The sequence below is a fragment of the Paraburkholderia fungorum genome (assembly GCF_003610895.1).
GTDB lineage: Bacteria > Pseudomonadota > Gammaproteobacteria > Burkholderiales > Burkholderiaceae > Paraburkholderia > Paraburkholderia fungorum_B.
Map to the genome: position 1 here is coordinate 115343 of NZ_MCAS01000013.1, position 40954 is coordinate 156296.

39 protein-coding genes (1 of these 39 only partly in view) are annotated in these 40954 nt (G+C 62.8%); 22 read left to right on the forward strand and 17 right to left on the reverse strand.

The annotated features are described in order from the left end of the window. The 5 genes from BCY88_RS15445 to BCY88_RS15465 all read right to left on the reverse strand — a co-directional run. Positions 1-62: the 5' portion of an enoyl-CoA hydratase gene (locus BCY88_RS15445; protein WP_120345122.1), read on the reverse strand. Its footprint begins 766 nt before the window's first position; the window shows 62 of its 828 coding nt (coding positions 1-62); the start codon lies at positions 60-62; its stop codon lies off the left edge, out of view. Beyond that, the gene (gene mmsB, locus BCY88_RS15450; protein ID WP_120345123.1) at positions 62-982 is read right to left on the reverse strand and encodes a 3-hydroxyisobutyrate dehydrogenase; all 921 of its coding nucleotides are present in this window, start codon (positions 980-982) and stop codon (positions 62-64) included. Before mmsB ends, BCY88_RS15445 begins: the two co-directional genes overlap by 1 nt. A gap of 34 nt (positions 983-1016) precedes the next feature. Further along, the gene (locus BCY88_RS15455; protein WP_120345124.1) at positions 1017-2534 is read right to left on the reverse strand and encodes a CoA-acylating methylmalonate-semialdehyde dehydrogenase; all 1518 of its coding nucleotides are present in this window, start codon (positions 2532-2534) and stop codon (positions 1017-1019) included. Between the two features lie 67 nt (positions 2535-2601). Continuing rightward, entirely contained in the window at positions 2602-4293 is a 1692-nt protein-coding gene (locus BCY88_RS15460; RefSeq protein WP_120345125.1) for an AMP-binding protein, read from the reverse strand. 193 nt (positions 4294-4486) lie between these two features. Beyond that, positions 4487-5620 (reverse strand): acyl-CoA dehydrogenase family protein, encoded by a 1134-nt coding sequence (locus BCY88_RS15465; protein WP_120345126.1) that lies wholly within the window; start codon positions 5618-5620, stop codon positions 4487-4489. Positions 5621-5879: 259 nt separating this feature from the next. On the opposite strand from BCY88_RS15465, the gene BCY88_RS15470 reads away from it, so the two are divergent. The 6 genes from BCY88_RS15470 to BCY88_RS15495 all read left to right on the forward strand — a co-directional run bounded on the left by BCY88_RS15470 (position 5880) and on the right by BCY88_RS15495 (position 12410). Further along, positions 5880-6926, forward strand: a complete 1047-nt coding sequence (locus BCY88_RS15470; RefSeq protein ID WP_120345127.1) for an AraC family transcriptional regulator — start codon at positions 5880-5882, stop codon at positions 6924-6926. 82 nt (positions 6927-7008) lie between these two features. After that, positions 7009-8733, forward strand: a complete 1725-nt coding sequence (locus BCY88_RS15475; RefSeq protein ID WP_120345160.1) for an NfeD family protein — start codon at positions 7009-7011, stop codon at positions 8731-8733. Beyond that, entirely contained in the window at positions 8730-9503 is a 774-nt protein-coding gene (locus BCY88_RS15480; protein ID WP_120345128.1) for a slipin family protein, read from the forward strand. Before BCY88_RS15475 ends, BCY88_RS15480 begins: the two co-directional genes overlap by 4 nt. Before the next feature lie 138 nt (positions 9504-9641). Beyond that, positions 9642-9899 carry a DUF4148 domain-containing protein gene (locus BCY88_RS15485; protein WP_120345129.1) on the forward strand — a complete coding sequence of 86 codons (258 nt, stop codon included), beginning with the start codon at positions 9642-9644 and terminating at the stop codon, positions 9897-9899. Between the two features lie 413 nt (positions 9900-10312). Next, positions 10313-11614 carry an NCS2 family permease gene (locus tag BCY88_RS15490; protein WP_120345130.1) on the forward strand — a complete coding sequence of 434 codons (1302 nt, stop codon included), beginning with the start codon at positions 10313-10315 and terminating at the stop codon, positions 11612-11614. A 265-nt stretch (positions 11615-11879) separates the two neighbouring features. Beyond that, positions 11880-12410, forward strand: a complete 531-nt coding sequence (locus BCY88_RS15495; RefSeq protein WP_120345131.1) for a cytochrome b — start codon at positions 11880-11882, stop codon at positions 12408-12410. Between the two features lie 27 nt (positions 12411-12437). Here the strand turns inward: BCY88_RS15495 and BCY88_RS15500 are convergent, their stop codons facing one another. Next, a complete protein-coding gene (locus BCY88_RS15500; RefSeq protein WP_120345132.1) occupies positions 12438-12728 on the reverse strand; it encodes a DUF1488 family protein in 291 nt (96 codons plus the stop codon). 425 nt (positions 12729-13153) lie between these two features. Here BCY88_RS15500 and BCY88_RS15505 point away from each other — a divergent pair, with 425 nt between their 5' ends. Both BCY88_RS15505 and BCY88_RS15510 read left to right on the forward strand, forming a co-directional pair. Then, on the forward strand, positions 13154-15154 hold the full coding sequence (locus BCY88_RS15505; protein WP_120345133.1) for a sigma-54-dependent Fis family transcriptional regulator: 2001 nt from the start codon (positions 13154-13156) through the stop codon (positions 15152-15154). 99 nt (positions 15155-15253) lie between these two features. Then, positions 15254-15568, forward strand: coding sequence for a 2Fe-2S iron-sulfur cluster-binding protein (locus BCY88_RS15510; RefSeq protein ID WP_120345134.1), 315 nt, complete (start codon positions 15254-15256; stop codon positions 15566-15568). 14 nt (positions 15569-15582) lie between these two features. On the opposite strand, the gene BCY88_RS15515 is transcribed toward BCY88_RS15510, so the two are convergent. The 5 genes from BCY88_RS15515 to BCY88_RS15535 form a co-directional block, all read right to left on the reverse strand. Further along, positions 15583-15777, reverse strand: a complete 195-nt coding sequence (locus BCY88_RS15515; RefSeq protein ID WP_120345135.1) for a YqaE/Pmp3 family membrane protein — start codon at positions 15775-15777, stop codon at positions 15583-15585. Between the two features lie 62 nt (positions 15778-15839). Then, positions 15840-16052, reverse strand: a complete 213-nt coding sequence (locus BCY88_RS15520; protein ID WP_120345136.1) for a DUF1653 domain-containing protein — start codon at positions 16050-16052, stop codon at positions 15840-15842. Between the two features lie 191 nt (positions 16053-16243). Beyond that, entirely contained in the window at positions 16244-17590 is a 1347-nt protein-coding gene (locus tag BCY88_RS15525) for a glutamine synthetase family protein (RefSeq protein ID WP_120345161.1), read from the reverse strand. A 200-nt stretch (positions 17591-17790) separates the two neighbouring features. Continuing rightward, positions 17791-18348, reverse strand: a complete 558-nt coding sequence (locus BCY88_RS15530; protein ID WP_120345137.1) for a helix-turn-helix domain-containing protein — start codon at positions 18346-18348, stop codon at positions 17791-17793. Between the two features lie 26 nt (positions 18349-18374). Then, positions 18375-19673, reverse strand: coding sequence for an NAD(P)/FAD-dependent oxidoreductase (locus tag BCY88_RS15535; protein ID WP_120345138.1), 1299 nt, complete (start codon positions 19671-19673; stop codon positions 18375-18377). Positions 19674-20009: 336 nt separating this feature from the next. Here BCY88_RS15535 and BCY88_RS15540 point away from each other — a divergent pair, with 336 nt between their 5' ends. Continuing rightward, on the forward strand, positions 20010-20411 hold the full coding sequence (locus tag BCY88_RS15540) for an OsmC family protein (RefSeq protein ID WP_120345139.1): 402 nt from the start codon (positions 20010-20012) through the stop codon (positions 20409-20411). A 98-nt stretch (positions 20412-20509) separates the two neighbouring features. Here the strand turns inward: BCY88_RS15540 and BCY88_RS15545 are convergent, their stop codons facing one another. Beyond that, the gene (locus tag BCY88_RS15545) at positions 20510-21154 is read right to left on the reverse strand and encodes a helix-turn-helix transcriptional regulator (RefSeq protein WP_120345140.1); all 645 of its coding nucleotides are present in this window, start codon (positions 21152-21154) and stop codon (positions 20510-20512) included. Positions 21155-21503: 349 nt separating this feature from the next. On the opposite strand from BCY88_RS15545, the gene BCY88_RS15550 reads away from it, so the two are divergent. From BCY88_RS15550 to infA, 3 genes are all read left to right on the forward strand, one after another. Then, complete coding sequence (locus BCY88_RS15550; protein ID WP_120345162.1) at positions 21504-21722, forward strand: hypothetical protein; 219 nt, start codon at positions 21504-21506, stop codon at positions 21720-21722. Between the two features lie 567 nt (positions 21723-22289). Then, positions 22290-22571, forward strand: coding sequence for a hypothetical protein (locus BCY88_RS15555; protein WP_063499359.1), 282 nt, complete (start codon positions 22290-22292; stop codon positions 22569-22571). 135 nt (positions 22572-22706) lie between these two features. After that, positions 22707-22979 (forward strand): translation initiation factor IF-1, encoded by a 273-nt coding sequence (infA, locus tag BCY88_RS15560; protein WP_012427521.1) that lies wholly within the window; start codon positions 22707-22709, stop codon positions 22977-22979. A gap of 233 nt (positions 22980-23212) precedes the next feature. Here infA and BCY88_RS15565 read toward each other — a convergent pair whose 3' ends face one another. After that, a complete protein-coding gene (locus BCY88_RS15565) occupies positions 23213-23956 on the reverse strand; it encodes a GntR family transcriptional regulator (RefSeq protein ID WP_120345141.1) in 744 nt (247 codons plus the stop codon). Between the two features lie 218 nt (positions 23957-24174). Between BCY88_RS15565 and BCY88_RS15570 the strand changes: the two genes are divergently transcribed. The 5 genes from BCY88_RS15570 to BCY88_RS15590 all read left to right on the forward strand — a co-directional run bounded on the left by BCY88_RS15570 (position 24175) and on the right by BCY88_RS15590 (position 31300). Then, positions 24175-25413 carry a cyanate transporter gene (locus BCY88_RS15570; RefSeq protein WP_259461414.1) on the forward strand — a complete coding sequence of 413 codons (1239 nt, stop codon included), beginning with the start codon at positions 24175-24177 and terminating at the stop codon, positions 25411-25413. A gap of 455 nt (positions 25414-25868) precedes the next feature. After that, the gene (locus BCY88_RS15575; RefSeq protein WP_120345143.1) at positions 25869-28019 is read left to right on the forward strand and encodes a S8 family serine peptidase; all 2151 of its coding nucleotides are present in this window, start codon (positions 25869-25871) and stop codon (positions 28017-28019) included. A gap of 76 nt (positions 28020-28095) precedes the next feature. Further along, complete coding sequence (locus BCY88_RS15580; RefSeq protein ID WP_120345144.1) at positions 28096-29481, forward strand: tetratricopeptide repeat-containing glycosyltransferase family protein; 1386 nt, start codon at positions 28096-28098, stop codon at positions 29479-29481. Between the two features lie 81 nt (positions 29482-29562). Beyond that, on the forward strand, positions 29563-30138 hold the full coding sequence (locus tag BCY88_RS15585) for an ANTAR domain-containing response regulator (protein ID WP_120345145.1): 576 nt from the start codon (positions 29563-29565) through the stop codon (positions 30136-30138). 10 nt (positions 30139-30148) lie between these two features. Then, positions 30149-31300, forward strand: coding sequence for a CmpA/NrtA family ABC transporter substrate-binding protein (locus BCY88_RS15590; protein ID WP_120345146.1), 1152 nt, complete (start codon positions 30149-30151; stop codon positions 31298-31300). A 22-nt stretch (positions 31301-31322) separates the two neighbouring features. Here BCY88_RS15590 and BCY88_RS15595 read toward each other — a convergent pair whose 3' ends face one another. Together BCY88_RS15595 and BCY88_RS15600 are read right to left on the reverse strand one after the other, a co-directional pair. Next, a complete protein-coding gene (locus tag BCY88_RS15595; RefSeq protein WP_120345147.1) occupies positions 31323-32747 on the reverse strand; it encodes a sensor histidine kinase in 1425 nt (474 codons plus the stop codon). Between the two features lie 3 nt (positions 32748-32750). Further along, on the reverse strand, positions 32751-33422 hold the full coding sequence (locus BCY88_RS15600) for a response regulator (protein ID WP_120345163.1): 672 nt from the start codon (positions 33420-33422) through the stop codon (positions 32751-32753). A gap of 139 nt (positions 33423-33561) precedes the next feature. On the opposite strand from BCY88_RS15600, the gene BCY88_RS15605 reads away from it, so the two are divergent. From BCY88_RS15605 to BCY88_RS39855, 5 genes are all read left to right on the forward strand, one after another. Further along, positions 33562-34650, forward strand: a complete 1089-nt coding sequence (locus tag BCY88_RS15605; protein ID WP_120345148.1) for an ABC transporter substrate-binding protein — start codon at positions 33562-33564, stop codon at positions 34648-34650. 100 nt (positions 34651-34750) lie between these two features. Beyond that, positions 34751-36520, forward strand: a complete 1770-nt coding sequence (locus tag BCY88_RS15610; protein ID WP_120345149.1) for an ABC transporter permease — start codon at positions 34751-34753, stop codon at positions 36518-36520. After that, entirely contained in the window at positions 36513-37580 is a 1068-nt protein-coding gene (locus tag BCY88_RS15615; RefSeq protein WP_120345150.1) for an ABC transporter ATP-binding protein, read from the forward strand. The genes BCY88_RS15610 and BCY88_RS15615 overlap by 8 nt, the downstream gene beginning before the upstream one ends. 70 nt (positions 37581-37650) lie before the next feature. Continuing rightward, positions 37651-38727, forward strand: a complete 1077-nt coding sequence (locus tag BCY88_RS15620) for a porin (RefSeq protein ID WP_120345151.1) — start codon at positions 37651-37653, stop codon at positions 38725-38727. A 188-nt stretch (positions 38728-38915) separates the two neighbouring features. Further along, positions 38916-39059 carry a hypothetical protein gene (locus BCY88_RS39855; RefSeq protein ID WP_183081379.1) on the forward strand — a complete coding sequence of 48 codons (144 nt, stop codon included), beginning with the start codon at positions 38916-38918 and terminating at the stop codon, positions 39057-39059. Positions 39060-39097: 38 nt separating this feature from the next. Here the strand turns inward: BCY88_RS39855 and BCY88_RS15625 are convergent, their stop codons facing one another. Next, complete coding sequence (locus BCY88_RS15625) at positions 39098-39538, reverse strand: ester cyclase (RefSeq protein WP_120345152.1); 441 nt, start codon at positions 39536-39538, stop codon at positions 39098-39100. A 36-nt stretch (positions 39539-39574) separates the two neighbouring features. Beyond that, positions 39575-40819 (reverse strand): LysR substrate-binding domain-containing protein, encoded by a 1245-nt coding sequence (locus BCY88_RS40355; protein ID WP_259461415.1) that lies wholly within the window; start codon positions 40817-40819, stop codon positions 39575-39577. Between the last annotated feature and the right edge of the window lie 135 nt (positions 40820-40954).

Here is a 40954-nt window from a genome sequence, read left to right on the forward strand (position 1 = left end):
GGCGGCCGCTTGAGCGTCAGCCGCGCGACGGCGCCGTCATGAGCGTAGTCGAGTTCGATCATCACGCGTTCCCGTCTTTGCTGTCTTTGCTGTCTTTGCTGTCGTCGCGATAGAGCTTGATCACCGCGGAGAAGTCCAGGCGTCCCGCGCCCTTCGTGCTCATGGTCTGATAAAGCTGTTGAGCCAACGCGCCGAGATACACCGGTTGACGCGCGAATTTGGCGGCGTCGGTGGCGAGGCCCAAATCCTTGAGCATCAGATCGGTGCCGAAGCCGCCGGTATAACCGCGCGTGGACGGCGCGGTTTCGATCACGCCGGGCATCGGGTTATACGTGTCCGAACTCCAGCAGCGGCCTGTCGAGGTATTGATGATGCCGCCCAGCACTTTCGTGTCGATGCCGAGCGCCTCGCCCAGCGACATCGCCTCGGCTACGCCTGCCATCGTGATGCCGAGCACGAGGTTGTTGCAGATCTTCGCGACCTGGCCCGTGCCGGTGTCGCCGCAATGCACGATGTTCTTGCCCATCGCCAGCAACACCGGTTTGACCTGCTCATACGCGCTCGCGCTGCCGCCGACCATGAAGGTCAGCGTGCCTGCCGCCGCGCCGCCAGTGCCGCCCGAGACGGGCGCGTCGACGAAGGTGTTGCCGCGTTGCGCCGCCAGTTCGGCAAACGCCTTCACGCTGGCCGGGTCGATCGTGCTCGAATCGATGATCGTCACGCCTTTCGCGATTCCCGAGAGCACGCCGTCATCCGCGGTCAGCACGCTGCGCACGTGCGCGGCCGCGGGCAGCATCGTGATCACACATTCGACGCCGGTCACCGCCGCTTTCGGGGAAGCCGCCGCGGCGGCGCCGGCATCGACCAGCGCCTGCACCGCCTGTGCGTTGAGGTCGAATACGTTGACCGCGTGCCCCGCCTTGAGCAGGTTGAGCGCCATCGGCGCGCCCATGTTGCCGAGTCCGATAAAGCCTATTTTCATGGTGTCGTCTCTCGTACCAATTAGACCCGAGGGTTCAGCGCAGGCTGATGGTGGTGTTGACGCCGTCGTTGACGGTGTCGTCATCGAACCAGCGGGCGGTGACGGTTTTGGTCTGCGTGTAGAACTGCACGACCTGCTTGCCGTACGGCCCGAGGTCGCCGAGTTTCGAGCCACGCGAGCCGGTAAAGCTGAAGAACGGCACCGGCACGGGAATCGGAATGTTGATGCCGACCTGGCCGATATCGATTTCGCTCTGGAACTTGCGCGCCGCCGCACCGCTTTGCGTGAAGAGACCCACGCCATTGCCGAACGGATTGCGGTTGACGAGCGCGATGGCGTCGTCGAGCGTCGCGGCATTCAGCACCACCAGCACCGGGCCGAAGATTTCCTGACGATAGACTTCCATGTCGGTGCTGACATTGGTGAAGACCGTCGGGCCGATAAAGTTGCCTTGCTCATAACCCGGCACCGTCACGTCGCGGCCATCGAGCGCCAGCGTTGCGCCCTCTTTCACGCCCTGTTCGATCAGACCGAGAATGCGCTGCTTCGCGGCACGTGAGACCACCGGGCCAATGTCCGTAGCCGGCTCGCTACCCGCGTTGACCTTCAGCGTCTTCGCCTTCGCGACCAGATCGGGCAGCCATTGCTGGGCCGCGCCGACCAGCACGACCACCGAAGTCGCCATGCAACGTTGTCCCGCCGCGCCAAACCCGGCGCCGGCCAGCGCGTTCAGGGTCTGCTCGCGGTTCGCATCGGGCAGCACCACGGCGTGGTTCTTTGCGCCCATCATCGATTGCACGCGCTTGCCGTGTTCGCTGCCGAGGCGATAAACATGCGTGCCCACCGCCGTCGAGCCGACGAAGGAAATCGCTTTGACGAGATCGTGCGTGCAAAGCCCGTCGACGACTTCCTTGCCGCCGTGCACGACATTCAGCACGCCCTTCGGCACACCGGCTTCAAGCGCCAGTTCGACCAGTTGCATCGTCGACAGCGGGTCCTGCTCGGAAGGCTTCAGCACGAACGTATTGCCGCAGACAATCGCCATCGGGAACATCCACAACGGGATCATCGCGGGGAAATTGAACGGCGTGATGCCGGCGCATACACCGATCGGCTGACGCAGCGTGTAGGTATCCACGCCACCGGCGACGTTCTCGGCGAATTCGCCCTGCTGCAAGCTGCCGATCGAGCAGGCGTGCTCCACCACCTCGAGCCCGCGGAAGATGTCGCCTTCCGCATCGGGAATCGTCTTGCCCTGCTCGGCGCTCAAGGTCCTGGCGATGCGCGGCGAATGCTCGCGAATCAAGGCCTGGAACTTCAGCATGATGCGCATGCGCGCACCGACCGGCGTGTCCTTCCACGTCTTGAACGCAGCGTGTGCCGCCTGGATCGCTTCGTTGACTTCATCGGCGGTGGCGAACGGCACGCGGGCAAGCACCTCCTGCGTAGCCGGGTTGACGATGTCGCGCCATTCGGCGGTTTTGGACTCGACGAACTCACCGTTGATCAGCAGCTTGACGGTGGGGACCTGATTCGAAGCGATTGCGTTCATGCTGAAACTCCTGGGCAGTGGCCGTATCCGTGGTTGTCTGCGGCCAAACAGTGACTGGGATTAAAAATCAACGCAGATCCGGGAAGTCTTCTTCCCAATACTCGCCGGGCAGGCGCGCGGGCTCAGCTTCTCGCTCCATTTCGCGGCGCCGCAATTCGACGCGGCGAATCTTGCCGGAGATAGTTTTCGGCAATTCGCTGAACTGCAGGCGGCGAATCCGCTTGTACGGTGCAAGCTTTTCGCGCGAGAACGCAAAGACCGCACGCGCGAGTTCGGGACCGGCTTCATAGCCCTGACGCACGGTGACGAACGCTTTGGGCACCGACAGGCGCAATGCGTCCGCACTCGGCACCACGGCGGCTTCGCCGATCGCTTCGTGCTCGATCAGCACGCTTTCGAGTTCGAACGGACTGAGCCGGTAATCGGACGATTTGAAGACGTCATCCGCGCGGCCGACGTAGACGTAATAGCCGTCATCGCGGCGCAGCGCGACGTCGGACGTATGGTAGAAGCCGTTGCGCATGGCTTGCGCGGTGGCGTTGGCATTGTTCGCATAGCCGGTCATCAAACCGAGCGGACGTTCGGCCAGCGGCAACGAGATTTCGCCTTCGGTAGCGGGTTGATCGTCGGCATCGAGGAGCTCGATCCGGTAACCCGGCAGCGGCCGGCCCATCGACCCCGGCACCACCGGCTGCCCGGGCGGATTGCCGATCTGGCAGGTGGTTTCGGTCTGGCCGAAACCGTCGCGAATCGTGATGCCCCACGCGTGCTTGACGCGCTCGATGATCTCCGGATTCAAGGGCTCGCCCGCGCCGACGATCTCGCGCAATTTCACCGGATAGTCGGTGAGATGCTCCTGCACCAGCATGCGCCAGACCGTGGGCGGCGCGCACAGCGTGGTGACGTTGAAACGCACCAGCACATCGAGCGTGTCCTTCGGCACGAAGCGCGGGAAGTTATAAACGAACACACAGGCCTGCGCGTTCCATGGTGCGTAGAAGCAACTCCACGCGTGCTTGGCCCAGCCCGGCGAGCTGATATTCCAATGAATATCGTTCGGCTGCAGGCCGATCCAGTACATGGTCGATAGATGGCCGACCGGATAGCTCTGGTGCGTATGCTCGACCAGTTTCGGCTTGGACGTGGTGCCCGACGTGAAGTACAGCAACAGTGGATCGGTGGAGTGCGTAACGCCGTCGGGCGTGAATTGCGGCGGCGCATCATAGGCTGCGGCAAGATCGATCCAGCCGTCGCGTGGCGTACCCACGGAGATGCGTGTGAGCGGCACGTCGAGCGCATCGAACTTGGCCAACTCCGCGCTATCGACCACCGCGAATTGCGCGCCGCCGATCTGCACGCGGTCGCGTACGTCGTCGGCGGAAAGCTGGGTGGTGGCCGGCAGCACGATTGCGCCGAGCTTCATTGCCGCGAGCATCACGTCCCACAATTCGACGCGGTTCGGCAGCATCAGCAGCAGGCGGTCGCCGCGCCCCACGCCGAGACCGCGCAGGAAGTTCGCCATGCGCGACGAGCGCTCCGACATCTGCGCGTACGAGAGCCGCAAGCCGTCACTGGCCAGATCGTCGACGATCCACAGCGCCGGGTTGTCGTTGCCTCGCGCGATCACGTCGAAGTAGTCGAGCGCCCAGTTGAACTCGCCTGGCGCCGGCCACGCGAATTCGCGGTAAGCGCGGTCGTAGTCGGTTCGATGGCGCAATAACAGGTCACGCGCTTCGAGAAAGCCCTTCGCTACAGTCATCGTCGTCTCCAATGTCGACCGGAGTTGGCGCTTTAGCTGTCGATCAGAGTTGGCGCTTCAACGCTGACTCTAGTGCCATGCAAAGCACCGACCCTGGTCCCATGTTTGTGGCGCGCTATGCGCTCTGCTTTTAGCTTCTACGTGTTGCCCGGCTCACAACCTATTTTGCGCTCAAACGCCGTTTGCTTCGCGTTCAGATCTGGCGCGCAATCACCATGCGCTGCACTTCACTGGTTCCTTCGTAAATCTGCGTGATGCGGGCGTCGCGATAGTGGCGTTCCACCGCGTAGTCCTCGAGATAGCCATAGCCGCCGTGAATCTGGATGGCCTTCGAGCAGACGTCCTCAGCGATTTCCGACGCGAACAGCTTGGCTTGCGATGCCTCGGACAAACACGGCAGGCCCGCCGTGCGCAGCCGCGCCGCATGATGTACGAGCAGACGCGCGGCGTTCAGGCGGGTTGTCATATCGGCGAGCATGTTGGCGATGGTCTGGTGGTCTTTCAGCGCCTTGCCGAACTGGACGCGTTCGTTCGCGTAGCGGCGCGCGGCTTCGAACGCGGCGCGCGCGATGCCGACCGCTTGCGCGGCGATGCCGATGCGGCCGCCCTCGAGATTGGACAACGCGATGCGCAGACCTTCGCCCGGTTCACCGAGCAGATTGGCCTCGGGCACCGCGCAATCGTCGAACGAGATGGGACAGGTGTCGGAGGCGCGAATCCCGAGCTTGTGTTCAGGCTTGCCGACGTTGAAGCCCGGCGTATCGGTCGGCACGATGAAGGCCGACAGGCCGCGCTTGCCGCGATCAGGATCGGTAACGGCAAATACGATCGCGATATCGGCGCGCGAGCCGTTGGTCACGAACTGCTTGCTGCCGTTGAGCACCCATTTGCCTTCGCTGAGCACAGCGCGGGTGCGCAGATTGTTCGCCTCGGAACCGGCCTGCGGCTCGGTCAGGCAGAACGCGCCGATGGTGCGCCCGGTGGCGAGATCCTTCAGATAGCGGTCCTTTTGCGTGTCCGTGCCGAAGTTCAGGATCGGCCCGCAGCCGACCGAGTTGTGCACGCTCATCAGCGTGGCGCAGGAGGCGCAGCCCGCGGCGATCTCTTCGATCGCGAGCGCATAAGCTACATAGTCGGTGTAGGAGCCGCCCCACTCGGACGGCACGATCATGCCGAGAAAACCCAGTTCGCCCATTTGCGTCACGACTTCCGCCGGCAAACTGGCCTCGCGATCCCATTGGCCGGCGTGCGGCGCGAGGCGCTCGGTGGCGAAGTCGCGAGCGGCGTCGCGGATCATCCGCTGCTCTTCGGTGTAGAAGCTATCCATGGCTCGATCCTGTTATGTGCATCGGATCGCGGTGGCGAGGCTGGCTCGCCATGATGTCTCCGGACGCTGCGTCCCGCGATCGATTCAGTTCAAGTGTAGGCAAGCCGCCGGGCAGGTTCGATGCTCAGCCCGATCATTCTGTTTGAGCGCATTTGCCATACCGGTATCATGAAAGGCTGGATCAGGCCAAATTTTCAGGGGTTTGGCGGATCGTCCCAAGGAAAATGTTGAGCGCGTTTGCCAGACAGCCATGAGAAACATGAAGAACTTCGAAAATGACAGAGGCACGGTTTCGGTCAGCCTGGTCGAAGAGGCCCTGGCGTTGGCGCGGGCACGCGGTTTCGACGCATTGCCGCTCGCCGAAGCCGCCGGCATCGCGGCAACCCTGCTGGCGTCGCCGAAAAGCCGGGTCTCGGCGGCGCAGTACGGCGCGCTGTGGGCCGGCATCGCCCGCGCGCTGGACGACGAGTTCTTCGGCCAGGACTCGCACCGCATGAAAAGCGGCAGCTTCATCGCGATGACGCAGATGGCGCTCGGCGCGCGTAACGGCGCGCAAGCGCTCGCGCTGGCGGTTCGCTTCATGCGCTTCGTGCTGGACGATCTTGGCGCGCAGATCGACACGAATGCGCAGCGCGTGCGGCTGCGGTATGTCGAACGCGAAGGCGCGCGGCCGCCCGCCATGTTCGCCTACGCGACCTACTTCATCCTCGTCTACGGCCTGCTGTGCTGGCTGGTGGGGCGGCGCATTCCGCTCATCGAGGCGCGTTTTCGCTGCCCCGAGCCGCCTGCCGCGCATGAGTACCGCCTGATGTTCTGCGACGACATGGCGTTCGATCAGGCCGAGTCGTATGTCGACCTCTCGCCGGCGTTTCTCGACCTGCCGGTGATCCAGACCAGCAAGTCGGCAAAACCGTTCCTGCGCGACGCGCCCGGCAGCTTCCTCGTCAAATACCGCAATCCCGGCTCGCTCACCGCACGGGTGCGCAAGATGCTGCGCGCGCTGCCGATGGCCGGCTGGCCCGCCGCCGACCAGATGGCGCTGCGCCTGAACGTCGCCGAGGCAACGATGCGGCGGCATCTGAAGCAGGAAGGCTATACGTATCAGTCGATCAAGGACGACTTGCGGCGCGACATCGCGATCGGCGAGTTGCAGGACAGCGGACGCACCATCGCCGACATCGCCGCTGCCGTAGGTTTTGCCGAGCCGAGCGCGTTTCATCGCGCGTTTCGCAAGTGGACCGGCATGCGGCCGGGCGACTACCGGCCGGCGCATGCGGATTTCACGCGCCGCACGGAATCGGACTAAGCTGTAAGGAGCAGGCCAGCCTTTTTGGGGTAGCGGCCCGCGCCGGTCGATACCCGTCGGCATGGCGCGGCAGCCGTCAGCGATGAGCACGTATCCACGTCTCCCGTTCCGGCAGTCTGGTCCGCGCGCCGCGCTTATCCGTGGCGGCGCCGTGGGCCGGTTGATGCGCGGCATGACCGCGTTCGGCATCCTGTTGGCGCTCGGGTTCGCGTTGTGCGAAAACGCGCCGCCGGCGAGCGCCGCCGAGGGCGCCATCGCGCCGAACAGTGTGATCGTGATCCCGGTGAATGGCGCGATCAGTCCGGCCAGCGCCGACTTCATCGTGCGCAGCCTGCAACGCGCCGTCGAAGACCGCGCGCAACTCGCCGTGTTGCAGCTCGATACACCCGGCGGGCTGGATACGTCGATGCGGCAGATCATCAAGGCGATTCTCGGCTCGCCGGTGCCGGTCGCCACCTTTATCGCGCCGAGCGGCGCCCGCGCCGCGAGCGCCGGCACCTATATCGTCTACGCGAGCCATATTGCGGCAATGGCGCCGGGTACCAACCTGGGCGCGGCGACGCCGATCCAGATGGGTATCGGCGGTGCGGAGCCGCCCGCAGGCGGCGGCATGCCGGCCCTGCCCGGCGGCGGAGCCGGCACGGGCACGGGCGGACAACAGAACGGGCCCGGCGCGTCCACCTCACCAACCTCACCCGCAGCACCCGCATCACCCGGCCCGGCGAACTCGCCGAACGCAGCAAGCGCTGCCAGCCCGGCTAGCGCCGCCCTGCCGCTCGACACCCAATCCACCGAAATGCGCAAACAGGTCCACGACGCGGCCGCCTACATCCGCGGCCTCGCCCAGATGCGCGGACGCAATGCCGATTGGGCCGAGCGCGCCGTGCGCGAAGCCGTCAGTCTGTCGGCCGGCGAAGCGCTCGCGCAGCACGTGGTCGATCTGAATGCGCGCGACATTCCCGATCTGCTGCACCAGCTGGACGGCCGCACCATCACCACGAGCCGGGGCGACGTCACGCTCAGCACCGCCAACGCGCCGATCGTCACGCTCGAAGCCGACTGGCGCAGCCAGTTCCTCGCGGTCATCACCGATCCGAACGTCGCACTGGTGCTGCTGATGATCGGCATGTACGGCCTCTTCTTCGAGTTCGCCAATCCGGGGTTCGTGCTGCCGGGCGTGGTCGGCGCGATCAGTCTGTTGATGGGGCTGTTCGCGATGCAGATGCTGCCGGTCAATTACGTCGGGCTCGGCCTGATCTTTCTTGGCATCGCGTTCCTGATCGGCGAGGCGTTTCTGCCGACCTTCGGCTCGCTCGGCTTCGGCGGCGTGGTCGCCTTCGTGATCGGTGCGCTGATGCTGATCGATACCGACGTGCCCGGCTATGGCATTCCACTGCCCCTGATCGCGGCGGTGGTCGTGTTCAGCGTCGTCTTTGTGTTCGGCGTGTCGAGGCTCGCGTTGCGGGCGCGGCGCCGGCCCGTGGTGACCGGCTCGGAAGGGCTGATCGGCAGTCTCGGTGTGGTGCTCGACGGGGGCCTGACGCCGGACGGCGGCGTGCTGCCGGGGGATACAACGGCCGGCGCAATGGCAGAAACCAACGCAATGACAAGCGCAATGGCAGACGCAACGACAAACGCAACAGCCGGCCGCACGCTGGCCGGCTGGGCGCAGGTGCAAGGTGAACGCTGGCGGGTGTCCAGCACGGCTCCGGTCGCGGCCGGTCACGCGGTGCGCGTCACGGCGCGGCGCGGACTGACGCTGACCGTGGTGCCCGCGGAAACACAACAACAAGGAGAACGCACATGATTGGTTTCACATTTGGCTTCAGCAGCATTCTGATTCTGCTGGTGGCCGTACTGATTGCTTCGTCGATACGGATTTTTCGCGAGTACGAGCGCGGCGTGGTGTTCATGCTCGGCCGCTTCTGGAAGGTCAAGGGACCGGGACTCGTGCTGATCATCCCGGTCGTGCAGCAGGCGGTGCGCATGGATTTGCGCACCGTCGTGTTCGACGTGCCGCCGCAGGACGTGATTACGCGCGATAACGTTTCGGTGAAGGTCAATGCGGTGGTGTATTTCCGCGTCGTCGATCCGGAGAAGGCGGTAATCCAGGTGGCGCGCTATTTCGAAGCGACCAGCCAGCTATCGCAAACCACACTGCGCGCGGTGCTCGGCAAGCACGAACTCGATGACCTGCTGGCAGCTCGCGAGCAACTGAACGCCGACATCCAGAAGGTGCTCGATGCACAGACCGACGCCTGGGGCATCAAGGTGTCGATTGTCGAGATCAAACATGTGGACATCAACGAAACGATGATCCGCGCCATCGCCCGTCAGGCCGAAGCTGAGCGCGAACGGCGCGCCAAGGTGATTCACGCGGAAGGCGAATTGCAGGCCTCGCAGCATCTGCTGGAGGCGGCGCAGACGCTCTCGCGGCAACCGCAGGCCATGCAGCTGCGTTACCTGCAAACCCTCACGACGATCGCCGCCGACAAGAATTCAACGATTGTCTTTCCGCTGCCGATCGACCTGCTGAGCGCGGTGCTGGATCGTTTCAACAAACCTTCGGCCTCCTGAAGCGAAGGTGACGCGGCCTCAGCCGGGGCCACTTTGGATCGCCGGGTGAAACGGTGCATTACGTTCAACCGGCTTAATCGAAATGCTGACGAAAATTAAAATACGAGGGTCGTTTTAACCGCTCCATAGGAGCCAATCATGAAAATCGCTTCTTTAGTTGGACTCGGCGCGCTGCTGGCCGCCGTTGGCATGAGCACCGCGTTTGCGCAAACCTCACGGCCTTACGACCCGTCGGCGCCGCTCACGCGTGCCCAGGTGAAGGCCGATCTGGCCGACTGGCGCGCCGCCGGGTACGATCCGCTCGACTGGATCGACTATCCGGACAACGCGCAGCGCGCGGGCCGCATTGTCGCCGCGCGGCGCGCGCAGCAAATGGGCAGGAGCATGCAGCAGTAATCAGTCATGCCTTGATCCCGATGAGGCACACCGGGCCGTCCGCGATCGCAAGGGTCGCAGGCGATGCAGGCCCTGCGTGCCTCAAATCCGCGCATACAGTCGGCATAGCTCTGCCGCCATGCAGCCTCGCAAAGCCTTCCAGAACCTCACGTCACCTCCGCAACGTCGCACACTCGCTTGCCACGCCACGCCGCGCGTTGACAAGGTATCATCTCGCCCCTTCGGCAAAGCCTGCCGTCACGCAATCTGGGCGGCGCCGCCAATCATGATTACAATCCGCCGGTAGGCCTGGCTGCGTGGCGCGTGAGAGCCGTGCCGGACGGTGCAGCCGCCGCGCAATTGCCTGCTGATTTGCTGCGCATAGCCCGTATCAACCACAAGAAACGCTTTCTGAACGACGAGAGACCCGCCACATGGACTCCATAAAACGATACTTTGGCTTCGACGCCGCCGGCACCGACCTGCGCACCGAAGTGCTCGCAGGGCTGACAACCTTTCTGACGATGGCCTACATCATCTTCGTCAACCCGGCGATTCTCGGCGACGCCGGCATGCCGAAAGACGCGGTGTTCGTCGCGACCTGCATCGTGGCCGCGCTGGCCTCGCTGATCATGGGCCTCTACGCGAACTACCCCATCGCGCTCGCGCCCGGCATGGGCCTGAACGCGTACTTCGCGTACACCGTCGTAAAGGGCATGGGTTTCACGTGGCAGGCCGCGCTCGGCGCGGTGTTCATCTCCGGTTGCCTGTTCCTGATCGTCACGCTGTTTCGCGTGCGCGAAGTGATCGTCAACGGCATTCCGCATTCGATACGCATTGCCATCACCGGCGGCATTGGCCTCTTTCTCGCGATCATTTCGCTGAAGACAGCGGGCGTGGTGGTCGGTAATCCGGCCACGCTCGTCACGCTCGGCGATCTGCACAACCCGCATGTGATCCTCGCAGTCATCGGCTTCTTCGCGATCGTCACGCTCGACTTTCTGCGCGTGCGCGGTGCGATCCTGATCGGCATTGTCGGCGTGACCGTGCTGAGCTTTTTCTTCGGCGGCAATCAGTTCCACGGCATCGTCTCCGCGCCGCCGTCGATTTCGCCGACGCTGTTCCAGCTCGACATTCGCGGTGCGCTCTCCACCGGCGTGCTGAACGTGATCCTGGTGTTCTTCCTCGTCGAACTGTTCGATGCAACCGGCACGCTGATGGGCGTGGCCAATCGCGCAGGGCTGCTGGTCGAAGGCAAGATGTTCCGCTTGAATCGCGCCCTGCTCGCGGATAGCACCGCGATTCTGGCCGGCTCGATGCTGGGCACCTCGTCGACCACGGCGTATATCGAAAGCGCGTCGGGCGTGCAGGCCGGCGGCCGCACGGGTGTGACGGCGATCACCGTTGCCGTGCTGTTCCTGCTGGCGCTGTTTTTCGCGCCGCTGGCGGCCGTGGTGCCCGGCTATGCGACGGCGCCGGCGCTGCTGTACGTCTCGTGCCTGATGCTGCGCGAAATGCTCGATCTGCCGTGGGACGACGCCACCGAAGTCGTGCCGGCCGCGCTTACCGCCCTGCTGATGCCGTTCACCTACTCGATCGCCAACGGCGTCGCGTTCGGTTTCATCTCGTACGCGGGCCTGAAGCTGCTGACCGGGCAGGCGCGCAAAGTGAAACTGGTGGTGTGGATCATCGCGGCGATTTTCCTGTTCCGCTATTTCTATCTCGGCAGCGAATAAACCTGCCGGCGCCCGGCGCGAGAGCCGGGCACACGCTCGGAACAGGATGTGACGCGACGTGAAGTGGCGCCGCGCGATGGTGCGCAATGCAATGCCGCGCCGCGCGCTGCTATCTGACTGTCAGGGTCGCGACAGCGCCGCCGTGTCTGGCCACGGTTCGGTCTGGATCAACAATCGTTTTGCTGAAGGCGCCCGTTCGGGTCGGGCACCCTTTATCATCCGATGATTGATAAAAACCAACCATCTGGTCACTGGAGTTCCCCGCATGTCCTACAACCGCGCCTCGGACCGCTATACGGCGCCCGCTATCTTTTTCCATTGGGCAATCTTTCTGCTGGTCGCGCTCGCCTATCTGGCAATCGAAATACGCGGGCCGAAAGGGTCTGACAGCCGGGCGTTCTGGAGCAGCGTGCATTTCTGGGCCGGCACGCTCGTACTGGGACTGGCGGTTCTGCGCCTGCTGTGGCGGCTCTGGGCCGGCGCGCCCGCGGAAATCGCAAGCAACCGGCTACTCGCCTTTCTGGCGCGCGGCGCGCACCTCGCCCTATATGTTTTTATCTTCGCGCAGCCGCTGCTCGGCATCCTTCTGATCAACACCGGCGGCCATCCGGTCACGCTCGCCTGGATCAACTTCAGCTACACGCTGGTCGGCGCGGATCCGCTTGCCCGACCGTTGCTCAAGACCGCGCACGAATGGCTCGGCAATGCGTTTTATTGGGTGATCGGATTGCACGCACTCGCGGCGATCGCGCACCATGTGATTTTCAAGGACCGGACCCTGCGGCGAATCATCTAATGAGCTTCGCGCCTTTGGCGCGAGCGCTCAGTTGCGCCAATTCGCCTCGTAGAAGCGCACATACCCGCTTCTCAGCACCAGACATTGCGCCCGCGTTTCCGATAGCAGACGTCTCGTCGCTGCTTCGATCCGGGCCCGGTGCGCGTCGAATGCACCGACCATGTCTTCCAGGCGCGGCGAGGCGGCGCCGAAGTGATCTTCCAGCGCCTCGGCCGTGATCATGCACTCCACCCTCTGCCCATCGACCATTGCCGGGAACGCCAAGGTAAGCTCGCGACCTGAATACTCAGGAGTTTCGTTCGGGAATTGGATCTGCATGGGATTCACCTGAAAGGTTGAGTGCTGCGCATGGGTCGATTGGTACTGCGCACGCGGGTTGAATCTGGTCGCACCTGCAGCGCGTTTTCCTCCCGGTCGGATGCTGATAGCGCGGATCCGTCACCCCACGCTAACGTGCGCGTACTTCGCGCCCCGCGGAGGTGATTGGATTCACTGTAGACGAGTTCGGGCGCTGCGCAAGTTTTCCTTTCCGTTTGCTTTATTTTGGTGCCTGACGTGCTGTTTTGAGGCAAATCTCTCTCATCCAGCAACCCGGTTTTTGGCTGCCGGACGGCTTTCGCCTCGCTCCCGTTTCGTCCTGTAATATCGATGCTCAGCCGCAAGCGCGTACACCTTCGTATGCTGCACTGCGCAATGCAACCGCGGGCAACGCACCCGCCGGGTCCGATAACCGGAGACATGCTTTGACTCATCGCTCTGCCACGCCGCCCACCGTCGGTCGGCCAGACGTCATCGCGCAAGCTCACGCCCGCTCGCTCGAAGTCGGCCTGCGTGCGTCGGAAACGCCGGACTTTCAGCCGCTGCGCCGCCTTGCCCTGCGTGAGCTTGTCGATCGCAATCAATCGCTCTATACGCATGCGCTCCCCGTCATGGAGACCTTGCACGCGCAGATCGTCGACACGCAAAGCATGGTGTTGCTCACCGACAATCACGGCGTGATTCTCCACAGTCTCGGCGACAGCGACTTCGTTGAAAAAGCCAATCGCGTTGCATTGTGCCCGGGCGTGTCATGGGCCGAAGCCGATCGCGGCACGAACGCGATCGGCACCGCGCTCGTCGACGGACAGCCGACTGTCGTGCATGCAGGCGAGCATTTCCTGCACGCGAACCGGATCCTGACCTGTTCGTGCGCACCGATCGCGGATCCGTTCGGGCGCACGATAGGCGCGCTCGATGTCAGCGGCGACACGCGCGGCTTCCACAAACACACGCTCGCACTCGTGCGGATGTCGGCGCAGATGATCGAAAATCATCTGTTCTCCAATCAATTCGCCGACGCCATTCGTGTCCACTTTCACGCGCGCGCGGAATTCATCGGCACGCTGTACGAAGGACTGGCCGCGTTCGCGCCGGACGGCACGTTTCTGTCCGCGAATCGCAGCGCGCTGTTTCAATTCGGGCAGCCGCTCGCCGACCTGCAAAGACAAAGCTTCGATGCGCTGTTCGGGATCGCCTTTGCACGGTTGCTGCAGCAGATCGCCCGCGCGCCCGGCGAAAGCGTCGAGCTGACGTTGCCAAGCGGCGTGCGCGTGGTGGCGCGCGGTGAATTTGCGACGCCGCGCTATGTGGCTTCGGCAGAAGCCGTGCCTGACGCGGTGCGTGCCGCTGCTTCCAATGGGTCGCGTGCCGCGGCCCGGTCCTGCGAAGCGGCGCCGCCCGCGCCACCCGCCACACTCGAAACGCTCGATACAGGCGACGCACGAGTCAGCGCCATTCTGCGTAAAGTCGCCAGGCTGCGCGGCCGCGATATTCCCATTCTCGTCCTCGGCAAAACCGGCACGGGCAAGGAATGGCTCGCCCGCGCGATCCATCACGATTCGCCGCGGCGGGCCGCGCCCTTCGTCGCGCTGAATTGCGCATCGTTGCCCGATACGCTGATCGAGGCCGAACTCTTCGGCTACGAGGACGGCGCGTTCACCGGTGCAAAAAAACGCGGCAGCGTCGGCAAGATCGTGCAGGCCGACGGCGGTACGCTTTTTCTCGACGAAATCGGCGATATGCCGCTCGCCCAGCAAGTGCGCCTGATGCGCGTGCTACAGGAGCGCAGCGTCGTGCCGCTCGGTGGCACGCGGGCGATTCCAGTCGACCTGCGCGTCGTCTGCGCGACCCACCGCAATCTGCGCGAGATGATCGAAGCCGGCACCTTCCGCGAAGACCTGTATTACCGGATCAACGGCCTTGTCGTCACCTTGCCGGCGTTGCGCGAGCGCAGCGATCTGGCGGCGCTCGTCGAGCGCATGCTGGCGTTGCAGCCGGACGGCGAGCGTTTGCCGCGCCGCGTGTCCGACGAAGTGCTGGAACGGTTTGCGCAATGCCGCTGGCCCGGCAATCTGCGGCAATTGGCCAACGTGCTGCGTACCGCCGGCATCATGGCCGAAGGCGCGCAGCAGATCGAACTCGAGGATTTGCCGGAAGATTTTCTGCAGGATTGCGAGGACGCGCCGGCCGACGCCCGCGCCCAACCGCTCGCGGCGCGATCAGCCCAAGGTACTGCGAGTAATGGGCGCGAGAAAACGGCTGCGCCGGTGAATGCATCGTCCGCGCGGATGGAAGACTGGCAGGCGAGCCTGATCGCGCAAACGCTCGCGCGGCTCGACGGCAATGTGTCGGCGGCGGCACGCGAGTTGGGGGTGGCACGAAATACGGTGTATCGATATCTGCGGCGTGGGAACACGACGCATTGAGCCGGCGACGCTGAAGCTGGAATGTTCGGCTGCGTGCTGTAAGCCGCGTGGCCTGGCGTAGCGTGTAAAGTGTGGCGCAATCCGTCACCAGCTCACACGATGTCCGACTCCACCCGCCCGCCTCTCGTTCGCGTCGAGCCGCTCGGCTTAAGTTTTGAAGCACCCGATTCGCTCACGATCCTCGAGGCGGCCGGCTTTGCGAATCTGCGCCTGCCACGCTCGTGCCGCAATGGTACGTGCCGTACGTGCATTTGCAAAATGACTGCGGGACGCGTGCGCTATACGATCGAATGGCCCGGTCTCAGCCGGGAAGAAAAAGCAGAAGGCCACATCCTGCCGTGCGTGGCAATCGCCGAAACCGACGTGGTACTCGAAGCGCCGGATGCAATCGAATTACAGCCGCACGGCGGATGACATCACATCCGGCCTTAGCTGCCGTTGCCCATCGCCCGGGCGATTTTCTTGTCGGTGTTGTACTGACTCAACGCATACACCGACCAGATCGCGGCCGGAATCCAGCCGATCAGCGTGATCTGCAGAATCAGGCAAATGATGCCGGCGAACGGTCGCCCAATCGTGAAGAACTGAAACCACGGCAGAATGATGGCAAGCAATAAACGCATTCAGATTTCCTGTTTGTATTGACCTGGCAGTACACGCCCGTCGGATGCGATCGCACTTGCGATCACTCGAGCGAGCCGGCCTGGTTGATCGGCGCGAAGCGCGGCACCTTGGCGCCGTCGATGTCGACCAACTCGAAAAACACCGAGGCCGGACGCGTCCAGATCGTACCATTGCTGGCTTTATACACGATCATTGTGACCGTTGGATCGGACTCCAACGTGGCCTCGCAAACCAGTTCGTAAATACCGCCTTTGTAGTGTCGATAACGCACCATTCAACTGCTCCTGTCCCGGTCAACGGAATGTGTGTAGACGGACCGGCGTACTCCGAAACAGAGCACGCGATCCCGTTGTGGCCGTTATTTTAAACCCGCACCGGCAGGTAAAAGATCACGAATGCAGGCTGACGTGCCTGCGATCGACGCTCGCGAAGCATCGCTGCCCGGGCGGCAAAACACACCGGTGTTCAAAGGAACCAGCGGTATTCGCGCGCATTCACCTCGTTCATGAAATCCAGGTGATCCTGCCGTTTGTTCTCGCAGTAGACCATGACGAACTCTTCGCCCATTCCCGCGCGCACCACCGGATGATTCTGCATCGCGGCGACGGCCGTGAGCATATCTTTTGGGAAGTCGATCCCACTGGTGCGATCCTCGTTGAGCGGAGCGATGGGCTCGCGGCCGGCATCCAGCCCGTGTTCCATGCTCGTGAGGATGGCGGCCAGCACCAGGTAAGGATTCGCATCGGCACCCGCCACGCGATGTTCAATGCGCAGGTTGCGATCATCCGATTCGGGAATGCGAATGCAGGCATCGCGGTCTTCGAAACCCCAACTGCCACGGCTCGCGGCATTCGCCTTCCAGCCGTAACGGCGAAACGCGTTGTGATTGGCAGCAAAGACCGGCATGCAATGCGGCAGCAGCGCCAGGCAGCCGGCAACCGCGTGGCGCAATGGACGCTGACCGTCCGCCGCGAGCAGGTTGTTGCCGGCTTCGTCGTAAAGGCTCACGTGCACGTGCATACCGCTGCCCGGCGCATGCAGATAGGGCTTGCTCATGAAGCTGGCGCGGTAGCCGTGTTTCATCGCCACACCGCGCGTGCTGCGGCAGAACAGGGCGGCCCAGTCCGCCGCTCGCAGACCATCGTCGTTATGGCCAAAGTTGATCTCGAACTGCCCCGGCCCGAGTTCAGCCGTAATCACGGTCGCCTCCACGCCCTGCTCGCGCGTGGCTTCGACCATCTCGTCCAGCACGCCGGAAAACCGCGACAGTCGCTCGATATGCATGTTTGGCTGATCGTCCCTGTCGTCACAGAAGGGATCGCGTGGGAACTGCGGCAGGCCGTCCGCGAGCCTGGCGTCGAACAGATAGAACTCCAGTTCGAACGCCACCACCGGGCGAATGCCGCGCCGTTCGAAGCGTTTCAGCACGCGCGCCAGCACCTCGCGCGGTTCGAACTCGATAGGTGACTCGGTGCCGTCCGAGCTGATCAGCATCTGCCCCAACGGCTGGTTTTCCCATCGCACAGGCTTGAGCGTGCCGCCAATCAGGCGGCGCACCGCATCCGGGTCGCCGTCGTTGAAGCAATAGTCGCCGATCGGGTACAAGCCGCCCTGCACGCCTAGCAGGATGCAATTCTGCGGCAGTTTCAGGAGACTGCCGCCTGCGACTTTCTCAAGCATATCCACCGGATATCGCTTGCCGTAGAAGTGCCCGGGGATATCCAGACAAATGAGGTCGACGTAACGCACCTCGGGATGCGCGGCGCGGAAGGCGCGCACTTCGCTGAGCAGATCGGTGCTGGGGGAAGTCATGGGGTTGTCCTTCACACGCAAAAGATGACGATTGAGATTCATTTCAGGCTTGCGACGAACCGGGACAGGCCGGTTGGCGGCACAGCGGGACGTGGCATTCACGAGGGCCGCTTATCAGGTTCATGGACGAAACCATTAATTAGCGATCCGAATTTTTATTCCGTGCAGCATTCCTGCTGCGCTCGGATTCGACCGGAGTCCTAGGCGAACACCCAGAGTACCCGTGCCGGTTGATCGGAAAGGTTGGCGTAGCGGAATCGCGCATGCGCCGGCACCTGGAAGCCGTCGTTAGGGCCAAGCGTCACCGGCTGCGCCCCGTCGTCCAGCCAGATGGTCAACTCGCCTTCGAGGACGAAGCCACCTTGCTCGTCGCTGTCGTTCAACGGTCTGTCGCCGCTGCTGGCGCCGGGGGCCAGGTGGCTTTCCAGCATGGAGAAACCCGCCGACATATTCGGCGACACCAGCACATCCGTCACACCCTCGGCGTAGTAGAGGGTGCGGCGTTCGTCCGGCCGGGTTACCCATGGCAGCGCGCGCGGTTTGCTCAGGTTGTAGAAATACGTGGTGGGTACGCCCAGGGCTTCACCAATGGCGGTCAGGTCGCCCACGGTTGGACGCGAGAGGCCGCGCTCGATCTGCGAGAGGAACCCCACCGAGCGGCCGATCTTTTCCGCCAATGCGCCTAAGGTCACTTTCTTATGCTTGCGCAGATCCCGGATCAGTATCGCGAGACCTTCAATTTCTTCCTGCTTGTTCATCTTCCGCCCCTCTCCTTCCCGTTCTCTCAGACTCTGTCGCGCAGACGATACCAGGTCTTGCCCATGACCTCCAGCGGCGCGGCCAGCAACGCGCCGCCCGGAAACGGCGGATTGTCGATGGCTTGATACAGCCCTAGCAATTCGTCGTCGCCGAGGATCGCGTCGGCCACGGCCCGCGCAGCCGCGAGCGTCGGCAGCACGCCGTGCCCTGAATAGCCTTGCAGCCAGTAGCGTTGGCCCTGCCGGCCGACATCGGGCGTGCGTTTCATGCTGATGTCGATATGCCCGCCCCAGGCATACTCCAGCTCCACCCCGCGCAGTTGCGGAAACGCCCGCTCCAGGTAAGGCCGGGTAGCCGCAGCAATATCCTTCGGAATGCCGCCCGCGTAGGTGCAGCCGCCGCCGAATAGCAGACGGTTGTCAGGGCTCAGACGGAAGTAATCGGGAACGAACTGGTTGTCGATCACGCAACTGTTGCGCGGCAGCAGCGAACGGGCGGCGTCCGGCTGCAGCGGTGCCGTAGCCACCTGATACGTGCCGACCGGCAGCATGCGCCTCGAAAGTTTTCGGTCGAGGCGGTCGATATACGCGTTGCAGGCAAGAACCAGCACGTCGGCACGCACCTCGCCCTTGTCGGTGCGCACCACATAGCCGCCACGCCCGCCAGACGTCTCGTGGTAATCCAGCACCCGGCTCTGCTCGAAGATGCGCCCACCGGCCAGTTCAATCGCCGCCGCAAGGCCCTGGGCCAGCTTCAGCGGATTCAGGTGACCTGCCTCCGGATCGTAGAGCGCCGCCTGGTAGCGCTCGCTCGCAATCCACTGCGGCATCTCCTCGCGAGGAATGAAGCGCATCCGGTCATAGCCCCACTTCTCCCCGGCCTCCCGCTGGGCCTGCTGCAACAGCGCAACGCGGCGCGGCAGCACCGCCGCCCACAGACTGCCGGCACGATAGTCAGCATCAAAGCCATGCCGCTGCGGCAACTCGCGTATCTCCGCCGCGGCCCAGCACATGCTGTCCCAAAGCCGGCGGGTGCGCTCCAGCCCCAGCGCCGCCTCCAGTGGCGGCATATCGCAGGACCAGCCGAGCAGCGCCTGGCCACCATTGCGCCCGGACGCCGCCCACGCTACCCGGCTCGCCTCGAGCAAGGCCACGCGCTTGCCTGCAAGAGCAAGACGCAGCGCCGTATGCAAGCCGCTGAAACCTGCTCCGACGATCAAGACCTCGGCGTCGAGACGCTCCTCCAGCGCCGGGCGCAGCGGAATCGGACCCGGATAGGTGCGCGCATAGTAGCTGGAGACGTGCTCGGCGGACTGATGGAACATCTGCGCTGCTCCGTGAAAAAATCAATCATTAATTTCATGAAAAAATAGCATCAATTTTTCACGAAAGCAAGCAAGGGCAAAAACCCGCTTGTCGCGTCGAGCAATGCAGGAGGACGATGAAGCACGCCAGACGGCGTCGGTTTGAGGTGTCGATGCGGGAATGTTGGGCGCCAGGATGCAGACACGACGCCGCGTTGATATCCTGCATCCGGTGCAGGGCCTCGCGATGAATGCGGCTGCCGGGATCCGGCAAGCAACGGCGTATTTCAACGGTGGGCGTTTCGACCAGATGAGCCAGATAGGCCCGACAGGCCACGAAAAACAGTGAGGACAATCATGACTCTCGCGATCGCAAGCGCCACTTCGGATGCAGACGCGCCCAACTATCTCGTCAAAGTCGATGCGGGCACGCACAGCCTGCTTGGCGATGAAGGGCCACACGAAGGCGGGCAGGATAGCGGCCCGGCGCCCTTCGAATTCGTGCTCTCGGGTCTCGCGGCGTGCACCGCTGCCACGCTCCGGATGTACATGCAGAAGAAAGCATGGCCGGGCGGCCGGATCAAGGTCGACACGGAATTGCATGTCGAGCGCGACGGCGGCCAATTCATTCGCCGTACCGTTTCCGTCGAGGGGCCGCTCGACGATAGCCAGCGAACCCGCCTTGCGGAAATCTGCGAGAAAACGCCTGTCACCCTGTTCATCAAACGCGGAACCCGGATCGACACGACCATGCGGTGAGAAGGCGAGACCTCTCGCCATGCCGGAATCGAGCGCTGCTTGCGTTCGCGCCGTGCCGTGACAACCACCGCGCTATTGCGCCGCGTTGCCGGGCGCTGTCAGCCGCCCTCTTTCATCTGCTTCAGAATCTTGTAGACGGTGGCGCGCCCCATTGTCAGCACGGCCGCCACATAGTTTGCGGAACTGCGGCCGCGAAATGCGCCCTGCGCATGCAGCGCCTCGACGATTTCCCGCTTGTGTTCGCGCGTGAGGGCATTGACGCCGATTTGCCGCTCGCGCAGCCAGGTGTGCAGAAACGTGTTGATGCGGTCCTGCCAGTCGTCGCGAAACAGCTCCTCCGCGGGCGCTGCCGTCAGATTGCCGCCTTTGATGAAGAGATCCAACGTGGCGCGCACGTCTTCGAACACCGCGATGTTGAAGTTGACGCATAGCATGCCGGCCGGCTTGCCGTCGTCGTCAAACAGGATGTTGCTCACGCAGCGCATGCGGCGGCCGTCCCAGTTCAACTTCTCGTACGGTCCGATGGTTCGGCCACGTGCCGCATAGTGGACCTCGTCGAGCACCGAAGGGCCACCAACTTCAAGCTTCGACAGGTTATTGACGAGATACACGATGGTCTGATCGCGCAGGTCGTGAATCACGACTTCGGCGCACGGATAAAACAGCGCCGCGATACCGTCTGCGATGGATGCATAGCGCTCCAGCAGCAGATCTTTCACAGGGGAGACGGTTGTCTTGCGCATTGAGAAATCGCAGTGTTCGAAGAATGCGGCGGCGCCTCTGCTCCGATGAGCGAGGCCGAGCGCCGAAGTTATGGCCGGCAGACACGGCAAGCACACCGCTGCCGGATGGCGAGGCTCTGTAACGCGCCATTGTAACGACCCCAAACGGCGGCGGCGACCACGCCGGCAAGAGGGCAGCACCGTGGCTGTTTTATTGCGGGGCCGCATCGCGCGCCGCGCTTTGATGGGCGCTCAAGCGCGTGATGCCCGCACGCTCCAGTTGTTGCATCCGCACCGAACGATTTTTGTCCGCGTGGCCAGCGCTTTTTTTTCGTGCGATAAAAGAATCCACTCTTTCACGGAGCAACAGATGGCCACGCTCGAAGCGTTTCGTGCCGTGCTCGACGACGACGGCACGCCGGAAATCATCCGCAACCACATCATCGATTCCTTGCAATACACGCTGCGCAATCACGGGCAGATTTTTACGTCGAAGGAAGTCGAATGGCTGGCCGGCTGGGACGACGCGCGCATTCCACTCGCGGCTTCACGCGAGTTGCAAAAGCGCGTTGCCGAAACCACCCGCTGACGGCCGCCCCACCTTCGCCGTCACGGCACGGCCTCAAGCACGGCGCGCCGGACCTTGCGCCGCGCGCCGTCCGCGGTAAGCTTTTTCCGCTCAACACCCCGCCGGCTGGGCGGTTTGCCCGCGCGCGGAACTTTTCACTATCCAATTAGCCCCATTTAGTGCATCATATTGGAATAGCTGTATTCCGCATCCGCGCTATTGGCAACACAAGGCAACACACGCGGCAGTATCAAGCACAGTTTCAATTGGTGCCTGCGCACCACCCCCGACTGTTCGACCGCCGCCCGTCGGCGATCCCGTCACTCCGGCAATGCGCCGCCTGCATTCGCCGTCGCGAGTTGTGCAGCTGAGTGATTCAGCTTTTACGCGCCCGATGTCTGCGCGACATCAGCGTGTTTCTTCTCCATCGAATCCGCGATTTTGCGCGGCCGCGCTCATGCCCTTGCCATCGGGCCTGTGCCAACCTTTTTCCATGGCGGCGCGCCCCAGGGTGCTGCGCTGCCGGGTCCGTCGTGCCGCGCGTAACACGCGTGACACGGGGGCCACGTAATACAGGACATGTGCTTCATGAATTCAGCTGTCAAGACGTACAAGGGTTACGAAATTCACCCGCTCGTCTATCCGCGCCGCCCGGCGGACGGTCAAACGGGCCGCAATCCGGACGCAGGCTACGACGCGTCGGTACGCATCTGCCGGGTGGGCGCCAATCCGGCAGCCGACGGGCGTGTGTTCCGTCTGCAGTATCTGTTTCCGTTCGACGGCACTGGCAAGGCGCGCATTGCGTGCATGGCCCATGCCGAGCAATTGATCGACGGCCGCGTAGACGGCCAGTCCGTCGCTGATCTTTGAGCGGTACTATCAGCACATCCGCTGTTACCGCAGCACAGTTGGCCTGAAAGCAAACTGTTAACCGTATCCAATGTTGCGCCAGGCGGCCTGGCTGCGCGGCCAACATCCACTTATCCCATCGACCAGGAGTTATGCATGGCGAAAGAAGAACTGCTTGAACTTGACGGTATCGTCGACGAAGTACTTCCGGATAGTCGTTACCGCGTGACGCTCGACAACGGCGTCGTGGTTGGCGCTTACGCATCCGGACGCATGCGCAAGAATCACATCCGTATTCTCGCGGGCGACCGCGTGACGCTGGAACTGTCGGTTTACGATCTGACCAAAGGCCGGATCAACTTCCGTCACAAAGACGAGCGCGCCACCGGTGGCGGCGGCGCACGCAATACGCAATTCCGTCGCCGTTAAGGCTGTGGCGGCACGCTGACCGCTCATCGGCTCGGTATCGACTTGCTTCGTGATCGGTCAACGCGCGGCCAACTGTTGTTGTCGGGTAGTTGGCTGGTGGTTGCCCGGTAGTTGCCTGGTGGTTACCCAGCTATTCGCGAAGCCTTTCGCGCGCCCCCTCCGGCTTGACTCGTTGACTCGAGCCTGAGCGGCGCGCTTCGGTGTCGCACGAACGCCCCCCTCTCTACGCTTTTCTAAGCCCCGAACACCGCACCGAGATCTTCTCCTGCGGCGCTCCTGCGCACCTGTTCGACCACCCGCTCCTCCAGTTCCGACAAATGCTCGCGCATTGCCGCGAGTGCCGCATGCAGATCGCCCGCATCCAGCGCTTCGATAATCTGCATGTGCTCGTCCGCGGAACAGGTCGACCCTTTCGACGGGTCGAACAGTGCCTTGTACAACTCTGTCTTCGCGACAAGCTGCCCAACCAGGCCGAGTAATTCAGTACCGCCCGCAAGTTCCGTCAACAGCACATGAAACTGGCCCGCGAGCCGCACGGATTCTTCAATCGCGCCGGCGCGTGACGCCTTCTCCTCGCCTCGCACATGGGCGCGCAGGCGGCGCTTGTGAGCCGCACTCAGACTTCCGCATAAAGCCGCGACAATGCCTGCCTCGACAATCTGGCGGGCGCGATACACCTGACGAATGTCTTCTTCCGAAGGCGACGGTACGAACGCGCCGCGATTCGCCTCGAGCACCAGCTTGCCCTCGAAACCCAGCCGCGCGAGCACCTTGCGCAATGCGCCACGTGTGCAACCGAACGCGGCGGCGAGATCGCGCTCGACCAGTTGGGCGCCGGGCCGCAAACGACCCTGCAGCAACGCCGCGGTAATCGACGCGTAAATACGCTCTTCGATCGTGATCGAGTCGTCTTCGATCCCCGCGGGAGAAGGCGTTTCTGTGCCGGCAGACGATGTGCTTCGGGAACGTTGGGCCATGAATTCAGTGACAGCAATAGCGTGATATCGCCCGGCATTGTAGCGACGGTGTACCGCCTGCGCCACGTGTTCATGACGCGGCTACGCGGCGGCCTATACTGGGCATCACAAAAAAATGGTTAACCATTTAATGGTAACATTGTTGACCAAATTGAAATTCGAACGGATTTCCCCCGTTTCGTTCGATGTGCATTTCCAGCCACGCCACCAGGTCCATCGTGAATTCTCACTCCAGCGCCACGCCAGCCCGCACCGACGCCAGCCATGCATCCCACGCGCTAACGTGGCGCGACGCCTTATGGCTGGGTGTGATCGTGGTGATCGGCATTAACTTGCGCCCGTTGCTGACGTCGATCAGCCCATTGATGACGACCATCCGCACGGCAACTGGCCTGAGCTTCTACGGCGCCTCACTGCTGACAAGCTTGCCGGTTCTCGCAATGGGCATCGGCGCATTCGGCGCCGGCGCGTTGACCCGCACGATCGGCGAGACGCGCGGCGTCGCGCTCGGTTTGCTGGCAATCGCGCTGGCTTGTGGCGCGCGCTGGACGACTGCAAGCGGCGCCGCCTTGCTGTTGAGCGCGGCACTCGCGGGGGTCGGCGTCGCGGCGATTCAGGCTCTGCTGCCCGCCGTCATGAAGCAGCGCTTCCATACACGGGTGCCGTTGGCGATGGGGGTCTTCTCGGCATCGATCATGGGCGGCGGCGGACTGGGGGCACGTTTGAGTCCATGGGTCAGCAATGCGTTCGGATCGTGGCACGCGGGGCTCGCAGTGTGGGCCATTCCTGCGTTGATTGCATTGCTCTGCTGGCTGGCTTTGAATCTCCAGCCTTCTTCGGGCGCCACGGCACAGCCCGTTGGTGCGAACCCCGTGACGCTTCCTCTGTGGCGCAAGCGGCGTGCGTGGACGCTTGGCCTCTACTTCGGAATCGTCAACGGCGGCTACACGACGCTCGTCGCATGGCTACCCGCGTTTTATCAGCAACGTGGCGTGAGTGTCACGGATAGCGGCTCGCTGCTTGCAAGCATGACAGTGTTTCAGGCCGCGGCGGCTTTACTGCTTCCGCTAGCCGCTGCGCCATTCCGGGATCGGCGGCCATGGCTGGTTCTGGGCTTGTCCGCCCAATTCGCCGGCTTGCTTGGGTTGATCCTGTGGCCCGACGTGGCGCCTCTCGCCTGGGTCGGCATTGCCGGCGCCGGACTTGGTGGAACGTTCTCATTGACCCTCGTCACCGCCATGGATCATTCGGCCGATCACCGCGTCGCCGGGAAACTGGTTGCGTTTACCCAGGGGGTCGGGTTTATCGTGGCCGCCATCGCGCCCGTTTTTGCCGGACTCGTTCGTGGCTGGAGCGGCGGATTTGGCGCTGCATGGATCATGCTGGCCGTTAGCGTGGCCGCCATGATTGCAGTCAGCTGCGTGTTTTCGCCCCGCAGTTACGCGCGGTGGCTTTGATTGGCGCCCGCTTTCCCTTCCGCTACGGTGCCCGGCCGAGCGTAGCTCCCTCAGCCTGATCGGCTGGGTCGATCCGTGACCGCTAGCCTGCGTGACTTGCGCGAGCGCGCAGTTAAGCCGCGCCAGCGGTCTGACGCGCAAGGCAAACTTTCCGACGAACAAGCAGAGAAGCCTGATAGTTTATATCGTTCAGGCTATTTATTATCTTGTTCACGCTATTCGATCAGCGCAACTACAAGAATCCAGAGAGCTGACTGACGAAGTCGGAAGGTCACGCCCAGCACACTGAGCCTTCCGCATCGATTAGTTAGGAATCTAAAACAGTCGAAACATACCCGGCGCCCAATGAGCGAAGCGTGGCGCAATGGCTCGTGGGTCCGGCTTATGTCCGCAGTACGACTATTCCACAAAAACAGGGGCAATCATTTCTATATGTCGTACGAGGTAGAAAAGAGATGCACAAAGAGAGACGCGAGGGCGAGCGGAACGGCTCCCTCGCCGCCACAACAGATATCGGCGCACTGTGGTCAAGCACCAAGACGCGCCGTTCACTTACCGGTGCGGCCTGCATAGCCTTTTCGTTGGCGCTCACAGCGTGTGGCGGCAACAGCGGCAGCGATACGGTCGCCGCCACGGCAACACCGACGCTGGAGAAAACAGCGGCATTGGCAGCGGCATCCCGCAGTGTTCCGCTGAGTATGTCGCTGAAAATGAACACGAGCGGTTTGTCATCGGACGCGTCCAACGACCGCTTCATCATCAAATATAAAACCGCCACCGCCGAAGGCAGATCGGCCTCGGCGGTTCAGTCGAAACTGGACCGGCTGGCAGGTGCATTTCCCGCGAGGGCACGCCATTTACGCCGCATGGGTATCGGCTCCGATGTGGTCACGACCGAGAGAAAACTGAACGGCAACGATGCCCGATCGTTCATGCGCGCCGTTGCCGCCGACCCGAACGTCGAATACATCGAAGCCGACACGGAAATGTCCGCGACGATGGTCCCGAACGATCCGGAGTACGGCAAGCAATGGGGCATGACTTCCAACCAGAAGCCCGGCGTCACGACAGCGGGCATACGGCCGGAAGGTGCATGGGACATGGCAAACGGCGCCGGCTCCGTAATCGCCGTGGTGGACAACGGCGTCACCAGTCACAGCGATCTGAACGCCAACCTCCTGCCCGGCTACGATTTCACCGCGAACAACCGCGGCGGCAACGGCACCAATCCCGGCATCACGACGGAGACATGTCCAGTCCAGTGGCACGGCACACACGTAGCGGGGATCGCGGCTGCGCTGACCAACAACGGCAATGGCATAGCCGGCGTCGCGCCCGCTGCAAAAATCGTCCCGGTGCGGGTTCTGAATGCGTGCGGAATAGGCTATACCTCCGACATCACTGACGGCATTGTGTGGGCGGCCGGCGGGAGTGTTGCCGGCGTCCCGGGCAACGCCCATCCCGCGAAGGTGATCAATGTGAGTCTGGGCGGCGGTGGCGAGTGCGGCACGACGTTTCAGAACGCCATCGACTACGCCGCCAGCCGAGGCGCGGTAGTCGTCGCGGCAGCCGGCAACAATAGTTTCAGCGCGACGAAATTCTCGCCGGCGAACTGCCGCAACGTGATCAGCGTCGGGGCCTCCAACCGACCCGGCTTAAGGTACGTCGAATCGAACTTCGGGCCGGCAGTCGATCTTGCCGCGCCCGGCGACTCGATCTGGTCCACGTACAACAACGGGACCGCCGCCCCAGGCACCGAAAGCTATGGATACAGTTCCGGCACGTCGATGGCGGCGCCGATGGTGAGCGGGGTTGTCGCGCTTGTCCAGTCGGTCGCGCCAACACCTCTAAGTCCTGCGGAAATACGGACCCTGCTCACACAGAACGTGCAAGCATTTCCCAACGGCAAGCCGGACCAACCGATCGGCATGGGTATTCTCGATGCGACCGCGGCCGTCATGGCGGCCAGGTCCGGGAAGATTCCAGCGGCGGCGAATTTCACGTGCTCACAGAGCGACCAGCTCATGCATGTGTCATGTACGGATCTGTCCACCGCCAGAGGCGCGCCGATCAGGTCATGGGCGTGGAATTTCGGCAAGGGTGAGGCTGATACGGTTTCCACGCGATCCGTTAACCCGGAGATCGACTTCGATCAGCCCGGCACATACGAAATCACGCTGGCAGTGACCGACAGCACCGGCGCCGTGAGCAGGTTGACGCGGCGTTTCGACGTTGCCCCGATGCTCGTCGCGGATATCAGCGACAACGACTACGGCATCAGATTTCCGCTCCAGGCTTTGGACAAGCTGTATTTCTCGGTGACGGTTCCGCCAGGCGCGAGAAGCCTGCGGGTTCCGGTGGGGCTAAAGAGTGTCACGTTCAACCTCCTGCCCGCAGCAGCAGGAGACGTCGCGACGCTTTACGGTAAGCAATTTACGGCATCCATGACAAATCCGGACTGCACGTCCGTCATGTCGGGAGGCCAACCCGCCACCTGCACATTCCCCGGCCCTGTGCCACCGGGAACGTATTACGTCATGGTGACGACCGCCAAGCCAATCAGCGACGTCCGTATTCAGGCTGTTTCCAGCTACTACGGTCTATAAGACATCCGCGCACGCATAACGCCCCTGTACTGCAACGATGTGCAGGGGCGCACTTCCTACGATCCAGGGGCATACGATGAATGACAATGACACCACCGTCGACATTCCCGTCGCATGTGAAGACCCGGTGCAAGACGCGCTCGAACGGGTGGCCGCGCTTGCAGGCACCAATCGCACTCGCGAACTCGCCGAGACTATCAAGCAGACAAGAACCCGCTTTGCCGGCGATGTCGGCGCACTAAGGTCGCTCGCCTACGTGTTGAACACCCACGACCGTTTCAGCGACGCGCTCAGTGTGGCGAGGCAAGGACTCGCCCTCCGTCCGCACCACCCTCTCCTGCATCACAACGCGGCGCGCGCACTCAGCATCCAGGGCCGGCTTGACGAGAGTCGCCCGCACAGCATGGAAGCGGCACGGCTCCTGCCAGACAACCCTTATCTGCAGTTTCATCTGGCGGGCGTGCAGTTGAGTCTTGGCGAATTTGCAGACGGCTGGAAGCGATATCGCTGGTTCTATGCACTCCCCGGCCAGGCAGAAGAACACGTTCGACCACGCTTTCCGGAGTGGAACGGTGAATCTGTCGAGGGACGCCAGTTCCTGCTGGTTGGCGAACAGGGACACGGCGACGAGATCCAGTTCCTCCGCTGCGCCGAGTGGCTGCATCGGCAAGGCGCAACGGTCGATGTGCTGGTTAGCCGCCCGATCGCGCAACTGGCCGCCTCCATGAAAAGCGTGAGGACCGTATTCGTTACGTTGCCACCCGGTCCTTACGACTACTGGTGCTACATGCTAAGGATGCCGGAACATATGAAGCTGGATTTGTCGATGCTTCCGATTGCAATGCCGTATCTCGCGGCGGCACCAGAAAAGGTGCGGCGCTGGCGAGACCGGCTCGAAACGGCGTCACGCAGCGGGACGCCCGTACAGAACAAACGCGTCGGCATCGTCTGGGCAGGCAATCCTGGTCACGCTCTCGATCGCTTCAGATCGATTCGGCTCGACGCGTTAAAACCCCTCTTTGCGCCCGGCGGGATGACCTGGTATGCACTACAGAAAGGCCCTCGCGAGAATGAGAGCCAGGTCCTCGCACGCGAATACGACGTGCACACGCTTGGGCCCGCCATTGACGACTTCACCGACACGCTGGCAATACTGCAAACGCTCGATCTTCTGATCACCGTCGACACCTCGGTCGCCCACCTTGCCGGCGCGGCCGGGCTCCCCGTTTGGGTACTGATACCCGCCTACTCCGAGTGGCGATGGTTGCGCAACCGAACCGATAGCCCGTGGTATCCGTCAATGCGGCTGTTCCGGCAACGGAAACTGGGCGAGTGGGGTCCTGTCATCGAAGAAGTGCGGGCTGAACTGCAGTTGTGGCGAGACGCCCCGCTTCGGTGCACATCTCGCGCATGCACCGCACAAGTGCAACCTCCGTTGCCCACGCCGTTCATAAGCCTGTGATTGCGCTACCTTCACTGCAATCACGTCGCACTGGCATGCACGTTGCTTTAGCAGTAGTCAGCCGTCGACAAACCCCACTCCATGCTGCGTGTTCTTCTCGTTACCGATACCGACAAGCCGATAGGCGATCTGCGCGACGCCCTCGCACGACTTGGCTACGAGATGCTGGCCGGCACGGCGACACCGCAAGCGCTGCACCGCGTCGTGCAGAGCGAACGGCCAGACGTGATCATCATCGACACGGAATCGCCGTCGCGCGACACGCTCGAACAACTCGCGGTCATGAACGCCACGGCGCCACGTCCGGTGCTGATGTTTAGTCACGACGCGAATCAGCAGTTGATCCGCGACGCGGTCGGTGCGGGGGTCACCGCCTATCTCGTCGAAGGTCTGGCCACAGAACGGCTCGCGCCGATTCTCGAAGTGGCGCTCGCACGGTTTGCGCAGGAGTCGCAGTTGCGTGAGCGCCTCGCGCAAGTCGAGAGCGAACTCACCGAACGCAAGCTGATCGATCGCGCCAAACGCCTGCTGATGGATCAACTGAAGATCACCGAACACGCTGCGTATGCCAACCTGCGCAAGCGCGCAATGAACCAGGGCGTCAAACTCGCCGAAGTCGCGCGTGCCGTCATCGCGTCGGCGGATTCGCTCAAATGAAGCGCCGCTCATGAACTCTGCCACTCCTCTATCCTCATCGCCCGCGCCTGCGCCGCTCGAGAAAACCCATCTCCGGCTCGGTTTTGTTGCACTGTCCGACGCCGCGCCGCTCATCGCCGCCAAGCTGCTCGAATTCGGCCACGCGCATGGATTGACGCTGGAGTTGTGCCGCCAGCCGTCATGGGCCGCCGTGCGCGACAAACTGCTGTCGGGCGATCTCGATGCGGCGCACGTGCTCTACGGTCTCGTCTACGGCGTGCAACTCGGCCTCGGCGGTCCGCAAACGGATATGGCCGTGCTGATGGTGCTCAATCGCAACGGCCAGGCCATCACGCTGTCAACACGTCTGGCCGACGCATTGGCCGAACACGGCTCCTTGCCCAGGGCTTTGGCCACACTCGGCCGCAAGCCCATCTTCGCGCAGACCTTCCCCACCGGCACGCACGCGATGTGGCTGCCCTACTGGCTCGCGTCGCAAGGCGTGCATCCGCTGCGCGACACCGAAAGCGTGGTGATTCCGCCGCCGCAAATGGTCACGGCGCTCTCCGAAGACAAGCTTGACGGCCTATGCGTCGGCGAACCGTGGAACGCGATGGCGGAGGTGCGCGGCGTCGGCCGGACGATCGCTTATACGAGCGAGGTGTGGCCCGATCATCCCGAGAAAGTGCTGGCGTGCCGGCGAGATTTTGTCAGCGCAAATCCGAATACCGCGCGCGCGCTCGTGCAGACAATGCTTGAAGCCTGCCGCTGGCTCGACGGTGCAGGGCATCGCGAGGAGATTGCACACTGGCTCGCACGGCCCGAATTTATCGGCATCGACGAAGCCCTGATCGCGGCGCGCTTTGGCAACGAAATCGCGGCCTCGGCACCGCATGGCCTGCCCGTGCGATTCTTCGACAACGGCGCCGTGAACTACCCGCATGCCGCCGAAGGCGCCTGGTTCCTCACGCAATTCGAACGCTGGGGCATGATCGACCCACGCGCGGATTACGCGGAAATCGCGGCGCAGATCAATCAGACGCAGTTGTATCGCGAAGCAGCCGCGCGTGTCGGCGTCGCACTGCCCGGCAGCGAACATTCCCAGGTGTTGGTGGACGGTAAGGTGTGGGGTAGCGAGACGATACCCGAGGCCTACGCGCGCAGCTTCAGGATCCGCGCATAGCGTTGCCGCCCGAGCATGAGCCTCACGCGGCCATGGCCTTTAGCGCCGGAAACTGCACGCTGACCACGAGCCCACCGCCAGGCGCATCGCTCAGCGCAATCAACGCGCCGTGCACGCGCGCGATTTCCAGCACGATCGACAAACCCAGGCCGCTGCCCTCAACCGCCTGGGTTGCTTCGCTACGATAGAAGCGTTCAAAAACCGCATCGCGCTCGCCAACGGCAATCCCCGGTCCGTTGTCGATCACCTGCAGCAGCGCTTGCCCAGCTTCGCATGCAACGCGCACGGTAATCACCGCGCCATCGCCCGAATAACGAATCGCATTGTCGATCAGATTGCCGACCAGTTCCGCCAGCAGATCGGTCTGCCCCATCACGTCGATACGCACGTCCTGTTCGAAGCCGAGATCGATGCCACGCGAGCGCGCCACCGGCGACCAGTCGAGCGTCACGCTGCGCGCCACCTTATGCAGCGGCACAGCGCCATGCTTGACCGTATAACCGCTGTCCGCATCGAGCCGTGAGAGCGACAGCAACTGCTGGACAATGCGCACCGCCTGCTGCACCGCCCGATTCAGCCGCCGCAGATGCACGCCTTGCCGGCGATTGCCGTTCGACGTTTCTTCACCGCCGTCGATATCGCGCAGCGCCAGCTCCGACTCGGCCTGAATGATCGCGAGCGGCGTTTTCAGCTGATGCGCGGCGTCGTTGAAAAATCGCCGGCGTGACAACTGCATCAACTGTGTGCGGCCAATGTACTGATTGATCGAATCGACCAGCGGTGCGACTTCGCTCGGCAAGCCCACCGTATCGAGCGGCGTCGGATCGTTTTCGGCACGTGCGGCGACTTTGGCCGACAAGCGGTTGAGCGGCCGCAAGCCTCGCGCAACCCCCAGCCACACGATGCCCAGCGCGAGCACCACCAGCAGGAACTCCTGTTGCAACGAGCCGATCAGGATCTCGCGCGCCAGCGCCTGGCGCTGCTCGATCGTTTCGCCGACCCGCACCAGCACCACGCGCGTTTGCGCGCTCGGCACGTCATGGACCGGCAGCCGCAACATCGCGATGCGCAGCGGACGGCCACGAAACGTGTCGTCGTAAAACTGCACGCTGTAAAGATCCGCGGACGCCGTCGTACCTGACGGCAGATCCGGATAGCCAGTCACCACCCGGCCGCCCTCCTCGCGAATCTGGTAGTAGATGTTGCCGCCGCCGTTGGATTCGAACATCTCCAGCGCGAGATACGGGAGATCGACTTCGATCTGAGCATCGCGCAACCGGATGCCGTCGCGGATCGAGCGCAGCGAAAACTCCAGAGTGCGATCGAAGGCCGCATGCGCCGCGTTCATGGCACGTTGATACGTGAGCCATGCATCGAAAGCGAGCAGCAAAAGCAGCGGCAGCAACAACCAGAGGGCAACGCGAACGCGCAGATTTGGCCGCGTCATGCGTCACGCGTCCTTCGCTTCGAGCAGATAGCCGAGCCCGCGCAATGTCACGATGCCGACGGAACTGCGCTCGAGTTTCTTGCGCAGGCGGTGCACATAGATTTCGATGGCATCGGCATTCACCGACTCATCGAGCCCGAAGATCTTCTCCGAGAGCGTGTCCTTGTTGATTGCGCGGCCGTTGCGCAGGATCAGCACTTCGAGCACCGAACGTTCGCGCGGCGTCAGCGCGAGCGGCTCGCCGTCGAGCGTGAAGCCGCGGTCGACGCTGTCGTAGAGCAGCGTGCCGCACTGCGCATGCAGCGGCTCCTGACCGTGACTGCGGCGCAGCAGCGCCCGGGCGCGCGCTTCGAGTTCAGTGAGCGCAAAAGGCTTGGCGAGGTAATCGTCGGCGCCGAGGTCGAGACCGCGCACACGCTCTTCAACCGAGCCATGCGCGGTCAGCATCAATACCGGCACCGCGTTGCGCCGCGCGCGCAAGCGGCGCAACACTTCGAGGCCGTCGAGCTTCGGCAAACCGATATCGAGAATCACCAGTGCGTAGTCTTGCGTGCGCAAAACGTGGTCGGCCGACTCGCCGTCATGCATGCAGTCGACGGTGAGTTTCGCGCTGGTCAGCGCGTCGGTCAGCGAGCGGGAAAGGATCGGATTGTCTTCGACGAGCAGCACACGCATAAACAGAATCCCAGGGAAATCCATGAGGCGAATTCGAGCATTGTGACGCATTTCTTTCGAAAACTGAAAGCATTCAGAAAGCACGCTTCTCTTACCATTCGCCTACACAAAACAAACACAGTGTTTTCTGGAGGAAGACGTGCAAATCTCTTTGAAGTATCTCGCCGTAGCCGTTGCATTCGCCGCAAACCCAGTATGGGCGGCCTTTCCTGCCGGTTATCCCAGCGACTACCAGGCCACCGTCGACGGGGCCAAGAAGGAAGGCAAGCTGATCGTCTACTCGGTCACGGACACCGCCCTCGTGCGCCCGCTCATCAAGGATTTTGAAAGCTTGTATGGCATCAAGGTCGAATACAACGACATGAACAGCACCGAGCTGTACAACCGCTACATCAGCGAAAACGCGGCCAGCAGCACCAGCGCCGACGTGCTGTGGAGCTCGGCAATGGACCTGCAGGTCAAGCTCGTCAACGACGGTCTGATGGCGAGCTACGAATCGCCCGAAGCGAAGCAGTTGCCGCAGTGGGCGCAATACCAGAAGCAGGCGTACGGCACCACGTACGAACCTCTTGCGATCGTCTACAACAAGCGCCTGCTGCCGGCCGGCGAAGTGCCACAAACGCGCGCCGATCTGATCAAACTGCTGCAGAACAAGCCCGATCAGTTCAAAGGCAAGGTCACGACTTACGACATCGAGAAATCAGGCGTCGGCTTCAACTATCTGACGCAAGACGCGCGCGTCAATCCGCAGGTCACGTGGGACCTCGTGAAAGCCATGGGCGCAACCGGCCCGAAGCTGCAATCGAGCACCGGCGCGATGATGGAGCGCATTTCGTCGGGTGAAAACCTGATCGGCTACAACATTCTCGGTTCGTACGCGCTCACCAAAGCGAAGAAAGACCCGTCGATCGGCTACGTCTATCCGAAGGACTACACCCTCGTGGTGAGCCGCCTCGTGACGATTTCGAAGAAGGCGCAAAGCCCCAACGCGGCGAAGCTGTGGGTCGACTATCTGCTGTCGCAACGCGGTCAGACCCTGCTCGCGAACCAGGCCAGCCTGTTCTCGATTCGTGCGGATGTCGACGGCGAAACGTCGATGGCGGGTCTCACAAAGCAGCTTGGCGACTCGCTCAAACCGATCCCGATCGGCGCCGGCCTGCTGGTCTATCTCGATCAGTCCAAGCGGCTGGAATTCCTCAAGCAATGGCAACAGTCGATCAAGCGCTAAACCTCGACTGACCTGACGGCGTGCGCGCCGACACGCGCGCACGCCCCACCTTCTTCCACCACCTGTCGATATGCGGCTTTCACGCTGCAGGGGGACACTCATGCTTTCCACTAGCGCAACCGGACACCGCGATGCACCACCACGCGCGGCCGACGGCGGCACGATAGGCGCGCTGCCGCGCGGCGCTCTGCAGCCGTTTGCGGGGCTGCTGCGCTGGCTCGTCGTCGCGGTGCTGACCGTCGCGGTGGCGCTGCCGCTCGGCTTCATTCTGCTTCAGAGCGTGCTGAACGCACCGTTCTTCGACGCGAAACGCACATTCGGTCTTACCGGCTTCGAATTCATTTTCAGCGACCCCGACTTCTGGTCAGCGCTGAAAAACTCTTTCATCATCGCGGCCGGGATGCTGTTCATCTCGATCCCGCTCGGCGGCATTCTCGCGTTCCTGATGGTGCGCACCGACCTGCCCGGGCGCCGCTGGCTCGAACCGCTGCTGCTCACCCCCGTGTTCGTTTCGCCGATGGTGCTCGCGTTCGGCTACGTGGTCGCGGCCGGCCCGGTCGGTTTCTATTCGGTCTGGTGGAAAGAACTGTTCGGCACGGCCGAGGCGCCCTGGAGCGTGTACTCGATTCTGGCGATCACGATCATCGTCGGCCTCACGCATGTGCCGCACGTGTACCTGTATTCGTCGGCGGCGCTGCGCAATCTCGGCTCGGATGTCGAAGAAGCGGCGCGCGTGGCTGGTGCACGGCCGTTTCGCGTCGCACTCGACGTCAGCCTGCCGATGACGCTACCCGCACTGCTGTTCGCCGGCGTGCTGGTGTTCTTCCTCGGCTTCGAAGTGTTCGGCCTGCCGCTCGTACTCGGCGACCCCGAAGGCCATCTCGTGCTGGCGACGTACCTGTACAAGCTCACCAACAAGCTCGGCGTGCCTTCGTATCACCTGATGGCCGCGGTCGCCGTATGCATCGTCGCGATCACCTTCCCGCTGGTGCTGCTGCAACGACGCTTGTTAAAGAGTGCGAACCGCTTCGTCACGGTCAAGGGGAAAGCGGGCCGTCAAACTGTCTTGCCGCTCGGCGCATGGCGTTGGGTTGCGCTCGGCATCGTCGCGCTGTGGCTGCTGCTCACCGTGTTCGTGCCGCTTTCCGGCATCACGCTGCGCGCGTTCGTCACCAACTGGGGCGAAGGGGTGAATCTGGCCGACGTACTAACGCTCGCCAACTTCACCGAACTGTTCGAACAGGATAACCTGGTCCGCGCGATTCTCAACACGCTCGGCATCGGCGTGCTCGGCGGTGCGCTCGCCGTCGGCTTCTATTCGCTGGTCGCCTTTGCCGGCCATCGCCGCAACGACTGGGCCACGCGCCTGCTCGATTACCTCGTGCTGCTGCCGCGCGCGGTGCCCGGCCTGCTCGCCGGTCTTGCGTTCCTGTGGATCTTCCTCTTCGTGCCGGGCCTGAAGGAGTTGAAGAACTCCATGTGGAGCATCTGGATCGCGTACACGGTCGTGTGGCTCGCGTACGGCATGCGCCTGATTCAAAGCGCGCTGCTGCAGGTCGGCCCTGAACTCGAAGAAGCGGGCCGCAGCGTCGGCGGCACGCGCACGCGCGTCAGTCTCGACGTGACGCTGCCGCTGGTGCGTTTCGGCCTGCTCGCGGCGTGGCTCCTGATCTTCATGATCTTCGAGCGCGAATACTCGACTGCGGTCTATCTGCTCTCGCCCGGCACTGAAGTGATCGGCGCGCTGCTGGTGTCGCTGTGGGCGACCGGCGCGGTCGATCAGGTCGCGGCGCTTTCTGTCATCAACATCGCGATGGTCGGCGCCGGACTCGGCGTCGCCCTGCGCTTCGGAGTGAAATTGCATGGATAAGCTCTCGGTCGACAATCTGTTTCTCAGCTATGGCGACAACCCGATCCTGAAGGGCGTGTCGTTCGAACTGAACCCCGGCGAAGTGGTGTGCCTGCTGGGCGCATCGGGCAGCGGCAAGACCACTCTGCTGCGCGCTGTCGCGGGGCTCGAGCAACCTTCCTCGGGCCGCATCGAACTCGACGGCAAGGTGTTCTTCGACGGCGCGGCCAAGGTCGATCTGCCGGTCGAGCAACGCTCGCTAGGCCTCGTGTTTCAGTCGTATGCGCTGTGGCCGCATCGCACGGTAGCGGACAACGTCGGCTACGGATTAAAGCTGCGGCGTGTCTCAGCCGCCGAGCAAAAGAAACGTGTGCAGGCCGCACTCGACCAGCTCGGCCTCGGTCATCTCGCCGCGCGTTACCCGTATCAGCTTTCCGGCGGCCAGCAACAGCGTGTGGCGATTGCCCGGGCTCTGGTCTACAACCCGCCCGTGATTCTGCTCGACGAGCCGTTGTCGAATCTCGACGCCAAGCTGCGCGAAGAAGCGCGTGCCTGGTTGCGCGAACTGATCGTTTCGCTGGGCCTGTCCGCCTTGTGCGTCACGCACGATCAGACGGAGGCCATGGCGATGTCCGACCGCATTCTTCTGCTGCGCAATGGCCGCATCGAACAGGAAGGCACGCCCGCCGATCTGTATGGCGCGCCCCGCTCGCTCTACACGGCCGAGTTCATGGGCAGCAACAACCGCATCGACGCGCGCGTTGCCGCGGTCGACGGCGAACGCGTGACGCTGGCCGGCGACGGCTGGCAGCTGCAGGCCCAGGCGCGTGAAGCGCTCAGCACCGGACAGAACGCACAGGCCGTGATTCGCCTTGAGCGCGTGCAGGTCGCGGACGGTCCTGGCGCGAACCGCCTCGAAGCCGACCTGATTACCTCGATGTATCTCGGCGACCGCTGGGAATACCTGTTCCATTGCGGCGATCTGCGCCTGCGTGCCTTCGGCCACGTGCCGCGCGCGGCCGGCCGTCACTGGATCGAATTCCCCGCCAACGACTGCTGGGCCTTCGCACAGGCGAGCTGACACCACTTGATAGACCCAGCCGCACCGTATCCCCAACCGAAGTAAAAAAACCAAGCACAGGAGACTGTTGATGAAGTGGAGTATGACGAAGGCGACCCTTGGCGTGACCTGCGCCGGCCTCGCCGGATTGGCAGCAACGGCGCATGCGCAATCGAGCGTGACCTTGTACGGGATCGTCGATGCGGGCGTCGAGTACGTGAATCATGCAAGCAAGGATGGCAGCGCCACGCGTCTCGTCTCGGGCGGCAAGAACACGTCGCGCTGGGGCCTGCGTGGAGTCGAGGACCTCGGCGGCGGACTGAAGGCCATCTTCCAGTTGGAGAGCGGCATCAACATCGCGAACGGCCAGTTCGACGACAGCACCGGCGCGATCTTCGACCGCCGCGCCACGATCGGCCTGAAAAACCGCTTCGGGCAAATCACGCTCGGCCGCAATTTCACGACCACCTACGATTACATGCTGCAGTTCGACCCGATGGGTTACGCGCCGAACTACTCGTGGGCGACGTCATCCACCGCGACGGGTGGCCGCAAGGACGGTCTGTTCTCGCGTTCGTCGAACGCCGTGCGCTATGACGGCACGTTCTCCGGCGTCAAGCTCGGCGCCATGTACGGTTTCGGCAACGTGCCGGGCAGCATGAAGTCGAGCTCGAAGTATGACTTCGGTCTGGGCTACGAGAATGGTCCGTTCGCTGTCGTCGCCACGTTCGACCGGCAAAACGGCGCCAACGACAGCGTGACGCCTGCGGACACCACCAACTACATTCAAGGCATACACGCAGGTTTGAGCTACGACTTCGGCACGGTGAAGGCCATGGCCGGGTATCGCAACTATCGGCGTACCTTCCACACGGCCGCGCCGACGTTGCGCAGCGATATGTACTGGCTCGGCGGTCAATACGACGTGACGCCGTTCGTCTCGCTGTTTGCCGCGGTCTACCACCAGGACATCAAGGACGCGAGCGACGCCGATCCGACGCTGTTCTCACTGCGCGCGCAGTACGCGTTGTCGAAGCGGACGGTACTGTATCTGGCGGGCGGTTATGCGATGGCCAAACATGACAATGCGGTCAGCCTGTCGCGTGATCTGACCGGCGCGGCGGATACGCAAACGGGTGTGACGGCGGGGCTTCAGCACCGGTTCTGAAACATCGGGAGCACATGAAACATCCAGAACGCTAAAGCATCTACAGCGGAGCGAGGCGTGGCGAAGATTGATCCTTCGGCACGCCTCGCTCGTTTGTTTTCATATAGACCCACACCACCCAATAACCTAGAATAAATCGAACAGTCCTAACGAACTCTAGCTGCGAACCTGCCAACAGGAGCAATGCCATGCCACAGACAAGCCGCGATAACCGTAAGACGCCTCGCCACGGCCTGCTATGGTTTATCGCATTGTGGCTGCTCGGCGTTGGCGGCACGGCGCTGCTTGTGCTGCCGTTTCATCTTCTGGTTAGCGCGGCAATGCATCATTAACATTGCACTTTCCGTTGCGCCCTGCCCGCAAACACAACTCAAGACCGTTCAAGCGTTGGCGGCAACTGCCCAAGCTGCCGGAATACCGATAGCCAATCCTCGAGGTGCCATGTCTTCGCAATCAGACTTCCGCGCATCTGATGGAAAGAGTGAATCGCGAAACTGATGTGTTTTGAACTCGCAGCAATACCAAGTAGCGGCCCGCTTTGCGTGCCGCTGACCTCCGCGCGAACGCCCACCCGGTCCCCGTGAATCAGCACATCGAGAATGGTGATTTTCATATCCGGCAGCGCCGTGGCGATAGTCGCGAATATCGGAACCATCTGGTCCGGTCCTGGCGCCGCGCCGGCCGGCTCAGGAATGTATTCCCAATCGGGAGTAACAACCTTTCGTAACAGCGGGACGCTTTTCTGCTCGAAGGCGCGATAGATCCCTTCAATCGCTTCACGGGTGATAGCTTCGTCGGTAGGTACGGTCATATCCGGTTACTCCTGAAGATTGCTCAGCGCTCGCGATCAGGGTAGCGGTTTGCGAAAAATGGTGCCGCCATAACCGAGCACGATGTTATCGACTTCAAACGGTGACGCCTCCTGCGCTTCGAGGATGAACGCCACGTGGCCGGAGGTCAGTTTGCTGGTTATCGCAGCGACCAGGTCGTCATCAAGCGCGCCCTTGATTGCGTGCTCAGCCAATCCACCACCCGCCCCGATCGTAAAACCGAGGATCGACCCGACCGACCCCCCAAGCATTCCGATCAATCCGCCGGTGAGCGCACCGATCACTGTGCCCCAAAACGGCCGGGTGTGCTTGTCGAGCAAAATCAGCTTACCTGTAGCGTCCTTTTGAACCAGCACGCCGCTCTCGATTTTGAACCCAAGGTCTTTTTCCTCAAAATTCCTGAAATCCCGACCGGCTCGTTCGGCGACGTCCACGTTGTCGAAAACCGCAACAATCAATTGCCGTGCCATTTGATAGCTCCTCGTATCACTGACGGTGTCTATCAAAGATAGTGATTTTCGCAGCGCGTGCCATTGGTTTATTTCCGATGCATGGCATCGGTCGAAATGAGTGTCGGCAGCCGCGCGCACTCTGCCGAGAATCTCCGGCGTGCAATGGCCTAGCATCGTCGCAATCAGCCGTACCCGCGTGGAGATCTGTCGCTGCGTCTGACTCACGAGATTCAAATCCAATGGCGGCACGTCGACACCCGGCAGGATGCGGACCAGCCGCCCGCGCGCAAGCGCATCGACGCACGCCGGCTCTTCCAGCACGCCGATGCCGACGCCCGAGAGGATCATTTCATACATGGGCCGCCAATGACTCGTCTTGATTGCAGTGCGGATCGGCACGCTCTCCACGACGGTCTCCAGGTGTCTGAGCGGCAACTGTTCCGTGCCGAACATGCCCTGCACCCGAATGAACGGATGCCTCACCAGCTCAGACGGTTCAGCAATCGGACCGTGCCGGCTGAGATAGCCCGGCGCGGCAACCAGCACACGCCCGACCTGACCCAGCTGACGGGCAATGAAGACCCCTTCGCCGAGCTGACCAAGACGAAACGAAATATCTACGCCCTCCGTCACGAGGTCGACGATCCGGTCGTTCAGGACCAGCTCCAGATCCAGTTGTGGATACGCTGCGCGCACCAGCGTCAACGCCTCCGGCACGACCGTCTCGCCAAAGCAATGAGGCGCCGCGATACGGATCGTGCCCTTCAGATCCTGCCCGTCACTCGACACCTCCGCGACCGCCTGTTCCACGGCGTGCAGAATCCGTTTGCTGCGGTCGTAGAAAGTGAGACCCTCGGGCGTGCAATTGAAAGCACGCGCGCTGCGCAGCAGAAGCCGGCAGCCAAGGTACTTCTCGAGCCGCTCGATGCGCTCGCTTGCGGCCGG

Coding starts and splice junctions, on each gene's coding strand:
- BCY88_RS15500 (WP_120345132.1), bottom strand. CDS start 12,728: ATGCAGATCCAATTCCCGAACGAAACTCCTGAGTATTCAGGTCGCGAG.
- BCY88_RS15540 (WP_120345139.1), top strand. CDS start 20,010: ATGACTCTCGCGATCGCAAGCGCCACTTCGGATGCAGACGCGCCCAAC.
- BCY88_RS15490 (WP_120345130.1), top strand. CDS start 10,313: ATGGACTCCATAAAACGATACTTTGGCTTCGACGCCGCCGGCACCGAC.
- BCY88_RS15525 (WP_120345161.1), bottom strand. CDS start 17,590: ATGACTTCCCCCAGCACCGATCTGCTCAGCGAAGTGCGCGCCTTCCGC.
- BCY88_RS15475 (WP_120345160.1), top strand. CDS start 7,009: ATGAGCACGTATCCACGTCTCCCGTTCCGGCAGTCTGGTCCGCGCGCC.
- BCY88_RS15555 (WP_063499359.1), top strand. CDS start 22,290: ATGAATTCAGCTGTCAAGACGTACAAGGGTTACGAAATTCACCCGCTC.
- BCY88_RS15535 (WP_120345138.1), bottom strand. CDS start 19,673: ATGTTCCATCAGTCCGCCGAGCACGTCTCCAGCTACTATGCGCGCACC.
- BCY88_RS15455 (WP_120345124.1), bottom strand. CDS start 2,534: ATGAACGCAATCGCTTCGAATCAGGTCCCCACCGTCAAGCTGCTGATC.
- BCY88_RS15590 (WP_120345146.1), top strand. CDS start 30,149: ATGAACTCTGCCACTCCTCTATCCTCATCGCCCGCGCCTGCGCCGCTC.
- BCY88_RS15575 (WP_120345143.1), top strand. CDS start 25,869: ATGCACAAAGAGAGACGCGAGGGCGAGCGGAACGGCTCCCTCGCCGCC.
- infA (WP_012427521.1), top strand. CDS start 22,707: ATGGCGAAAGAAGAACTGCTTGAACTTGACGGTATCGTCGACGAAGTA.
- BCY88_RS15580 (WP_120345144.1), top strand. CDS start 28,096: ATGAATGACAATGACACCACCGTCGACATTCCCGTCGCATGTGAAGAC.
- mmsB (WP_120345123.1), bottom strand. CDS start 982: ATGAAAATAGGCTTTATCGGACTCGGCAACATGGGCGCGCCGATGGCG.
- BCY88_RS15515 (WP_120345135.1), bottom strand. CDS start 15,777: ATGCGTTTATTGCTTGCCATCATTCTGCCGTGGTTTCAGTTCTTCACG.
- BCY88_RS15610 (WP_120345149.1), top strand. CDS start 34,751: ATGCTTTCCACTAGCGCAACCGGACACCGCGATGCACCACCACGCGCG.
- BCY88_RS15495 (WP_120345131.1), top strand. CDS start 11,880: ATGTCCTACAACCGCGCCTCGGACCGCTATACGGCGCCCGCTATCTTT.
- BCY88_RS39855 (WP_183081379.1), top strand. CDS start 38,916: ATGCCACAGACAAGCCGCGATAACCGTAAGACGCCTCGCCACGGCCTG.
- BCY88_RS15545 (WP_120345140.1), bottom strand. CDS start 21,154: ATGCGCAAGACAACCGTCTCCCCTGTGAAAGATCTGCTGCTGGAGCGC.
- BCY88_RS15565 (WP_120345141.1), bottom strand. CDS start 23,956: ATGGCCCAACGTTCCCGAAGCACATCGTCTGCCGGCACAGAAACGCCT.
- BCY88_RS15615 (WP_120345150.1), top strand. CDS start 36,513: ATGGATAAGCTCTCGGTCGACAATCTGTTTCTCAGCTATGGCGACAAC.
- BCY88_RS15550 (WP_120345162.1), top strand. CDS start 21,504: ATGGCCACGCTCGAAGCGTTTCGTGCCGTGCTCGACGACGACGGCACG.
- BCY88_RS15460 (WP_120345125.1), bottom strand. CDS start 4,293: ATGACTGTAGCGAAGGGCTTTCTCGAAGCGCGTGACCTGTTATTGCGC.
- BCY88_RS15530 (WP_120345137.1), bottom strand. CDS start 18,348: ATGAACAAGCAGGAAGAAATTGAAGGTCTCGCGATACTGATCCGGGAT.
- BCY88_RS15520 (WP_120345136.1), bottom strand. CDS start 16,052: ATGGTGCGTTATCGACACTACAAAGGCGGTATTTACGAACTGGTTTGC.
- BCY88_RS15600 (WP_120345163.1), bottom strand. CDS start 33,422: ATGCGTGTGCTGCTCGTCGAAGACAATCCGATCCTTTCCCGCTCGCTG.
- BCY88_RS15470 (WP_120345127.1), top strand. CDS start 5,880: ATGAAGAACTTCGAAAATGACAGAGGCACGGTTTCGGTCAGCCTGGTC.
- BCY88_RS15485 (WP_120345129.1), top strand. CDS start 9,642: ATGAAAATCGCTTCTTTAGTTGGACTCGGCGCGCTGCTGGCCGCCGTT.
- BCY88_RS15510 (WP_120345134.1), top strand. CDS start 15,254: ATGTCCGACTCCACCCGCCCGCCTCTCGTTCGCGTCGAGCCGCTCGGC.
- BCY88_RS15620 (WP_120345151.1), top strand. CDS start 37,651: ATGAAGTGGAGTATGACGAAGGCGACCCTTGGCGTGACCTGCGCCGGC.
- BCY88_RS15465 (WP_120345126.1), bottom strand. CDS start 5,620: ATGGATAGCTTCTACACCGAAGAGCAGCGGATGATCCGCGACGCCGCT.
- BCY88_RS15595 (WP_120345147.1), bottom strand. CDS start 32,747: ATGACGCGGCCAAATCTGCGCGTTCGCGTTGCCCTCTGGTTGTTGCTG.
- BCY88_RS15625 (WP_120345152.1), bottom strand. CDS start 39,538: ATGACCGTACCTACCGACGAAGCTATCACCCGTGAAGCGATTGAAGGG.
- BCY88_RS15480 (WP_120345128.1), top strand. CDS start 8,730: ATGATTGGTTTCACATTTGGCTTCAGCAGCATTCTGATTCTGCTGGTG.
- BCY88_RS15585 (WP_120345145.1), top strand. CDS start 29,563: ATGCTGCGTGTTCTTCTCGTTACCGATACCGACAAGCCGATAGGCGAT.